Below are 57,671 nucleotides of genomic sequence, written 5' to 3' on the forward strand. Positions count from 1 at the left end.
CGTCAGCAATGGCGGGGTTTTTTTTCGTCTGGCGCTTCCTTACTGTTCCCCCTCCCGCTTTCGTTCATTCACCACGGGTGCATAAAATACAACATCCTTCGATATTTGCATAAGTGCTTATATAAATGCTGCTACTATCGCTGCATGAAACAAGAAAGCAGCAGCCACTCCCTGACAACCCACGAGGAAAGCGATGATGGACAGCACCCTGAGCATGGCAACGAAGAAATCCCCCCTGGCGCGCCTGATGGCCTATCCCCTGGTGCAGATCGTGCTGGGGATGGTTCTCACCTTTGCCGCTGTACCGCTGGTGATGGGTCTCGCTTCCCAGCTGCTGGACAAGCCTTACCGCATCCTGTGGCCGCAGTTGCTGGCGGCGGTACTGGTGTGGTTTGGCTACCGCTTCTATGTGAGGCGCATCGAAAAGCGCCAGCCGGCAGAACTGGCGATACCGGGCATGGCGGGGGAACTGGGACGCGGATTGCTGCTCGGCGCCGGGCTGGTCGCCCTGACCTTCGGTGTGCTGGCTGCGCTGGGCGTGTATCAGTTTAGCGGCGTCAACGCCCTGAGCATCTTGTTGCTGTTCCCTCTGGCCGAACTGGTGCTGGTTGGCATGGCCGAGGAGATGATGTTTCGCGGCATCCTGTTCGGCGTGACGGCGCGTGCGCTGGGCAACAAGGCTGCCATCGTGATCTCATCCCTGGTATTTGCCCTGGCCCATTTGCCCAATGCCGGCTTTTCGCTGCTGGCGATCATCGCACTTGTCGCGTATGGCGTGCTGCAGGCGGCGCTGTATATGCAGACGCGCCGGCTGTGGGTGTGTATCGGCACGCATATCGGCTGGAATTATTGTGTCGGCCAGGTATTTTCTTCGACCGTATCGGGCCATGCGGCCACGGATGGTCTGCTGCGCGGCGAACTGGCTGGCAATACCGTGTTGACCGGCGGCGCCTTCGGCGTGGAAGGTTCGCTGGTGACCGTCTTGCTGATCGGCGCCGTCGCCGCGTACGTGCTGCGCCTGGCTTTTGCCAGCGAAGCACGCACGTCGCGCAACTAGCCCGCTACTCCGGCCTGGAACCTTATTGTCCGGCGACTGCCGGCGTGGCGCCGCTCCTGGCGACCCACTCGATCAGCGCATCGACGGCCGCGCGGCCATTGCCGTTACCCACCAGGTCGCTATTGATCATGGCGACCACCACGCATTGCTGGTTGTTGGCGTCGGGCACATAGCCGGCGATGGCCACGACATTTTTCAAGGTTCCCGTCTTGATGCGGGCCCGCGCGGCGGCCGGGCTGTTCAACAGGCGCTTGCGCATGGTGCCGTCCAGCGCCACGATGGGCAGGCTGGACTGGAACTCGGGCGCCCACGGGCTTTGCTGCATGGCCTGCAAGACGCCGGCCATTTGCGCAGGCGCAATGCGTCCCGTGCGGGACAAGCCGGAACCGTTGTCGACCAGCATGCCCTGGGTATCGATATGGTGCCGCTGGAACCATTCCTGGATGACTTGCCGCGCCCGGCTGGCCGTATCTTCCGGCGCCGCCATGGCGATGGGGCGGCTGCCCAGCCAGCCATCGCTCTGCAAACTGCCCAGGCTCAGGAACAGGGTGCGGGCCAGGGTGTTATCGGAGGTCTTGTTGATATCGCGCAAGACTTCCGGCAAGGCGCGCGCCACGTGGTCGGCCAGCATGCGCGTGCCGACCGGTTCGGCCGTCGGCGGCAAGCCCGTGCCTGGTGCTTCGCGCACCGTACCCGTAATCGTGCCGCCGAGGCGTTTCCAGGTGGCGCGGAACAAGCGGTCCGCATAATCGTTGCGATCGAGCACATTGATGCTGGTGGCCTTGTTGCAGTTTTGCGGGAAGGTGCCGTGCAGTATCACCTGCAGCTTGCCGCTCGCATCGCGCCGGTATTCGGGCGGGCGCCAGCCATCTTCCCATTTGGCGCAACTGCCCTTGACCAGTTTCATGTCGCTCGTGATGCTGACATTCTCGAGCGGCGGCTGCATCTGGAAGCTCAATTGCCGCTCCGTCGCACTGATGTTGATATCGATCAGATTGGTGTTCAGAAGCAAGGCGTCGGGGATGACGTTGTAGCGGAACTCGGCCGACTCGTCGAAGGGCGCGGCGCCGATGTCGGGCCGGGCCGGCTGGAACAGTTGGCGGTCGAGAATCAGATCGCCCTTGATTTTGACGATGCCCTGGTTGCGCAGGTTTTGCAGCATGTGCGCGAGCACGTCCGCATTGAAATCCGTATCGGCGCCGCCGCGCAGGATCAAGTCGCCCTTCAGCACGCCATTGATGACGTCGGCACTGGTGCGCAATTCCGTGCGGCCGCGGAAGATGGGACCGAGCTGCTCCAGGCCCACGGCCGTCGTCACCAGCTTCATGGTGGAAGCGGGCTGCATGCTACGCTCGGCCCCATGCGACAGCACGGTGGTGTTGCCGCGCAAGACGATGGCGCCCATGGCGTCTTCCGGGATATTCGCGCTGCGCAGCAGCAGGCTGACGGATTCGGGCAATTGCGCGTGGGCGGTCGACAGGCCCAGACCCGCCAACAGCGCAGCCATCAGAACAGGACGTAACATGGTGCTCCTTAGTGGAAAAAGACGTAGGCAACGAAGACGGCCGTGATCACGCCGGCCAGATCGGCGATCAGGCCGGCCGTGATCGCATAGCGCGTCTTGCGGATGCCGACGGAACCGAAATACAGGGCCACGATATAGAAGGTGGTGTCGGCCGAGCCCTGGAAGACGCAGGCCAGGCGGCCGACGAAGGAGTCGACGCCGTAGGTATTCATGGCGTCGATCATCATGGCTTTCGAGCCGGAACCGCTGAGTGGCTTCATCATGGCCGTCGGCAAGGCGGGCACGAAGTCCGTATTGATGCCCAGGTTGGCGAAGAACCAGTTCATGCCGCTCATCAGGAAATTGAACACGCCCGCGTTGCGGATCACGCTGATGGCCACCAGCATGCCGACCAGGTAGGGAATCACGGTGATCGAGGTCTGGATGCCGCCTTTCGCCCCTTCGATAAACGCGTCATACACGTTCACCTTCTTGCGCAGGGCGCCGATGATGAAGATGGCGATGACGCTGATCAATACCAGGTTGCTGACCACCTTCGAGACCAGCTCGATTTCCTGTTTCGTCAGGTATTGCGTGAAATACCAGATCATGGCGACGATGGCGCTCGTCATGCCGCCCATCCAGCCCAGCACGACCCTGTTGAGCAGGTTGATGCGTTGCTTGATGGACACCGTGATGATGCCGACCATGGTGGCCACATAGGTGGCGATCATGCAGGGGATAAAGATGTCGGACGGGTCGGCCGCGCCGAGGATGGAGCGCTGCGCCATGATGGCCAGCGGAATCAGGGTCAGCCCCGAGGTGTGCAGCACCAAAAACATGATTTGCGCATTCGTCGCCTCTTCCTTGTTCGGGTTCAAGGTTTGCAGGCTTTCCATGGCTTTTAAACCGAACGGCGTGGCCGCGTTGTCCAGGCCCAGCAGGTTGGCCGAGAAATTCATCACCATGTGGCCCGTGGCCGGATGGTCTTTCGGAATTTCCGGGAAGATGCGCGAAAAGAAGGGGGCGATCACTTTCGCCAGCCAGCCGACGATGCCGGCTTTTTCGCCGATGTTCATGATGCCGAGCCACAAGGTCATCACGCCGGCCAGCGGCAGGGCGATATCCATCACACCCATGCGCGCCGTCTCGAAGGTGCCGTCGATGATGCGCTTGAAGATATCGGTATCTCCGAGAAACAGCCACTGCAGCACTGCGGCCAGGAAGCCAACGAGGAAAAAGCCGGACCAGATGTAATTAAGTGCCATATGCGATCAGTTCTGTGTGTCGGGAGTAAAAAATGTCTGCAAACAAAGTATAGGGGCAGCCCGATACGAGTTGATGAAAGAATGCAGCAATCGCATGCCAAAAAGTTATAAGCTGGCAGCCTGTTTTCATTGGCGCCCCGTAGCTTGCCCGCGTAGTGTGGGGGATGCCTGTCGCTAATCGCTGTTCGTTACCTTGTCTGCACTGGATCACTGATGATGTTTTTACGCAAAACCGCCTGCGCCGCCGGCCTGGCCCTGTTGACGCTGTTGAATGTACCGGCCCACGCCGCCGATGCTGCGTCCGCCAGCACTGCCCGCGCGAACAAGACCCTGCACTTGTTTTTGAGCACCAGCGAGACGGGCCTGGACCCGGCCGTGGCCTCGGACCTGGCCAGCCTGAACTTGATGGAAAACATCTTCGATCCGCTGCTGCGCTATGACTACCTGGCGCGCCCCGTGCAACTGCAGGGCAATACGGCGCGCGCCATGCCGACGGTGGAAGATGGCGGGCGCACGTACACCTTTCACTTGCAGCCCGGCATCTTCTTTACACAAGATCCCGCTTTCAAGGGCCAGCCGCGCGAAGTGACGGCGCAGGATTATGTCTACAGCCTGACGCGCCTGTATGACCCCAGCCTGAAGTCGCCGTGGCTATTCTTGCTGGAAGACAAGCTGGTGGGCGATGCCGCCCTGAAAACCAAGTTCAGCTACGACACGCCGATCGCCGGCTTGCAGGCGCTGGACAAATACACCTTGCGCATCCGCCTGAACGGCGTCGACCCGAACTTCCTGTTTTACCTGGCCATGCCAGCGACAGCCGTGGTGGCGCGCGAAGTGGCCGAAGCGTACCCGGCGGCAGGGCAGATCGGCAACCACCCCGTGGGCACGGGGCCGTTCCTCGTGAAGGAGTGGAAGCGCAGCGACAAGATCGTGCTGCAGGCCAACCCGACTTTCCGTGCCACCGTGTTCCATACGGAGGCCAGGGCGCTGGCCGCCTTGCCGCTGGACGCGCGCGCCATCGCCACCGGGCTGGAGGGCAAGCGCTTGCCGCTGGTCGAGCGCATCGAGGTGCGCATCGTTGAGGAATATCAATCGCGCATGCTGGGTTTTTTGAAGGGCGAATTCGATTACCTGGAGCAAGTGCCGGAATCGATGACGGACATGGTGCTGGAAAACGGCGCGCTGAAACCGGCATTGGCCGCCAAGGGCTTGCAGCTGACGCGCTTTCCCGTGCTGCAAACGTATTACATGTGGATGAACATGGACGACCCCGTGCTGGGCGGCATGAGCAAGGACAAGCTGGCCCTGCGGCGCGCCATCGCCCTCAGCTACAACGGCCGCGAAGACATCGCGCTGCTGAAAAAAGGACTGGCCTTGCCGGCGCAGTCGCCGCTGCCGCCGAATGTCCTCGGCTACGACAAGCAGTACCGCAGCCCCGTCGGCTACGATCCCGCGCTGGCGCGCGCCTTGCTGGACCGCTTCGGCTACAAGGCGGGCGCCGACGGTTTCCGCACGCAGCCGGATGGCACGCCCCTGATCCTGACCATGCATACGGAACCGAGCACGGTGGGACGCTTGCGCGATGAATTGTGGCGCCGCAACCTGAACGCCATCGGCGTGCGCGTGGAGTTTAAAAGCGACAAGAAGACGGAAATCATCAAGGCCTCGCGCCTGGGCAAGGTGCAGATGTTCGAGACCAACTGGATCGCCGACTTCCCCGATGGCGATAACTTTATGCAATTGTTGTATGGCGGCAACGTTGGCCGCGCCAACTATGCCCGCTTCAACTTGCCCGATTACAATAAACGCTATGAGGAGGCGCGCCTGCTATCCGATACGCCGCGCCGACGCAGTCTGTACTTCGACCTGTTTCAGCTGATCCACGCTTACACGCCGTGGGTGTTGCTGACGCATCCCATCTCTGCCGACCTGCAACAACCGTGGCTAAAAAACTACAGGCGCCACCCCGTGGAATTCACGTCCTGGCGCTATCTGGACGTGGATAAAACCAGGGCTAGCCCCGCAGGCAAGTGACCATGTCGCTGAAAAGGGCATTCATTCCAAAAAGTTATGGTTAGGAAAGCATTTTTCATTGGCTGGGCCCGGATGCATCGCGCTACTCTGAAAATGAAAACAAATAAAGTCATGCGCAAATGTCATAAAAAAATGTACTGCGAGACAGACAGTTGCGACGTGAAAAAAACAGCCTGACTTGAGAACTCAAGTTTCGATTGCCCAAATAAAGGAGAGACCCGTGAGATTGAAGAAGCTAGCGCAATTGGTGGCATTGATGGGGGTGGTGGGGCCAGTGATGGCACAGGAAGCGGCGGCGCCAGCAATGCAACGGGTCGAAGTCACGGGCAGCAGCATCAAGCGCGTCGCCAAGGAAGGCGCGCTGCCGGTGCAAGTCATCTCGTTTGACCAGATCGAAAAGCAGGGCATCACGACGACCGAGCAACTGGTGCGCACCCTGTCGGCGAATGGCACGGGCGCCGATAACATGACTTCGGGCAATAACGTGTTTGGCGCCGATGCCGACCGTGTCAGCGGCGGCGCTTCGTTCGCCTCGCTGCGCGGCCTGGGACCGTCGAGCACCCTGGTGCTGTTGAACGGCCGCCGCATCGCCACGCACGGCGCCAGCGGCAAGTCGGTCGACCTGAACTCCATTCCGCTGGGCGCGATTTCGCGCGTGGAAATTCTCAAGGATGGCGCCTCGGCCATCTACGGCACGGACGCCATCGGCGGCGTGATCAATTTCATTCTGAAAACCAATTACAGCGGCGTGGAAGCGTCCGTTTCCACCAACGACACGCAGGCAGGCGGCGGCGCCACGCGCCGCGCCTCGCTGCTGGCCGGCACGGGCTCGCTGGAAAGCGATCGCTATAACATCATGGCCAGCCTGACCGTCGACAAGGCGCAGCGCCTGAACGGCAGCGACCGCTCCTTCGTCAACGGCTTCCAGCCGGGGCGTGGCCTGTCGCCCGATACCACGGGCACGCCATTCGCCAACCAGATGTCGGGGCCGGGCACGGCACTGCAAATCCCCAATCCTGATCCGAAAAAACCAGGGACGTTTATTGGCGGTTACACCTTGCCTGGCGACCCGACGGTGTATCTGCAAGCCAATCCGCTGAGCTTCCAGGGCAAGTGCGACAGCATCGCCGGCATGTCGCAGTACCAGACGCAACTGTGGAAAGACGTGACCTCACCGCGCAGCACCACGCATTCGTGTGCGTATGACTACGGCGCCGACTATGTGCTGCAATTCCCTGTCGAACGGGCCAATCTGTTGTCGCGCGGCACCTTCCAACTGGCGCCCGACCACCGCATGTTTGTAGAAGTGCTCGGTTCGCGCACCAAGGCCACGGCCATTTTGACGCCGATGCAGGTGCAGGCGACCGTTGCCAATAAGAATTTGTACCCGGTCGGCGGCGCGTATTACCAGGACCTGTCGGCCTACATCCCCACGTTTGACAATACCAAGCCGATTGCCTACAAATGGCGCGCGAATGACGTGGGCAACCGCACGCAGGAAAACACGACCGACAATGCCCGCGTGCTGGTGGGCTTCGAGGGCAACTTCGGCAAGTGGGATTACAAGGCGGGCATTTCGCGCGCCGAAAGCAGCACCAAGACCAAGCTGACGGATGGCTATTCCTATACGGACAAGCTGTACGCGGCGCTGGCCAGCGGCATCATCAATCCGTGGGTGGGCGCCGGCCAGAGCCAGACGGACGCGGCCAAGCAATTGATCGAATCGACCAAGTTCCGTGGCGACTTCCAACACGGCAAGACAACCCTGACGCAGATCGACGGTTCCGTTTCGGGCGAACTGTTCCAGCTGCCGGCCGGGGCGCTGGCGATGGCGGCCGGTTTTGACTTGCGCCGCGAAGGCTACAGCTTTGGACAGGACGTCGACGCCATGCAGATCCTGCTGGCGCCGGGTAATGCCGCATTAAAAGATGCCAGCCGTACCGTCAAGGCCGTGTATGCGGAATTGCTGGTGCCGGTCACGAAGGACCTGGAAATGCAGCTGGCCATCCGCCGCGACGATTACAGCCTGGTGGGCGCGACGACGAATCCGAAAGTGGCCTTCCGCTACCAGCCGACCGACTTCCTGCTGTTCCGCGGTTCGGCCAGCAAGGGTTTCCTCGCGCCAAGCTTCCAGCAACTGTATTCCGGTTCGCTGAGCCAGGAATTGCCGAACGGCGTGATCGACCAGGAAGGCTGCGCTAAGCATCCGGGCGTGCCCGAGTACTGCGCCATCGACCGCCTCGACTACAAGACGGGCGGCAACACGAACCTGAAGCCGGAAACGTCGAAGCAGGGCAGCGTCGGTTTTGTCATCGAGCCATTCAAGGGATATTCGGCCTCGTTCGACTACTGGGCCATCAATACCAAGGACCGCATCCTGAACCGCACGCCGCAAATCGTGCTGACCAATTACCAGGCGCTGAACCAGTACATCCACCGCAATCCGGACGGCACCATCGAGTACGTGCAGGCGGGCTGGATCAATGCGGCAGGCAGCCGCGTGCGCGGCCTCGACGTGGGCTTGCGCGGCGAAGGCAAGATCCGGGACGCGAAATGGACGGCGACCCTGGACGGCACGTATATGGACAGCTTCAAGTTTGCGGAATATCAAGGCCAGGAATACCAGGAACTGGTCGGCAAGTTTTATACGCGCGATCTGTACCTGCGCTGGAAACACAATGCCAGCTTCGGCGTGTCGCGCGGCGACTGGAGCGGCTTGCTGATCCAGAGTTTTGCTTCCGGCTACAAGGACCAGGTGCCGAATAATGGCAAAGGGGCGCCGCCGCCGGGCTTCAAGTCCGACGTGTCCAGCTACACGACGTATAACTTGTCGGGCACGTACACGGGCTTCAAGAATACCACCATCACCGTGGGCATCCAGAACCTGTTCGACCGCGATCCGCCTTTCACCGCGCACAACGTGGATGAAGTGGTGGGCGCCGGCTGGGATCCGCGCGTGGCCGACCCGCGCGGCCGTTCGCTGTCGTTCCAGCTGAAGTACAAGTTCATGTAAGGCAGCCATGCCGGCGGCGATCCCGCCGACATGCTAACCTCGTGCGGCGGCGCCTGGCGTCGCCGTTTTTTTTTCCAGGAAAGGGCCGCATGTCCAGTCAGACCAATCTCAGCCGGCGCCGCTTCGGCGGCTTGCTGGCCGTCACCCTCGGGGCGGCAGGCACACCGGCATGGGCGGCGGCCGCGCAAGGGAAGGGAAAACGCATGCAACAGCAACACGCATTGATCAAACCGGCGCGCCTGCGCGACGGCGACCTGGTGGCCATCATCGCACCGGGCGGCTTTACGGATGAGGAGTCCATCGCCAAGGCCCAGCGCAATATCGAATCGCTGGGACTGCGCGCCAGTTTGGGCAGCAACATCCGCGCCGTGCACGGCAACTATGCGGGCACGGTGCAGCAGCGCCTGGACGACTTGCACGCCGCGTTCGCCGATCCCGAGGTCAAGGCGATCTGGGCCATCCGCGGCGGCTCCGGCTGCATTTCGCTGCTGGCGCTGCTCGACTACGCCTTGATCCAGCGCAACCCGAAAGTGCTGATCGGCTATTCCGACATCACGGCCCTGCACCTGGCCATCGCCAGCCAGACGGGCCTGGTGACGTTCCACGGCCCCGTGGCGTCATCGACGTTTTCCGACTACACGGTGACGCAGCTGCGCAATGTGCTGATGACGCCGCAAGACAGTTACACGATCCCGATGGCATTGGATAACCACCGCCGCGCGCAGACGCAGCCGAACTTCGCCATCCGCACCGTGCACGGCGGCCAGGCGACGGGACGCTTAACGGGCGGCAACTTGTGCCTGGTCAGCGCGCTGGCCGGCACGCCGTATGCGGCCGATTTCCGCGAGCACATCCTTTTCCTCGAAGAAATCAATGAAGTGCCCTACCGCATCGACCGCATGCTGTGCCAGCTCGACCTGTCCATCGGTTTCAAGCACGCGGCGGCCTTGATGCTGGGCATCTTCGAGCATTGCGAGGCGGCCGAGGGCGACACGGCGCTGACCCTCGATGCCACCCTGGACCAGCATTTGCAGCCCTTGCGCGTGCCGGCCGTCAGCGGCTATTCGTTTGGCCACATCCGCCACCAGTTCACGATACCGATGGGCATCCTCGCCACCCTGGATGCGGACCGGCAAACCTTGACCTTGCTGGAAGCCGCCGTGAGCTAGTCTGTTCGTTCGCGCACGGCACAGTACGGGGATAGTCAGTATGCTAGGGGGGTGTGCGGCAAGGCATTGGGCCATGCCGACATCCTTGAACGGTTTGCTCATGATCAACCGCCGCGCCAGCGCCTACATTTTGAGCCACCCGCTGGCCTTCGTGCTGCAGGTGCTGAAGGGCTTTCGCGCCAACCAGGGCTTGCTGCTGGCGGGCGCCGTCGCGTATTACTCGCTGCTGTCCATCGTGCCCCTGCTGATGCTGGTGGTGGTGGCCCTGTCGCACGTGATCGCGCAGGACGAATTGCTGCAGACAATCGGCCATTACCTGGAATGGCTGGTGCCGGGGCAATCGAAGGCCATCGTGGGCGAGATCGCGCATTTCCTCAATAACCGTGGCGTGATCGGCTGGCTCTTGCTGCTGACCATGCTGTTTTTCAGTTCGCTGGCGTTTACCGTGCTGGAAAACGCCATGAGCGTGATTTTCATTCACCGCGTGGCCATCCGCCGCCGCCATTTCCTCATTTCCGCCGTGCTGCCGTACTGCTACATCCTGTGCCTGGGCGTGGGCATCTTGCTGATCACCCTGGTGGCGGGCGGCTTGCAGGTGATGAGCGAGGAAAGCGTGCGCTTTTTGCGCCACGACTGGGGCCTGGAAGGCGTGTCCGGCGTACTGCTGTATCTGCTGGGGCTGGCGGGCGAAATCCTCGTACTGAGTTCGATCTACCTGGTCATGCCCGTGGGGCGCTTGTCGATCACGCATGCGCTGATCGGCGGCGTGACGGCGGCCCTGCTGTGGGAAATCGCGCGCCACGTGCTGGTCTGGTATTTTTCCACCTTGTCGCAGGTGAATATCGTGTATGGCTCGATGACGACGGCCATCGTCGTCATGTTCAGCCTGGAAATCGGCGCCACCTTGCTGCTGCTGGGCGCGCAAGTGATTTCCGAGTACGAAAGGGTGGCCCGCGGCGGCGAAGAAGACAAGCCGCTGGCGCTAAGGACTTGATTTAAAAAGATTATTGCACTGCACAAAAAGCTGTGCTATACTCCGTTCAGTGATTGAGATTTGCTTGCAAATAGTCTCACTATCCAGGCTCAGCGCGGCGACCGACAGGTGTAATGTCGATGGCGTGACAGTGCGAAAGAGTGGATTTTTGTAATTCCGGATACGTTGGTCGATTTACACTTGGAGTCACCATGCAGATAGCATGGGAGTCCGAAAATCAGGAGGCACTTTGCAGATAGCACTGGCGTCCATGACACGATTAAAGCATTGGTAATACATTGGAACAAAGCCTGCATATGTGCAGGCTTTTTTTTCGTCCATTGTTGGCAGTCGCTCGGGGTCAGACCCGGCGGGTCTGACCCCAGCATTTGCCGTGGGGTTTACAACGCCCGCGCAATCAAAATCTTCTGGATATCGCTGGTCCCCTCATAAATCTGGCACACGCGCACGTCGCGGTAGATGCGCTCGACGGGGAAGTCGGATACATAACCGTAGCCGCCGTGCACCTGGATGGCGTCCGAGCAGACTTTTTCCGCCATTTCCGACGCGAACAGCTTGGCCATGGCCGCTTCCTTCAGGCAGGGCAGGCCCGCATCCTTCATGGCCGCCGCGTGACGGATCAGCTGGCGTGCCGCTTCGATCTGCGTGGCCATGTCGGCCAGGCGGAATTGCACGGCCTGGTGTTCATAGATGGGCTTGCCGAAACTCTCGCGCTCGCGCGCATAACTTAACGCCGCTTCGTACGCGGCGCGCGCCATGCCCACGGCTTGCGAGGCGATGCCGATGCGGCCGCCTTCCAGGCCGGACAGGGCGATCTTGTAGCCTTGTCCTTCTTCGCCGATCAGATTTTCCGCCGGGATGCGGCAATTCTCGAACAGGATTTGCGCCGTGTCCGACGAATGCTGGCCCATCTTCTGTTCCAGTCCCGCCACGATGTAGCCGGGCGTGTTCGTCGGTACCCAGAAGGCGCTGATGCCGCGCTTGCCCGCCGCCTTGTCGGTCACGGCCATGACGATGGCCACGTCTGCATACTTGCCGCTGGTAATGAACTGCTTGGTGCCGTTGATCACGTAGTCATTGCCATCGCGCGTGGCCGTCGTGCGCAGGGCGGACGCGTCGCTGCCCGTGTGTGGTTCCGTCAGGCAAAATGCACCCAGCATGGTGCCTTGCGCCAGCGGGCGCAGCCATTGTTCCTTTTGCGCATCGTTGGCGTACATCATGGCGATGCTGCACACGGGGCAATTGTTGACGGAAATGATGGTCGAGGTGCCGCCATCGCCGGCGGCGATTTCTTCCAGCACCAGGGCCAAGGACACGTAGTCGAGGCCGGCGCCACCCAGCGCTTCCGGCACGGCTACGCCAAAGGCGCCCAGCGCGGCCAGTTCCTGCAATTCTTCTTTCGGGAAATGATGTTCCTTGTCCCAGCGGGCCGCGTTGGGCGCCAGGCGCTCGCGCGAAAAACTGCGCAGCGCTTCCTGGATCATGGTCTGTTCTTCATTGAGTATCATGGGACGTCGTCTCGCTTGTTTTTATCGTGAATTCAGGGAGTTACCAGGCTATGGGCTTGCCATCGTAGTTGCGGAACACGGCCTTGTCCGTGGCCGGCAGGCTGGCCAGGGTGGCGCGGATGCCGGCAGCGCTTTCCTCGGGGGAAATATCGGCGCCGGCGCCGCCCATGTCCGTGCGCACCCAGCCCGGGTGGAAAGCCACGCAGCTGACGCCTTGCGGGCCATGCACGAGGGCCGTGTCGATCAGCACGGAATTCAGGGCCGCCTTGCTGGCGCGGTACAGCGAACCGGTGGCGTTGCCCCGCTCGCTCAGGGAACCCATGTGCGAGGACAGCACGGCCAGCTTGCCTTTCGCGTTGGCCACCAGCGGCGCCAGGATGGGCAGCAGCCGCATGGCCGCCAGCACGTTCGTGTGCATGACGAGGTCGAAATCGGCTTGCGCGGGGAAACCGTCGTGGCGGGGGCCGTACACGCCCGCGTTGAGGATGGCCACGTCGAGCTTTTCATCGTCGAGTTTCCAGCCCAGGCCGGCACAGCCTTCCACGTCCGTCACGTCGAGCTGGTGCGCTTCCGCGCCCAGCTGCGCGAGGGCGTCGCAAGCGTCCGGTGTGCGGGCCGTGGCGATGACACGCCAGCCATCGTGGCGGTATTGACGGACGATTTCGTGGCCGATGCCGCGCGAGGCGCCGATGATCAATGCGGTAGGCATATGTTTTCTCCCTGAAAATAAAATGAAAGGGCGCGCACCGTGAACTGCGGTGCGCGCCCGGGCTCAGGAAGAGCTTATACCAGTTCGATCGCCATCGCCGTCGCTTCGCCGCCGCCGATGCACAGGGCTGCCACGCCGCGCTTGCCGCCGGTTTTTTTCAGGGCGCCCAGCAGGGTGACGATGATGCGCGCGCCCGAGGCGCCGATCGGGTGGCCCAGCGCGCACGCGCCGCCGTGGATGTTGATCTTGCTGTGTGGAATGTCGAGGTCGTGCATGGCGGCCATCGGCACGGCCGCGAACGCTTCATTGATCTCGAACAAGTCCACATTGCTGCTGCTCCAGCCCGTTTTCGCGTACAGTTTTTTCACCGCGCCGATGGGGGCCGTGGTGAATTCGTTCGGCGCTTGCGCATGCGTGGCGTGGCCGTGGATTTTCGCGATGACGGTGCAACCGAGCTTTTTCGCCGTCGATTCGCGCATCAGCACGAGGGCTGCCGCGCCATCGTTGATCGACGAAGACGAGGCGGCCGTGATGGTGCCATCCTTCTTGAACGCTGCCTTCAAGGTCGGGATTTTTTCCAGGCGGGCTTTTTGCGGGCCTTCATCGATGCTGACGATGGTGTCGCCGCCGCGGCCGGAGACGGTCACGGGCACGATTTCCCATTCGAAACTACCATCCTTGGTGGCCGCTTGCGCGCGTTTCACGGATTCGATGGCGAAGGCATCCTGCGCTTCGCGCGTGAAGTGATATTGGCTGGCGCACTCTTCGGCAAACGTGCCCATCGAGCGGGCGTTGCCCTTTTCATCGCGGCTGTAGGCGTCTTCCAGGCCATCCATCATCATGTGGTCATAGATCATGCCGTGGCCGATGCGGTAGCCGCCGCGCGCCTTCGGCACCAGGTAAGGGGCGTTGGTCATCGATTCCATGCCGCCCGCCGCCACCACGTCGGCGCTGCCGGCGAGCAAGGTGTCATGCGCGAACATGGTCGTCTGCATGGCCGAGCCGCACATTTTCGACAGGGTCACGGCGCCTGTGGAATCGGGCAAGCCAGCCTTGCGCAAGGCTTGGCGCGCGGGCGCCTGGCCCTGGCCAGCCATCAGGCAATTGCCGAAAAACACGTGTTCCACGGCATCCGGCGCCACGCCGGCCCGTTCCACGGCGGCGCGGATGGCCACGGCGCCCAGGTCGCTGGCGGTGACGTTGGCAAAGTCGCCCTGGAAGGCGCCCATGGGGGTGCGCGCGGCACCGACGATTACGACTGGATCATTCATGTTGGATCTCCGGTTAGGGGTGGGGATGATGACTGCATACAAAAACGCAGGTGCTGCGGATAAGGGAAGACGTCCTCGATATGGCCGTCTTCGATGCGCTGTTTGCGCGCCTGCCAATATTGCGCCGTCAGCAGGTCGGCATGGTGCTGCATGAAATAGGTGCGGATACGGGGATTGCCCAGCAGGAAGGTGCCGAATTGTTCGGGAAACACATCGTGCTTGCCGATGGGATACCAAGGTTCGGCCGACATTTCTTCTTCCTCCGTGCGCGCCTGGGGAATGACGCGGAACTGGCAATCGGTGATGTACTCGATTTCATCGTAATCGTAAAAAACGACACGTTGATGACGCGTGACGCCAAAATTTTTATACAGCATGTCGCCCGGAAAGATATTCGCCGCCACCAATTCCTTGATGGCGTTGCCGTACTCGACGATGGCGTGTTCGACCAGGTCGTCGCGGCCTTCCTTCTCGGCATTGCTCAGCCACATGTTCAGCGGCACCATGCGCCGCTCGATGTACAGGTGGCGGATGATGATCTGTTCGCGGTCTTCTTCGATCAGCGAGGGGGCGAACTGTTTCAGCTCGGCCAGCAATTCCTCGGCAAAACGGGCGCGGGGAAAGGCCACGTTGGAATACTCGAGCGTGTCGGCCATGCGGCCCACCCGGTCGTGGTGTTTCACCAGCAAATATTTTTGCTGGACTTGCGCGCGCGTGGTTTCCTTGGGCGGCGGGAAAAAATCCTTGATCACCTTGAAGACATACGGAAACGACGGCAGGGCAAACACGAGCATCACCAGGCCGCGGATGCCGGGCGCGCTTTCGAAGTGGTCCGACGAGTGTTTCAAGTGCTGCAGGTAGTCGCGGTAAAACAGCGTCTTGCCCTGTTTTTGCAAGCCCAGTATCGTATAAATCTCACTGCGCGGCTTGCGCGGGAGCAAACTTCGGAGAAATTGCACGTAGGCCGACGGCACTTCCATATCGACCAGGAAATACGCGCGCGTAAACGAAAACAGCACGGCGATCTGCTGCTGCTCGAACAGCACCGTGTCGAGCACCAGCTTGCCGTGACGGTTGTGCAGGATGGGCACGACAAACGGGTATTCGCGGTTGCCGTTGATGCCCTTGCCGACCAGATAAGCGCCCTTGTTGCGGTAGAACAAACTGGTCAAGACCTGGATCTGGTGGTTCGGTTCGATCCTGTCGCCGCCGAACAGCTGCTGCAGCCGCGCTTCCACCTGGGCCACGTCACGCTCGAGGTTGGCAAATGCGCAGTCCAGCTGGAAGTGCGTCAGCATGCGCGTCAGGGTGTGGCGCAAGCCATCCTTACCCGGGTAATACACGCGGTAGGTGGGGACCGGGTCTTGCGTTTCGATGTATTCCGTGGACACGACGGGACGCACGAAAATATAGTCGTTATTGAAATACGTGCGGTGCAGGATGTTGCAGCAGACGGAATTGAAGAAGGTTTCCGCCAGTTCCGGCTGCTTGTGTTCCGTCAGCATGCCGATGTAGTGCAGCTTGAGTTCGCGCCACACTTCATCGCTCAACTCCGACTCTTCGTACTCATCTTCGAGCATCTGCACGCATTCCTGCACGCGCTTGTCATAAAAGTCGATGCGTTCGCGGGCCGCCGTCTGTGCCGCGGCCCAGGCGCCTTGCTCGAAATACTGCTTGGCTTGCTGGCTGGTTTCGCGGAACAGGCGGTAATGCTTGTCGAAGCCGTCGCGGATGGTGCGCGCGATATCGAATGCAATCTGGGAAGAGAGCAATTTGGGGAAGACAATGTGCGTCATAGCTGTGCTCGCATAAATAGCTCTTCACCCAGTCGATCGCCGCGCGCCCGTGCTTACTTGGTTTCCGCAAACAGTTCGCGGCCTATCAGCATGCGGCGGATTTCGCTGGTCCCGGCGCCGATTTCGTACAGCTTGGCGTCGCGCCACAGGCGGCCGGCCGGGAATTCGTTGATGTAGCCGTTGCCGCCCAGGGCCTGGATCGCTTCGCCCGCCATCCACGTCGCCTTCTCTGCACTATACAGAATGGCGCCGGCCGCATCCTTGCGCAACTGGCGCACGGCTTCCGGCGTGGTGGCGCGGTCGCACGCCTGGCCGACGGCATACACGTAGGCCTTGCACGCCATCATGGTCGAATACATATCGGCCAGTTTGCCCTGCATCAATTGGAATTCGCCGATGGGCTGGCCGAATTGCTTGCGGTCATGCACGTAAGGCACGACCAGGTCCATGCAGGCCTGCATGATGCCCAGCGGGCCGCCGGACAGCACGGTGCGCTCGAAGTCGAGGCCCGACATCAGCACGTTGACGCCCTTGCCCAGGCCGCCCAGCACGTTTTCGGCCGGCACTTCGCAATCCTGGAACACCAGTTCGCCCGTGTGCGAGCCGCGCATGCCCAGCTTGTCGAGCTTTTGCGCGATGGAAAAGCCCTTGAAATTCTTTTCGATCAGGAACGCCGTCATGCCGCGCGGACCCGCTTCCAGGTCGTTTTTCGCGTACACCACCAGCACGTCCGCGTCGGGGCCGTTGGTGATCCACATCTTGGTGCCGTTCAAGACCCAGCGGTCGCCCTTGAAGTCGGCGCGCAGCTTCATGCTGACGACGTCCGAGCCCGCGTTCGGTTCCGACATGGCCAGCGCGCCGATGTGCTCGCCCGTAATCAGCTTCGGCAGGTACTTGGCCTTTTGTTCAGCCGTGCCGTTGCGCTTGATCTGGTTCACGCACAGGTTCGAGTGGGCGCCGTAGGACAGGCCGACGGAAGCCGAGGCGCGCGAAATCTCTTCCATGGCGATGATGTGCGCCAGGTAACCCATACCGGCGCCGCCGTATTCTTCGCTGACGGTGATGCCGAGCAGGCCCATGTCGCCCATCTTGCGCCACAGGTCCATGGGGAACTGGTCGGTGCGGTCGATCTCGGCCGCGCGCGGCGCGATTTCGGCGGCGGCAAATTGTTGGATCGCTTCGCGCAGGGAGGCGATGTCTTCGCCGTGGTCAAAGGTCAAGCCTGGGAGATGGAGCATGTCGTCCTCGTCGTTATAAGTGTGGCGGTCATGGATGCCGGGTCAGTGAAGCTATGATACTCAGTTGTGACGTTTACGTAAACGTAAAGCGATGCGCGCGCGGCCTGCGCCGCCGCATCGCTGCCTAGCTGGTTTGCGCCTGATCCAGGTTCAAGTCCGCCAGCATGTGCGCGCAAGCGTCTTCATGCGCGCTGATTTCCGCCAGTGCCATTTCGATATCGATGCGCTGCTGTTCCAGGGTTTGCCGGTGCTGCGCCAGCACGCCCAGGAAGCGGTCCATCTGCGCGCGCGTGTCCTTCGGCGACTCGTACATGTCGACCAGGCTCTTGATCTCCGACAGCGCCAGGCCCAGGCGCTTGCCGCGCAGGGTCAGTTTCAATCGGGTGCGGTCGCGCGGCGTGTAGACGCGGCTGCGCCCGCCCGCGCCTTCGCGTTTCGGACTGAGCAAGCCCTGGTCTTCATAGAAACGGATGGCGCGCGCCGTGATGTCGAATTCCCGCGCCAGTTCGGTAATGGTATAGGTCGTCATTGCTGCGGGCGGTGTCGGTTGCATGGGTGGTCGGTCGCTGGATGGGTGCTGCAGGGTAATGGGGGGCAAAGTGCCGTTTACGTCAACGTCAATACTATTGTAGCGTGCCCTGCCCGTGCTGCAACAAAGAAAAAAGAGGACCTGGACAGGGGAATTTGGCGAATAAGGCAACAGTTACTGAAAATAAATTGATTCTTCTGGCGCAAACGCGCTTAAGATCGAGAGTTGGTGGCCAAGATGACACCAAAAAGAGCTTTCCTGGCATAACAGCGACATTCTTTTCGCTGCGATGGCAGTAAAATTTTTCGGGCGCAGATTCTTTCCAGCCGGCACGATCAAAAAACAACGTTTCGCTCTGAGCACGTTGTTCGAATCGTTTCCATGTTGGAAACAAAATGGCCCTTCTGAAAACTTTGTCTACAAGAAATTGTATGACATGGGCATTGCGTACATCGGTAGAGGAGGGCATTATCCGATACCGTACGTTGTAATGCCAAACCGAGGCTTTGAATCGTGCTGCAGTGCGAAAATCAAGGCCAGCCGCGAATTTGACCCGAAGCCACGCAGAATCACAAGAGAAAATTCGGCCCACTTTTCTACCCGGAAAGCCCGGCCGGAGTGTTAATTGTTAATTGATACTCTTTTCAAATGTAACATTCTGTATGGTCATTCAAGAAACTGACTTTCATGTTACAACATGAAATAGTACACCTATGAATTCTTCTAACGAACGCGAAAGCTTCAGCCAGCGACTTCAGTTGGCTCTCAAAAACGCCCATTATTCTCCAGACAGCCCGACCAGACTGGCCCGGGAATTCAATATCCGTTTCGACGGGCGCCCGATTACCGTGCATGCAGCTAGGAAATGGTTAGTAGGTGAAGCAATTCCGACGCAAGAGAAATTGCGCATGATTGCCCAATGGTTGGGCGTTCCGGCGGAATGGTTGCGTTTTGGCGGCCCGGAAAGCGCCACGCCGAATGGCGAAGCGGGCAGCGCTTTGTCGCGGTTTGAGTCCGCCGATGTGAAATTAATTGCCGATTTGCAAAGATTAGATGAACATCATCGTCAAATCGCGCGAGAATTTATTCGCATGCTGGTCAGAGTCAACTACCAAAAGTAAGCATTCAGGCCATCCCCGGCCGGCGCCGTCCGCCTTTCGCTGGCGGCGCTCTTCCTGTCCTTTTATTTGCGCAACGTCATACTGGAGACATGATTTTGTCGCACAATAAGACCTCGCATGTTGCGCTGCAGCGGAATTATTTGACAATAATCCCGCACGCAGCGGCGCAGCGGCCAATACCAGCGCATAATCACATCAGAAGCAGCCAGTTCATCCACTACGGAGCCGAGCATTTGAGCCGTCTTATGAAAAGTAACTACAGCAATACCGCGCAGCTGAAGGACTTGATGACCGTGCCCCCCATGACTGCCGCGCAACATGCGGAAGTGATGCGCAAACGGATCGCCCACCGCAGGATGGTTGAAGAAGCCAGGGATTTGAAGCAGGCCAGTGCTCACCAGTTCGACAAGCGGTGAGTGAGGATGCCTGACCAAAGCTACTGCGCGTCGCGCTTTGCGGCCGGCGATGCTCACCGTGCTTCAGCACGGTTGCGCTTCTCGGCCGCAAATCACTGCCGCTCGCTACGCTTTTGTCAGGCATCGTGACGTGCGTAGTTGGTGATGTAGTTTGTTAGTCGTTTGTTGCTGACTGGTCCGGGTTTTTCAAGCCATTCCAGCGCGGTGCCAGGCCGTGCTCGATGCCCAGCAGGTCGATGACGCGCGCGACCGTATGGTCGACCATTTCCGCAATGCTGTGCGGGTGGTGATAAAAGCTGGGTAGTGGGGGGAAGATGATGCCGCCCATTTCCGTCACGGCCGTCATATTGCGCAGGTGCGCCAGGTTGAACGGCGTTTCGCGCACCATCAGGATCAGGCGGCGGCGCTCCTTGAGCACCACATCGGCTGCCCGCGTGATCAAATTATCCGACAGGCCATGGGCCACGGCCGCCAGAGTCTTCATCGAGCACGGCGCGACGACCATGCCATCCGATTGAAACGAGCCGCTGGCGATGCTTGCGCCGATGTCGCGCAGCTTGTGCACCACGTGCGCCTGCGCTTCGATGTCCTTGCGCCCCACGCCCGTTTCCTGGTGCAGGGTCAATACGGCTGCATCCGACAAGACCAGATGCGTCTCGACGCCGGGGATGGCGCCGAGCAATTGCAGCAGCCGCAAGCCGTACACGGCGCCCGTGGCGCCCGTGATGGCCACGACGATACGGCGCGGCCGCTGCTGTTGACTATCAGGCATCGAGCAGGGACTTCAGTTCGCCCGATTCAAACATTTCATTCATGATATCGGAACCACCGATGAACTCGCCTTTGACATACAGTTGCGGAATGGTTGGCCAGTTCGAGTAATCCTTGATGCCTTGGCGCACTTCCGGGTCATCCAGCACGTTGACGGTAGCGATGTTTTCCACGCCGCATGCTTTCAGGATCTGGATGGCGCGGCCGGAAAAGCCGCACTGCGGGAACTGGGCCGTGCCCTTCATGAACAGCACGACTGGCGTGTTCGTCACGGTTTCTTTGATCCAGGTTTGTACGTCGCTCATAGCTGCCTCTGATGGGTAAATAAATAGATGCCGTCATTTTATAAGAAAACGCCGGCACGGGTATGCGCTCAAGTCATAAATCGGGCAAGTCAGCCACGTTGACGCTTATAACTGTTTGCCCAAGCACACCGATTGTGCCGCGCCCACGTATTTGCCCCAGGCAACGACGGGTGCATAGCCGTGTTTGGCATAAAACGCCACCGCGCGGGTATTCGCCACGCGCGTGGACAGGTGCAGCCGCGCATAGCCGAAGCAGCGCGCCTGCGCTTCCACATGGGCCAGCAGGGCCGCGCCCACGCCACTTTGGCCGTGGCGCGCATACATGCGCTTGAGTTCTGCCGTGGCGCTGTCCGGCCCGCCCAGCGGGCGCAGGGCCGCGCAGCCCAGCAGTTGGCCGGCGCCGTCGCGGGCCACGTAAAAGCCGCCGCGCGGTGTGGCCGCCTCGGCATCGAAGGAAGAACGGCCGCTGTCGCCATTGATGCGCAGCAATGCGTCCGACAATTCGTCGAGCAGCCGCTGCGCATCCGGGCCGGCCGCGTCCGCCGCCAGGATGGTGATGCCCTGCCTGGCGGCCACGAACTTAACCGCGCAGCTTGGCGAACGCGGCGGCCATGCTGCCGGCCGGTTCCGGCGCGTTGCGCGACTGCGACTGGTGCTGCGCCATGCTGCGGCGGTCGTTGCGGTCGCCACGCTGTTCCGGCTTGCTGCCCGCCTGCGGCGCGCTATCCGTCAAACGCATGGTCAGCGCGATGCGCTTGCGCTTTTCATCGACTTCCAGCACTTTCACGCGCACGACTTGTCCTGCCTTGACCACCGTGTGCGGGTCCTTGACGAAGGTGTTCGACAGGGCCGAGATGTGCACGAGGCCATCCTGGTGCACGCCGATGTCGACGAAGGCGCCAAAGGCGGCCACGTTGGTGACCACGCCCTCGAGGATCATGTCCGGACGCAAGTCGCGGATTTCTTCCACGCCTTCCTTGAAGGTGGCCGTCGTAAATTCCGGACGCGGGTCGCGGCCCGGCTTTTCCAGTTCCTTCAAGATGTCGGAAATGGTCGGCACGCCGAAGGTGTCATCCGCATACTTGGCGGGGCTGAGGGTTTTCAGCAGCGCCGTTTCGCCGATGACGGCCTTGATATCCTTCTTGATATCGGCCAGGATTTTTTCCACCAGCGGGTACGATTCCGGGTGGACGGCGGACGCGTCCAGCGGATTTTCTCCGCCCATCACGCGCAAAAAGCCCGCTGCCTGTTCGTACGTCTTGTCGCCCAGGCGCGGCACGGCTTTCAGCGCCGCGCGCGAGGTGAACGCGCCCTTCATGTCGCGGTAGGTGACGATGCTTTGCGCCACGCTGGCCGACAGGCCGGAGACGCGCGCCAGCAGCGGCGCCGACGCCGTGTTCACGTCCACGCCGACGGCGTTCACGCAATCTTCCACCACGGCATCGAGCGAGCGGGCCAGCTGGCTTTGACTCACGTCATGCTGGTACTGGCCCACGCCGATCGATTTCGGGTCGATTTTCACCAGTTCGGCCAGCGGGTCTTGCAGGCGGCGCGCGATCGACACGGCGCCGCGCAGGGACACATCCATGTCCGGCAACTCTTTCGAAGCGAACTCGGACGCCGAATACACCGACGCGCCCGCTTCCGAGACGACGATCTTCGTCATCTTCGCTTCCGGATGCTGCTTGATCAAATCCTGCGCCAGCTTGTCCGTTTCGCGCGAGGCGGTGCCGTTGCCGATGGAAATCAGGGACACATTGTGCTTGGCGGCAAGACGGCCCAGCGTATGCAGCGAACCATCCCAGTCGTTCTTCGGCTGGTGCGGGTAGATCACGGCCGTGTCGACCACTTTACCGGTGGCATCGACCACGGCGACCTTGACGCCCGTGCGCAAGCCAGGATCCAAGCCCATGGTGGCGCGCTGACCGGCAGGCGCGGCCAGCAGCAGCGCTTTCAGGTTGGTGGCGAAGACGTTGATGGCGTCGAGTTCCGAGCGTTCGCGCAGCGCGCCCATCAGTTCCGTTTCCAGGTGCATGAAGCTTTTCACGCGCCAGGTCCAGCGCGCCGTATCGGCCAGCCATTTGTCGGCCGGACGGCCCTGTTGCTTGATGCCGAAGCGGGCGGCGATGCGGCCTTCGCACGGGTTGTGCGGCGCATCCCATTTCGGTTTTTCCGCCTCCGTATCCAGGCGCAGGGTGACGTCGAGGATACCTTCACGGCGGCCGCGCAGCAGCGCCAGCGCGCGGTGAGATGGCACTGTGGAAATGGTTTCCGAGTAATCGAAATAATCGGCGAATTTTTCGCCTTCGTCCTGCTTGCCTTCCACCACTTTCGATTCGACGATGCCGTGTTCCTGCACGTATTCGCGCAAGGTTTGCAGCAAGGTCGCGTCTTCGGCGAAACGCTCCATCAGGATCTGGCGCGCGCCGTCGAGGGCTGCCTTGGTGTCCGCCACGCCCGGGTTGTTGCCGTCGGCACTCGTGAACGCTTCGCGCAGGAACTTGCCCGCTTCCATTTCCGGCGTCAGTTCGGGATTGTCCAGCAAGCCGTCGGCCAGCGGCATCAGGCCCGCTTCGATGGCGATCTGCGCCTTCGTGCGGCGCTTTTGCTTGTATGGCAGATACAAGTCTTCCAGGCGTGTCTTGTCTTCCGCGTGCATGACGGCGTCCAGCAGCTCGGGCGTCATCTTGTTCTGTTCCGTGATCGAGGCCACGATGGCGGCGCGTCGCTCTTCCAGCTCGCGCAGGTAGCGCAAGCGCTCTTCGAGCAGGCGCAGCTGGATATCGTCGAGGCCGCCGGTCGCTTCCTTGCGGTAACGGGCGATGAAGGGCACGGTGGCGCCTTCGTCGAGCAGTTCGATGGCGGCGGCAACCTGCACCGGTTTGGCGGCAAGTTCAAGGGCAAGACGTTGTTCGATAGTGGGCAGCATGGTTGTTTCCAGAGCGATCAAGCCTGGAATGATACGCAATCGGTGCGATTGCGCAATCTTGACAGCGCAAATGGACTGTGCGTTGACAACAGCTAACGGGGTGGCAGCAGCGGGGCCGGCAGCAGCGGGCTGGCGGGCGTCGGCGGCGGCGGGCGCTGCGGCGTGACGGATTTGCCAAAGGCATTGCCCATACGGTGTTCGAGGGCGGCGCGGTTGTACAGACCCAGCTGGTTCGACGGGCGCTGCATGATCGCTTCCGCACCGGACAGGGCGGGCGGCTGCCGGTTCACGGTGTTGCTATCTGGCAATAATTTTTCATTCAAGCAAGACATCGATTGCGCGCGCTTGCCATTGACTTCCACTTCCACGCAACCCTTCTCCGGCGCGGCCGCCTTCACGACGACGGTGTGCTCGTCCGCCTGTGCGGACAGGGCGGCGCAGGCCAGCAGCAATAGTGATAACAGGCGTGCCATGGCGGCTCCCGCAGTGGTGGATCAGGCGTTCAGCATAGCAAGATCATATGTCGCGGCGATGACACAGGCCGGCATGCGGGCCGACGCCATGTCATGCAGTTGTCATTTTATGAAGCTACCATCTTGCCATTCTGCAGACAACATTGCAGTCAAGACACTTCATGAGCAGGATTTTTCGTTGATTCCCCTGGAAAATGACACTAAGCCACCGCCGCGCCGCAACGGGCAATGCCCTGTCCGCCTGCTTGCTGATGACATTCATGACATTGATGACATTCGTGCGGCCGGCTGCGGGTGCGGACGGTGCTGACGCCAGCGCGCACGCGACCCTGCGCTTCGACTTGCCTGCCCAGCCGCTCGATGCGGCCCTGGTGGCGTTTGGCGAAGTGACCGGGTATTCCGTGCTCGTCAGCAGCCAGCTGGCGGCCGGTCGCGTGGCAGCGCCCGTGCGCGGCGACTACACGCCGGCCGAAGCGCTGCAGCGCTTGCTGGCAGGCACGCAGCTGGGCGCGCGCTTCAGCGGCAGCAACGCGTTTACCTTGCTGGCGCTGGCCGACGCCCCCGTGGCGCCGGCGCCCGTGCCGGCCGAGGCCGCTCCTGCCGCACTACCGTTGCAAGGCTATGCGGCCATCCTGCAGCGCTCGCTCACGCGCGCCCTGTGCCGCTTGCATCCGGACGCCTTCGGCCGCTACCGCCTGGCTTTCCAGCTGTGGCTTGACGAGCGGGGCAAGGTGCGCGCCGTACACGTGCTGGAACCGAGCGGCGTGGAACAGCGCGACCGCGCCGTGCTGCAGCGTTTGCGCAGCCTGCAGATGGATGGCGCGCCACCGGCGGGCTTGCCGCAGCCGCTGACGATTTTATTGACGCCGCGGCCCGATCCGGATGCCGATTGCGCGCCCTACCTGCTGGCCGGGGCGCCCTGACCATGCCGGAATTGCTCAAAACCACCTTGCGCAAGCTGTTCCTGGAACGCTACGGACAGTTTCGCCGCCACTTGCAGCGCCGCCTGGGCTCGGAAGACCTGGCCAACGACGCGCTGCATGAAACGTATTTGCGGGTCGAACGGATGAATGCGCCCGAGGCCATCAGCTACCCGTCCGCGTATTTGATGCGCATCGCCATCAACATTGCGGAAGATCAACGCCGCGACAATGCGCGCCTGCTCAGCTTGCCGGATATCGACGACCTGTACGAGATGGCCGACGAGCTGGCCGACCCGGCCCGCACCTTCAGCGCGCGCGCCGAGCTGGAAGAACTGGAACGGGCCTTGCAGGAGTTGCCGAAACGCCGGCGCGCCATCGTCATCGCCGCCCGCGTCGACCAGTTGCCGCACCGCGATATCGCCGAGCGCTTCGGCATTTCCGCCCGCACGGTAGAGAAGGAATTGCGCGCCGGCCTGGAACATTGCTGCGAGCGGATGGGACGCGATTTCATTCAGCGCTTCGGTCCCGGCGCGGGAAAAACGTCTAAACATCATGACTGAACAAGCGGAAGACGACATGAGTGTCATCCAGAAGGAAGCGCAGGCGTGGGTCGTGCGCCTGGCCTCGGGCCAGGTCAGCGAGCGCGATGCGCAAGTGTTTCGCCATTGGTGTGCGCGCAGCCGCAAGCATGCCAACGCGTTTGCCGAGGCGCGCGCCGTGTGGGGCGCCATGGCGCCGGCCGCGTGCGCCGTCAAGCGGGCGCAGGCGCCTGTCAACACGGCGCGGCGCGCCTGGCTCGGCGGCGCCGTGGCCGCCTCGCTGGGCTTGCTGGTGCTGCGCCCGCCCATGGACCTGTGGCCGGCCGTCGCGGGTCTTGCCGCCGACTACGCCACGGGCACGGGCGAACAGCGCGAAGTGGCGCTCGACGGCGGCGTGCTGGTGCAGATGAATACGCAGACGCGCCTCGACGCGGCGCCCGTGCAGGACGGCGCCGCGGCGCTGGTGCTGCTGGCGGGCGAGGCGGAATTCCAGGCTGGCTTGCGCGGCGCGGCGCGCGTGCGCGTGCAGGCGGGCGACGGCACCGTGTCGGCCGGCAGCGCCCGTTTCAATATCCGCCTGTTCGGCCAGGAAGTGTGCGTGACGTGCCTGGCGGGCCGCCTGCGCGTGGCGCAGGCGGGCAACGATGCGGAACTGGCGGCCGGCCAGCAGCTGCGCTACCGGCCCGAGCATTTCGGCATCGCCCGCGCGGTGGCCAGGGGCGACGTCAGCGCGTGGCGCCAGCGCTTGCTGGTGTTCAAGCAAAGCACCCTGGCCGAGGTGGTGGACGAGGTGAACCGCTACCGTCCCGGCAAGCTGATCCTCAATGGCGACGCCTTGAAACTCACGCGCGTGCAAGCGAGCTTTTCGCTCGACCGTCTCGACGACGTGATCGCCCTGATCCAGGACGCGTATGGCGCGCGCGTGACGCGACTGCCGGGCGGCATCGTGCTGTTTGGCTAGCGATGCATGCCGATGGCATGCCGCCAATTATGACATTTTCATGACCTTTTGCAGTCCCGGACCTTGTTCCCTGTCAATGCTGCTGGAAGCCGCGAATCAGTGCCTGCCGCCCGCCCCCGTGCGTGCCGCGCGCCGCCTCGCGATATCGGTCAGCAACGGAACATGAAAAGGGAATGTCGCCATGCAGCGAAGCAAGTCGGTCACGAAACACGCATCCTCCTCCGCCATGGCGGGCAACCGGACCGGGCGCCCGGTACGCCTGAAACCGCTGGCGCTGGCCATCGCCGTGCTGCTGCAGGCGGGCGGCGCGCAGGCGCAGCAGCCGTTCAGCGGCGCCTGGTTTGCCGGCAAGGGCGCGCAGCAGGGCACGGCGGCCAGCACGGGACGCTTGCCGAATGGCCAGGCCATCCTCGGGACGGACAATAAGCAGGCGCAGCAGCAAAAAGCCAATGCCCAGCTGCAAAGTTCGCTGAACAATCTGCAACTGGCGGCGCGCGCCATCGCCGTGCAGCAGGCGGCCCAGCAGGCGGCGCGCCAGGCGGCCATCGCCGCCGGCTCGAAGGTGCCGGAAGGCCTGGCCGAAGGCGGCTTGAAAGTCGACAGCAACAGCCTGACGGCGGGCTGGTTCAATGCGAATGGCCCCACGCAGGCGCAGGCCGACGGCAAGACCGTCGTGACCGTCAAGCAGACGGCCGACAAGGCGATCCTGAACTGGGAAACGTTTAATATCGGCCAGAATACCACCCTGCAATTTGACCAGTTGGCGAACTGGTCCGTACTCAACCGCGTCAACGATCCGCTGGCCCGTCCCAGCCAGGTCCGCGGCCAGATCAAGGCCGACGGCACGGTCATGCTGGTCAACCGCAACGGCATCGTGTTTACGGGCAGCAGCCAGGTCGACACGCGCAGCCTGGTGGCCGCCGCCGTGGGCATGAGCGACAGTCAATTCAAGAAGGGCATCTACAGCGAAACGCAGGGTGCGGGCTTCAAGCCCACGCTGGCCAATGACCTGGTGCTCAACGGCAGCGCGGTCACGCACGCGAACGCCACGGCCGACGTGGTGGTGCAGGCCGGCGCGCAGATCAGCACGCGCAAGCCGCAGACGGTGACGGAAGGCGGCGGCTACGTGCTGCTGGCCGGGCGCGAAGTGCATAACGGCGGCAGCCTGTCGGCGCCGAACGGGCAAGTCACGCTGGCCGCCGGCGACAGTTTCGTCATCCGCAAGGGGCTGGGGACGGACGCCAACCAGACTTCGAGCACCCGTGGCAACGAGGTCGACGTCAAGTTCAACGCGCAAAGCGGCGCCGGCAAGGTGACGAATGCGGGTCTGGTGCAGGCGCTGACCGGCGACGTCACCCTGACGGGCCGCGACGTGAAGCAGGCCGGCGTGTTGCTCAGCAGCACCAGCGTGACGACGCGCGGCACCGTGCACCTGAAGGCCGACGGCAGCGCAGGCCTGGTCACGCTGGCCCCTGACAGCCTCACCACGGTGCTGCTCGATGACAGCGGCGCCACCGCGCTGGACGTGCAGCGCGACGCGCTCATCAAGGATTCGGCGCTGCTCAGCGACGGCGCCTACAACCGCCGCGACCTGTCGCTGATCCAGATTGCCTCCGGCGGCGATATCGCCTTCGACAGCGGTTCGCTGACCCTGGCCACCGGCGGCCAGGTCAATGCGCTGGCCACGCGCCGCACGCAAGTGGCGCGCGGCGCCGCCATCGACGTTTCCGGCGCCGTCGGCGTGAACGTGGCGATGGCTTCGAACAATGTGCTGATCAATGCGCAGGGCAATGAGCAGCGCGACGCGCCGGGCAACCGCGACAGCAAGGCCCTCAACAGCACCGACCTGTGGGTCGACCGGCGCGACCTGGTGCGGGTCGCGGCCGGCACCAACGGCTATCCGACCGACCGCTGGTACACGGGCGGCGGCTTGCTCGAAGTGAGCGGTTACCTGAATACCAGCGGCCACGGCATCGGCGAATGGGCGGCGCAGGGCGGCACGGTGGCCTTCCAGGGCGGCGAACTGGTGACCCAGGCCGGCTCGAAGCTCAACGTGTCCGGCGGCACTTTCGACGTCCAGACGGGCATGATCCGCCAGAGCTGGCTCAGCGGCAAGGATGGCCAGCTGTACCGGCTGTCGACGGCGCCCGGCGACGTGCTGTATACGGGCGTCTACCAAGGCTACGCCGCGCACCACCAGCGCTGGGGCGCGGAAACGACGGAAAATTTCGCCAATCCCCTGATCGGCGCCCAGCAACGGCTGGAAAACGGCTATACCGTGGGCCGCGATGCGGGCCGCGTGGTGGTGGGAACCACCTCGGCCGTGCTCGAAGGCGCGATCGAATCGAGCGTATTCCAGGGCGAGCGCCAGCAGGATGCGCGCGACGCCACCCTCGACGGCTACCGCCAGTCGCAGCTGGCCGCCGCCCGCAGCGGGCAGCTGGTGCTGGGCCAGCTGGCGCCCGTGTACGACGCCGCCAGCGCGCAGCTGCGCGACAATCCCGCAGCGTTGCTGCAGGCCATCCATATCGGCGCCGGCGGCGCCAGCGCCGGCAATCTCCTGCGCGAAGATGCGCTGCCCGAGAATCTGGTCGGCAAGACCTACCTGGACGCCGGCTGGCTCAACGCACAACACCTGGGCGGCATCAAGGCCTATGCCGGCAGCGCCATCGAGGTCGACGCGGCGGTGCAGGTCACGCCGGGCGGCGAAATCGCGCTGCATGCGCCCCAGGTCAAGGTCAATGCCGGGCTGACGGCGCGCGGCGGCAGCATTGCGCTGGGCGACATCGTCAGCAAGCCGACCACCGGCACCACCGCCTGGCTCGATACGCCGGTCGCCACGCCGGCGGCCGGAGCGAAGGCGGGCATCGAGGTGACGGCCGGCGTGACGCTCGACACGCGCGGCCTGTGGAGCCAGCTCAAGCTGGATCCGGCCAACACGTCCGGCTTGCCCTATGTCAACGGCGGCGCGGTGGCGCTGGTCAGCAGCGGCACCGTCAACCTGGCGGCTGGCAGCGTGATCGACACGTCCTCGGGCGCGGCCGTGCTGGCCGACGGCAAACTGAAGGGCGGACGCGGCGGCGACATCAGCTTGCGCTCGAATCAGAACGATCCCAACGGCGTCAAGTCGGAGACGCTGGTGCTCGATGGCGAACTGCGTGGCTACGGCGTCAACGGCGGCGGCACGCTGACCATCGACAGCGGTACCGGCGTGGCGCTGGGCGGCGGCGTGCTGGCCGGCAATGGTGTGTTGCTTGCAGGCCAGTCCGTCCCCGTGCACCTGACCTTGGCGGAAGCCTTCACCATCAAGGCCGGCACCGTGCTCGATGCCGACTTCAGCTATGTGAGTACGCTGGTTCCTGCCGGCCAGCCCTTGCTGGACTTGCCAGATTTCAGCGCGGCGCGTCCCTACACCCTGCCGGTCGCCTGGGTGGTGCCGCCCGCCTCGATCAGCTATGAATTCATCTTCATCACCGACAGCAAAGGCATCGTCTACACCAGCGGCATGACCGTGCCGGCCGGCGTCACGCTCACGGGCGTGCGCGGCAAGCTCGGTTCCGGCTACCTGGTGCCGGCCAACGCCTTCCCGAACGGCATGCCGGTGCCCGCTTTCAACGCCAGGGTGGCCGCCGGTACCGCGTTCGTGGCTGACGTGACCTTGCAGGCGGGCGAGCGCTTGCTGGCCGGCAACCGTGCGCCGAAGGACCTGGTGGTCAAGCCGCTGCTGGTGCTGGACAATGAGCTGTTCCAGCGCGGCTTCGCGCACTACAACATCAACGGTCAGCAGGGCGTGCAGGTGGCGCAGGGCGCCACCATCGACGTCACCATGCCCTTGCTGCGCGCCGACCTGGCGCTGGCGGCGCAATTGCCGACCGGCACCGATTCGGCCGCCGTCCTGCAACCGTGGCTGGCCCCGCTATGGCAGGAAAATGCCGTGAAAGGCGTGCTCAAGCAACGCGCCGGCGCCGATATCGCGCTGTCGGGCGGCACCCGCAACGCCAAGGCGCCGGTGGTGGTGGGCCAGGGCGCCACGCTGCGCGTGGATGACGGCAAGAGCATCAGCCTGACCGGTAATGGCCAGATCACCGTCGACGGCACATTGAGCGCGTCCGGCGGCCGCATTTCCGTGTTGCCGGGCATGCTGGTCACCGGTGGCGAGATCAACCGTCCAGACGGCAGCGCGAATGCCCAGTCGATCTGGATCGGCGAGCGCGCGGTACTCGACGTGGCCGGACGCGCGGCCACCGCCACCGACGCCCAGGGCGGCGTGTATGGCCATGTGGGCGCCGGCGGCACCATCGAGATCGGCGCCAGGCATAACCTCGACGCCACCCAGGTCGAGGCGGCCGACGCCTTTGTCATCGTGCGCCCCGGCGCACGGCTGGAAGCATCCGGCGCCGCCGCCTTGCTCGACCTGCCCGGCCAGGGCAGCGTGCAGGTGGCCAGCGACGGCGGCAGCATCGCGCTGAGCTCCTTCCGCGGCTTGTTGCTCGACGGCACCATGCATGCGGCAGCGGGCGGGACAGGCGCGGCCGGCGGCACCTTGGCGCTCAACCTCGAAGCGCCGAACTACGGCATCGTCGGCAAGCTCGACTTGAAGGGCCTGGGCGTGGAAGACGCGGTGCGCGTGCCGCGCGAGCTGGTGCTGTCGCGCCTGCAGGGCGAAAGCAGCCTGGCCGCCGACTTGCAGGTGGGCGACAGCGATCCGGCGCTGCGCTACGGCGTGGCCCGCCTGGGCGCGGACCGCGTGGCCGCCGGCGGCTTCGATCACCTGGCCTTGCTGTCGAACGGCTTGATCAGCTTTGATGGCAACCTCGACCTGTCGATGGGGCAGAGCCTGCGCCTGACGTCCAGCGCACTGGCCCTGGCCGGGGATGCCGGCGGCGCCAGCGCGCAAGTCAAGCTGGCGGCGCCCTACATCCGCCTGGCCGGCACCAGCCGCACCCAGAGCGACGACCACCTGATGCCCAATCCGGTGCGCGGCTCCGGCAACGGCGGCGTCGGCAGCGGCAAACTGGGCGTGCCCAACGTGGACGACCACGCCAGTCTGACGCTGAATGCCGCGATGATCGACCTCGCCAATGCCGTCAATGTCGGCAGCAACGGCGTGATCGGGCAAAACGCCGCCGCCGACCTGGAAGTCAAGCGCGATGCCTTTGGCGAGCTGGCGCTGCGTTCGAGCGGCGACATCCGCATGCGCACGGCGGCCGCGCTGTACACGCCCGGCAATCTGACCCTGGCGGGCGCGCAAATCTATCCGGTGAGCGGCGCCACCGGCAAGGTGGAGGTGGGCAAACGCAACGTGATCAATGAATTCGGGCAATTGGCGACCGAGTTCGATCCGGCCCGCAGACTGACCATCGAGCGCAGCGGCGACCCTGCCGCGCCGTTGCCGGCCCTGCCCTACTCGGTGTTCGGCTCGCTTGAACTGAGTGCCGGCACGGTGAACCAGGGTGGCGTGCTGCGCGCGCCGCTGGGCAAAATCACGCTGGGCCAGAATACGAATGGCGCAGTGACCGGCTACACCAATCTGCTGCCTGGCAGCGTGACGTCGGTCAGCGCCAACGGCCTGGTGATGCCGTACGGCGGCTCGCTCGATGGCCTGAGCTACATGATGGACGGCGTCGACGTCGCGTACAAGGGCGTGGGCAATGACCCGGCCGTCGTGCTCACCGGCAAACACGTCGATGTGCGCGCCGGCGCCGTGCTCGACCTGTCAGGCGGCGGCACCCTGACCGGCGCGGCCTTCCTGGCCGGCCGCGGCGGCTCGACGGACGCCCGCCTCAACCCGCTGGTGCAGACGTCGGGCAAAGGCAGTTTCGTGCTGCCGGGCCTGGCCACCAATCCCGTCTACGCCATCGTTCCGGGCGCGCAGCCGGGCTATGCGCCCATCGTGGCCGAGAATGGCGCCGGCGATCCGGCGCTGGGCCGCCAGATCACCATCGGCGCCGGCGTGCCCGGCCTGGCCGCCGGCACCTATACCTTGCTGCCGTCGAGCTTTGCGCTGCTGCCCGGCGCGTTCCGGGTGGAATTGAACGGCCTGGCCGCCGGCGGCTTGCCCGTCGGGTCGGCCACGGCCATGCGCAACGGCTCCTTTGCCACCGCCGTGCAGCTGGGCACCAGCAATACCGACTGGCGCGCGGCGCTGCCATCGCAGGCGGTATTGACGCCGGCCGACGTGCTGCGCAGCTATTCGCAATACAATGAAACGAGCTACGGCGCATTCGCGCTGGCGCAGGCGGTGCGCGACGGCGTGCCGCGGCCGCTGCTCGAACGCGACGCCAAGGCGCTGCACATCGAACTGGTGCAGTCCAATGCGGGTGCTGGCGGCACGGGCGTGATGCAAGACGCGCTGCGCTTTGCCGGCACGACCAACTACACGCCAGGCAAGGACGGTTTCGGCGGCAGCGCGCTGCTGCTGGGTGGCTCCGGCAAGAACTACGAAATCATCGGCGGCGCCAGCGCGCCCACCGTCGACTTCAAGGGCATGGCGGTGCGGGTCGACGCCCTGAACGCCATCGGCGCCCCGCGCCTGGGCATCGGCGCTTTGCCTACCGTCAACTACAGCAGCACCAGCGGCAACCAGCAAGCCAATATCGCCCAGTTCCAGGGCGGCGTCGATAACATCGTGGTGCGCGACGGCGCCGTGCTCAAGGCTGGCGAAGTATTCCTGGTGACCAATAGCAAGGCTGGCGGCATCGTCATCGAGCAGGGTGGCGGCATCAATACCCTGGGCCGTGGCGCCGCCGCCTGGGATTCGAGCAACGGCTACGTGTATGCGCCGGGCAAGTCCAGCGTGCTGGCCGTGTCGAATGGCCGGCTGGACATGCTGGCGCCCGGCGTGAGTACCGATCCGCGATCCGGACCGGGCCGCATCGACATCGGCGCCTGCGCGGCGGGCGCCGTGTGCAGCGGCAGCACGCCGCTGTATTCGGAAGGCAGCATCGTCGCCGCCACCGACCAGAGCTTCAACCTGCGCGACGCCACCACCTACGGCACGCGCAACCTGGTGCTGGCCGTGGGCGGCATCAATGTGGGCAGCGCAGCGTCGCTGGCCGCCATGGCCGCGCGCGACGCGTTGCCGGCCGGACTGACCCTGAACCAGGGCATCCTCGACCGCCTGCTGCGCGGCGACGCCAGCGCGGGCGCGCCGGCGCTGGAAAGCCTGGCGCTGACGGCGCGCGACGCCATCAATTTCTATGACAGCGTCGAATTGTCGACCATCAATGCGAGTACGGGAAAATCGTCGCTGGAGCGGCTGGTGATCGGCACTCCCGCGATCTACGGCGCAGGCGGCAGCGACGCCGTGGCGCGCATCAAGACCGATGTGCTGGTATGGAACGGCGCCACGACGGCGCCGGGCCTGGTCGCCAGCGGCGGCGCCGGCGGCGGCAGCGGACGCCTGCAGGTCGACGCCCGCCAGGTCGAGTTCGGCTATGGCCCGAACAGCCGGCCCGACACCATCCACGGCATGGACCGCCTGATCCTCGGCTTTGCCGATGTCGCCATCAATGCCAGCGAGCGCATCACCGCTAACCACACGGGCTCGCTGTCGGTGTACCAGTCGCAAAGCGGCTGGGATGCGGACAGCAAGGGCTATCTGCGCAGCGGCGGCAACCTGGCGCTGAACACGGCGCTGCTCACGGGCGCCGCCGGTTCCGTCAACAAGATCAAGGCGGGCGGCGACATTCACGTCGCCAGGCCGTCCGGAACGGCCGCCACCGTCCCGGGCGCGGCCGCGCTGGCCGGCGCACTGGGCGCCGAAGTGGCGCTGGACGGGCGCAGCGTGACGCTCGACACGGCCGTGCTGTTGCCAAGCGGAAAGCTCAGTGTGTCCGCTGAGCAAGATGTGGTGCTGGGCGACGGTGCCCGGCTCGACCTGGCCGGCCGCAAGATCGATTTCAACGGCGTGCCCAAGTACAGCTGGGGCGGCGACGTGGTGCTCGACAGCCGCCACGGCGACGTGCGCCAGGCGGCCGCTTCCACCATCGATTTCTCGGCCGTCTCCAACCGCGCCGGCAAGCTCACCGCCACCGCGCTGGACGCGCAGGCGGGCAGCGTGGCGTTGCTGGGCAGCATCACCGGCGGCAGCAGCGGCCACTACGACGCGGGCGGCACCGACGTGCCGTTCGCAGCGGGCGGCCTGGACGTGCGCGGCCAGCATATCGAGGATTTCAAGGGCTTGAACCAGCGTCTGAGCAAGGGCGGCGTGTTCGGCAGCCGCAGCTTCCAGCTCAAGCAGGGCGACCTGGTGCTGGAGAATGAATTGAAGGCGCGCGAAATCACGGTGTCGGTGGATGGCGGCCGTCTGGCCGTCAACGGCACCGTCGACGCCAGCGGCGAGCAGGTGGGCAGCATCCGCCTGGCCGCGCGCGACGGCGTCAGCGTGGCAGGCAGCGCGCTGCTCGACGCCCACGGCAGCGTGCTGCGCGTCGACAGCTACGGTCAGGTGATCGAGGCGCCCAACCGCGCCGTGATCGACATCGATGCCGGCAGCGGCCGCCTGGTGCTCGATACCGGCGCGCGCATGGACTTGCGCGCCGGCACGGCCGGCAAGGCTGAGCGCATCGCCTCGCTGGGCACGCTGGAACTGAGCGCCCGGCGCCTCGGCGGCGCCACCGGCAACGACGTCGCCATCGATGCGGCCGGTCCGCTGGCCATCGACGGCGCCCGCGCCATCACGGTCAACGGTTTCTGGTCGTACACGGACGCCCGCCCGGGCACGGAAACGACGGCCGACGGCCGCCCTTACCAGATCATTGACCAGGCTTACCTGGACCGCAAGCACGACGATAGCGTCGATTTCATGAAGGGCGCCCTGGCCAACGACGGGCTGATGAACGGCCGCCTGTCCGGCCTGCGCAACTACAAGGACGCGTTCCACCTGCGTCCGGGCGTGGCCATCCTCAGCGCCACGCCGGACGGCGACCTGCATGTCGATGGCGACATCAACCTGTCGGGCCACCGCTACGCCAGCGTCAATCCGCACACGCAGAAGACCGGCGTGGCCGGCTCCGGCGAAGCGGGTGCGCTGGTGCTGCGCGCCGGCGGCAACCTGAACGTCTTCGGCAGCATCAATGACGGCTTCGATGGCAAGGCCTTGCCGGTCACGCCGGACGACAAGGGCTGGATGCTGGCCAAGGGCCGGGTGCCGTTCGGCGCCGACGTCATCGTGCCGCATGGCGAGCTGGTCACGCTGGCCGACGACACCTTCTTCCAGTCCGGCCGCACCCTGAACTACGACTTGCCGATGAAACCGATGAGTTTGCGTGCAGGCACGGCGCTGCCGTCGCAAGCCACCCTGACGGCCGACGTGGAATTGCCGGCCGGCACGGTGCTGGGCGGCGCCGTGCGCAATGCCGCCGGCGCCGTCGTGTATGCGGCCGGCACCGTGCTGGCGAAGGCGGTCACGCTGGGCAGCGGCACGCGGCTCGACGCCGGCACCCGCTTGCCTGTGGGAATGTCCGTGGCGGCCATGACCTGGCCCGGCGGCGTGCCGTTGCCGTACCCGGTGGGCGCCGTCAGGGACACGCCGAGCCCCGACTACGACGGTGATGGCTTCCCCGATACGCCCGCCAATGGCGTGGCGCTGGCCGGCGAACTGAAGCTGCGCAAGGGCGCGCTGGTACCGAGCGAAACCTGGGTGCGGCTGCCTGGCGGCGCCGATTCGGTGGCTTTGCGTCCGGCCGACGCCGACGGCAACCAGGGCCGCAACTGGGCGCTGGCGCCGATGCTGGCCAGCGGTTCGCAGTCGTGGTCGATGCGCCTGGTGGCTGGTGCCGATTTGCAGGCGGCCGATAGCCGCGCGCTGCGCCCCATGGGCGACAACCGCAGTCTGCTGCTGGCCGACCACCACTACGGCGCGGTCCTGGGACTCAGCTTGCCGAAGGTGGCGGCGCCGCCGATCGACGGCGTGGCGGGCAATTTCTACTGGATAGGCGACTCGGAACTGTATGCCGGCTATCCCGCCGGCACGCAGGTCAATCTCGCCGAATTTGAGAGCGTGGAAGCTCTGCTGGCGTACAACCAGTGGAACGTGGGCGACCTGGTGACGTGGCTGCCCGAAGGCGCCAGCTTCCCCGTGGTAGCGCTGCCTGCGCGGCAACAGCTGTTCAGCGTGCTGCGTACCGGCACGGGCGACCTCGACCTGCTGGCCGGCGGCAACTTCAGCCAGAATTCGCCGTACGGCGTGTACACGGCCGGTACCCAGGCGGCCAACGTGGCGGCGGCTTACCGGCTGCCGCGCGCGGCGGATCGCAAGGGTTCCATCCTCGGCCCCGATGGCGACGCCTTCAAGCCCTACGTCGACGGTGGCGCGCAAAGCCTGTACCAGGCCTGGTATCCCGAGCATGGCGGCAACGTGCTGGTGCGCGCCCAGGGCGACGTCACCGGCGACCTGGTGGGTGGCGGCTACAGCACGGAGCGTCGCCCCGACGACGTGGGCTATTTGCGTCCGCAGCAGGACAGCAGCGCCGTCGGCACCTGGCTGTGGCGCCAGGGCACCGGCAGCGCGGTTGCCCAGGGCGAGGGCGTGCCCACCGCCTGGTGGATCAACTTTGGCAGTTATGTCGCTGGCGGTCTTGGCACGAACTTCCTGTACGAGACCCAGCCCGTGATGACCGGCTTTACCGGCATCGGCACCCTGGGCGGCGGCAACCTCGTATTCGAGGCAGGCAAGGCCGCCGGCATGCTGTCGCCGCGTACCGACCAAGGCGGTAAATTCGTCATGCGCAGCCAGGGCTTGAACCTGGCGGTGGCCAGCACCGGCCGGGTATCGGCCGACGGTTCCGCGCTCACGCTCACCGGTGGTGGCGATCTCGACGTGCGCATTGGCGGCGGCCTCAATCCGGTGGCCGAAGTGCGCTCGTTTGCCGACACGATAGGCGAGATCACGCCGGATATCCGTTTTTCCGGCACGCGTGGCGACCTCAATAGCACCTTCGTCAACCTGCGCGGCGCCTTGCGCATGGAGGCGGGATCGGTGGGCGGCATCGAGCTGCGCTTCGACATGGGCGACAGCCAGGAGTCGCGCGCCCATCAGGTCTACACGGCCACCTCGTCAATCGCGGGCGGCGGGCCGGTGGTGGTGCCGGGCGACTCCGGCGTGCGCATCGATGCGCGCGGCGACCTGGTGCTGGGCGGCGTGGGCGACGCCGGCCGCGTCACCCAGATCAACAACGGCACGCCGTTCACCGCGAAGGGCGTGGCGCAGGACGGCGAGGGCTACAGCTGGTTCTCGCTGTGGACGCCGTCGACCGCCATCGACCTGTTCAGCGCGGGCGGCAACCTGACGCCATCCACGGCCTGGAGCGACGACCGCGCCAGCGGCAATCAGGCTTCCAGCGGCGGGCGTTTCGTGATGCCGTCGCAATTGCGCGCGGTGGCCGCCAGCGGCAGCCTGTATGTCGGCAACTCCGCCCAAGGGGCGAGGGATATGGACACCAGCACCAATGCGCCGGCGCGGCCGGCCACCGGCCTGCTGCTGGCGCCGTCGCCGGTCGATGCGCATTTCACCCGCCGCACGCCGGGGCAGCTGGAATTGCTGGCCGCCGATTCGATCTACGCCGGCGCCTATACGGTGACGGCGTCGGGCGCCGATCCGACCGCGCTGCCGAGCCCGTTCAATCCCGGTTTCGCGGGAGTGAGTGGCCTGACCGCGTATGGCGACATGTACACGCATAACGTCAATCAGGAGGCACAGGCGCCCAGCGTGCTGTTCGCGTCGCGCGAAGCGGGTGCTTCACCGCAGCGTTATCCGCTGTTCACGCTGACGCCGCCCACCGCCTCGGGCTACGCGGTGCAAGACCAGCTGCCGGCGCGCTACTACGCGCTGGCGGGCGACATCGTCGGCTTGCGCACCGGTTCCATCATCACGCGCGGCGGCGGCAAGTCGGCCAGCCACAGCACTTGGTACGAGGGCGCCGGTCCCGTCGATATCCGGGCCGGACGCGATATCGTCAACTCCGGCACGGCGCTGGGGCTGGTCGAAGCGACGCCACAGGGATTGCTGGGCTGGACTTCGGAGATCGCGTACGCCAACCCGTCGCTGCCGCTGCGGCCGACGGAAAACTTTGTCGGTTCGGCGCGCGGCAATTTGATACTGCACAACAATCCAGACGAGGTGTCGGTCGTGCGTGCCGGCCGCGACATTCGCTATGGCACGTTCTACGTGGGCGGTCCGGGCACGCTGGAAGTGACGGCCGGGCGCGATATCGACATGGCCGACAAGGCCGAGCTGAAGAGTATCGGCGCGGTGACGCATATCACGCCTGGCGACCGCAGCAGCGGCGCCAGCATCGCGGTGGCGGCCGGGGTCGGGGCGTACGGCCCCAACTATGACGCCTTTGCCGCGCGCTATCTCGACGCTGCCAACCTGATCGACCCAGGCAAGCCGCTGGCCGACCAGCCCGGCAAGGCGGTAGCCGTGTATGGCGGCCGCCTGGGCCTGGCCGACTGGTTGCGCGCGGAATTCGGCTACAGCGGCGACGCGGCGGGCGCGCCCGCCTTCCTGGCGGCGCGCCAAGGCGAGCTCGACAAGTCTCTCCAGGCCGGCAGCGGCGGCGCCAGGCGCGACCTGCAGCGCGAATACGGCCTGTCGAGCCAGCTGCATCTGGTCAACTGGCTGGAAACCCGCTACGGCGCCGGCCAGCGCAACAGCGCCGGGCTGACCTTCGATGCCGGCAGCATGGATGCGCGCAAGTTTTTCGCGGCCTTGCCGGCCGAGCAGCAGCGCGTCTTCCTGCGCAACGTCTATTTCGCCGAACTCAAGGCTGGCGGGCGCGAGTACACGGCTGCCGGCGGCGTGCGCGAAGGCAGCTACCTGCGCGGCCGCGAAGCCATCGCCACGCTGTTCCCGAGCAAGGATGCGCAGGGCAAGCCCGTGACCTATGCGGGTGACCTGACCATGTTCAGCGGCGCCACCTACTATCTGGACGGCACCTCAGGCGGCAGCACCAAGCGGCCGCGCAAGGGCGTCAATTACCTGACGCGCCAGCAATATGTGCTGGGGGGCGACATCCACGCCCCCGTGTTCGACCTGGCCGATGCCGGCATCCACACCGATTTCGGCGGCAACATCGACATCCTGACCCCGGGCGGGCGCACCCTGGTGGGCGTCGATGGCGGCTTCGTGCCGGGCGAAGGCTCGGGCGTGCTGACGCAGGGCGCCGGTGAAATCCAGATCTACGCCCGCGACAGCATCCTGCTGGGCCAGAGCCGTATCTTCACCACCTTCGGCGGCAACATCCTGGCCTGGTCGGCGCAGGGTGACATCAATGCGGGCCGCGGCTCCAAGTCCACCGTGGTGTTTGCGCCGCAGCGCCGGGTCTACGACGACATCGGCATGGTGACCTTGTCGCCGACCACGCCGAACACGGGCGCCGGCATCGCCACCTTGAACCCGATCCCGGAGGTGCCGTCCGGCGACATCGACCTGATCGCCCCGCTGGGCAGCATCGACGCGGGCGAGGCGGGCATCCGCGTCTCGGGCAACGTCAACCTGGCGGCCTTGCAGGTGGTCAACGCGGAAAACATCCAGGTGCAGGGCAAGGCCACGGGCATGCCCGTGATCGCCTCGGTGAACGTGGGGGCGCTCAGCAATGCCAGCGCGGCCGCCACGCAAGCCGTCACCGCGGCGCAGGACGTGCTGCAGCGCGAACGGGCTGCCACGCGCCAGGCGCAGCCGTCGCTGTTCACGGTGAAGGTGCTGGGCTTTGGCAACGAGCAGGCGGACGAAGCCGGTGTCGGCAAGCACACGGGCGGCGAACCGCAGGCGTCCAGCTACCAGCCGGCCGGCGTGGTGCAGGTGCTGGGGGCGGGGCCGTTGACGGCGCCGCAGCTGCAGGCGCTCACGCCGAACGAGCGGCGCGGTTTGCAGCCTTGAGCGGAGTTTTATGAACATTTGATGACATTCGGCAGTCGCCGCGCGCGGCGGCTGTCTAGGCATCAGTAGATCAGCATTAGCAACAAAAATACGCCGGCCCAGCGCCGCAACACAGGGCAACCGTTTGATTTTAAGGTGAATGGAAGATGCGTGAAATGACAACCAAGGGCAGGGGCGTGCCGCCAGCGGCGCCTGCAACCGCCTTGACGATGCTGTGCCTGGCCATGCTGGCGCTGCCCGGCATGGCGCGCGCGCAGGACGCGGTCCCGGCGGCCGCTCCCGTGGCCGCGCCGGAACGGCAGGTGACGATCGAGGAATACCTGGTGCGCGGCAATACCGTGCTCGATGCGCGTGCCATCGAAGAGGCGGTGACGCCCTTTCTGGGGCCGGGCCGCACCCTGAAGGATGTGGAAGGGGCGCGCGACGCCCTCGTTGCGGCATATCAAGCCCGCGGCTACCAGTCCGTCTACGTGGACTTGCCGGAGCAGCAGGTGGAGCAGGGCGTGGTGGTGCTGCAGGTGAGCGAAACGAAGGTGGGACGCTTGCGCGTCGTCGGCGCGCAATACAACTCGCCGCTCGACGTGCGCCAGCAAGTGCCGGCCTTGACGGAAGGCAAGGTGCCCGACTTTACGCAGGCGCAAGTGGAGCTGACGGCCCTGAACCGCGGTCCCAAGCGCCAGGTGATGCCGCTGGTCAAGCAGGGCAGCCTGCCCGGCACCATGGACGTGGACTTGAAAGTCGAGGACAGCAGCCCGTGGCGCGCCAGCATCGGCTTGAACAACGATTACAGCGCCGATACCAAGAAGCTGCGCAGCAGCATGTCGGTCGGTCACGACAATCTGTGGCAGATGGGGCATAGCGCCACCATCAGCTTTTTCGGCACGCCGGGCGACCTGAACCAGACCAAGGTGTGGTCCGCCTCGTACGTGGCGCCGATCGGCACGCAGGGCTGGAGCGTGGAAGCGACCGGCTACCAGTCGAACAGCAACGTGGCCAGCACGGGCGGCACCAGCGTGCTGGGCAAGGGCCACGCGCTGGGCATGAAAGTCAACTACACGGTGCCCAACAGCGGCATCTGGTGGCACAGCTTTTCTGCCGGCATCGATTTCAAGGATAACCAGGAAGCCTTGAAACTCAATGGCACGGGCAGCAATATTCCGCTCAAGTACGTGCCCCTGAGCGTATCGTATAACGGCTTTGCGCAGACGGATGCGGCGACCTACGGCCTGGGCCTGTCGCTGGTGGCCGGCACGCGCGCCGCGTTCGGCTATGGCAGCAACAGCGCCGCCTACGACAACAAGCGCTACAAGGCTTCGCCCAGCTTCCTCGTGCTGAAGGGCGACGCCAACGCCACTTACACCCTGGGCAGCGGTGCGCAGCTGCACGGGCGCATGTCGGGACAGCTGGCCGACGCGGCGCTGGTGTCGGGCGAGCAGATGGCCGCCGGCGGCGCCAATTCCGTGCGCGGCTACCTGTCGGCGGAAGCGACGGGCGACTACGGCGTGTCCGGCACCGTCGAATGGCGCACGCCCCAGCTGACGTATTTCAGCCGTCTGGAAAACTGGCGTTTATTCGCCTTTGCCGATGGCGCGCGCCTGCGCCTGCGCGATCCGATGATCGAGCAGAAAGACCTGTTCGGCCTGGCGTCCGTGGGCGTGGGCAGCAGCTTCCAGTTCCTGCGCTACCTGAATGGCCGCATCGATTTCGCTTATCCGCTGCGCGATGGCCCGCGCACGCGCAAACACGTGCGCCGCATCAATTTCAACCTGTCGGCCAGCTACTGACGGGCCAGCTCAACAGCACTGCACTTTTTTAGACTTTTCTTCGGAGAATCACTGTCATGCAACGTTTTCGACGTCTGTTATTCCTGCTCACGATCCTGGGCACGCTCGTTCCCGGCCTGGCGCATGCCTGGTGGCAGCCCGACTGGGCTTACCGCAAACCCGTCACCGTCGACGCCGGCCCGAAGGCGGGCGCCGTGGGCGGCGATCCCGGCCGCATTCCCGTGCTGCTGCGCTTGCATTCTGGCAATTTCAACTTCGAAGGCGTCAGCGACAACGGCGCCGACCTGCGCTTCGTGGCGGGCGACGACAAGACGGTGCTGAACCACCAGATCGAACAGTTCAATCCGCTGCTGGGCATCGCCCTGATCTGGGTCGACGTGCCGGCCCTGACGGCCGGTACGCCGCAGCAGCTGTGGATGTACTACGGCAATCCGAAGGCGCCCGCTTCCGGCAACGGCCAGCGCACTTTCGACCCCGACTACAGCCTGGTGTACCACTTCAGCGAGCCTGGCGTGCCCTCGCGCGACAGCACCGCCTACGGCAATCATGCCCAGACGGCCGTGCCGGCGCTGGACGGTTCCGTCATCGGCGCCGGTGCCCGCCTGGGCACGGCGCCCCTGATGCTGCCCGCCTCGCCTTCGCTGGCGCTGGCCGCCGGTGCGCCGTTTACCTTCTCGGCCTGGGTGCGTCCCGACAACCTGGGCCCGCAGCAAGTACTGTATGCGCGCCGCGACGGCGCCAGTGAATTGCTGATCGGCGTAGACCAGGGCGTGCCTTTCGTGCAGGTGAATGGCCAGCGCAGCAAGCCGGGCCAGCCGATCCAGGCCGCGCAATGGTCGCACCTGGCCGTCAAGGCCGACAAGAACAACGTGGCCCTGTACGTGGGCGGCCGTCCGGCCGTGTCGCTGGCCACCGCGCTGCCGGCGTTCAGCACGGCGGCCTCGGTGGGCGCCGATGCAGCGCCGGCCGCTTCCGGTACTTCCACCCTGAACAACTTCACGGGCGCCATCGACGAGCTGCGCCTGTCGCGCACGGCCCGTCCTGACGCCCTGCTGCTGGCCGACGCCGTCTCGCAAGGTTCCGAATCGCGCCTGGCCGTGTTTGGCGCCGATGAACAGCAGGCCGGCAAGAGCCATTTCGGCTTCATCATCGCCGCCATGCCGCTCGACGCGTGGATCGTCGTCGGCGTGCTGGGCCTGATGATGGTCTTGTCGTGGATCATCATGATCGGCAAGGGCCGCAGCTATGGCGCCATCTCGCGCGCCAATGCGCAATTCATGCAATCGTTCCACGAAGCGGCCGGCGCGCCGCTCGATCACCTGGCGCGCAACGGCAAGCTGAGCGCTTCCGTGAAGACGGATTCCTCGCTGTGGCGCCTGTATGACGTGGCCATCGACGAGATGCGCCGCCGCCACGACCGCGGCTACGACCTGAACGCCGTTTCGAACGCCACCATCGGCGCCATCCGCGCCGCCATGGATGGCGTGATGGTGCGCGAAAGCGAGCGCATGTCGAAACGCATGATCTGGCTCTCGACTACCATCGAAGGCGCGCCGTATGTCGGCCTGTTCGGCACCGTGATCGGCATCATGCTGGTGTTCGTCGTGGCGGCCATGGCCGGCGCCGTGGACATCAACTCGGTGGCGCCGGGCATGGCGGCAGCGCTGCTGTGTACGGCTGCGGGCCTGGGCGTGGCAATTCCCGCCCTGTTCGGCTACAACTGGCTGTCGTCGCGTTCTGACGCCATCGTCGCCGATATGGCTGTCTTCGTCGACGAATTCGCCACGCGCCTGGCTGAAGAGCAGGGCGACGGACGCCAGATGCGTCCCGTGCTGCAACAGGCGTGAGGGGCGCATAACCATGGCCACCTCCGCCAAGTTTACCCCCCGCAAGCGTAGCGGCGGCATCAACATCACGCCCTTCGTCGACGTGCTGCTGGTGGTGCTGGTGATCTTCATCCTGACCAGCAATGCCAGCATTCCCGGCATCAAGGTCGACCTGCCCAAGGCCAGTTCGGCCATGGCGCTGGAAAAACCGAAGACCAAGGCCATCACCATCGACAACGCGGGCCAGGTCTTCCTCGACGCCTATCCCGTCACCTTGCCCGAGCTGGAAGAGCGCTTGCGCACGGAAAAGGCCCTGACGCCCGACTTCCCCGTGATCGTGCGCGGTGATGCCGCCGTGCAATACGCGAAAGTGGTCGAAGTGCTGGACTTGCTGCGCCGCATAGACCTGAACCAGGTGGGCCTGGTGACCGGCAAGCAGGCATGAGGAGCGCAAGGTGAAGCGTGACGACATGATGAAGATGGCTGCCTCGGAACCGTCGGGCGCGGCGCAGTGGTGGCGCCGCTGGGGCGGCGTGGCCGGCGGCGCGCTGCTGGCCGGTGCGCTGGCCGCGCTGGTCTGGTATTTGCTGTCGGACACGGCCGCGACCAAGCGCGAAGTGGCGGCCCCGCCGATGCTGATGCTGCCCCCTCCGCCGCCACCGCCGCCGGAACCGGAAAAACTGCCGGAACCGACGCCCGACAAGGTGGTGCCGGAAGTGTCGGAGCCGGAACCGACGCCGGCCGACAAGCCCATGGATGACGCGCCGGAAAGTCCGTCGCCGGACAAGGGCGACCCCGTCACCATCGATGGCGCGGCGCAGGCCGGCAGCGACGCCTTCGGCATTCAGGCCGGGCGCGGCGGCGGCATGACGGGCGGCGGCGGTGGCGGCGGACTCGGCGCGGGATCGTATGGCCGCTATGTCGCCAACGCGCTGCAGCTGGCCTTTGCCCGCGACCCGCGCACGCGTCAGCTGGCGTTTGCCGACATCCGCGTCGACCTGTGGCTCGATGCGGAAGGCCGGACGTCGAAGGTCCACCTTGTGCAAGGCACGGGCAATGCGCAGACGGACGAGCAGGTGCTGGCCATGGTGCGCGACTTCCGCGCCGACGAGCGGCCGCCCGCGTCCCTGCGTTTCCCGGCCCGCGTATCCATCAAAGGCCGCCGGCCATAGCGTCCTTAATTCATATTAATTTTTACCGAAAGAAACAATGAATTCCATATTTTCTTCCCCACAGCGCATGCGCCGCCTTCCGCTGGCGCTCGCTGCCCTGGCCCTGAGCGTGGCGGCGGGCGCCGTGCAAGCGCAGGCACCGGCCGACAGCACCATGGTCAAGCTGATTCGCGGCCTGATCCAGAGCGGCGCCCTCAACAAGGATGCCGGCGAAGCCTTGCTGGCGCAGGCGCAGAGCGAAGCGCTGGCCGCGGCGCAAGCCCGCCCGGCCGCCGCGCCGGCCGCCCTGGCGCAGGTACAGCCGGGCGACGTGCGCGTGCCCTACATTTCGCAAACCGTGCGCGAGCAGATCCGCGACGAAATCAAGGGACAAGTGCTGGCCGAGGCGAAGGCGGGCGGCTGGGCGGCGCCGAACGAAACGCCGGCCTGGACCAAGCGCATCCGCGTGGAAGGCGACGTGCGCGCGCGCTACGAATCGCGCTATTACGACATGGCCAACAGCAATATCGAGATCGACTGGCGCTCGCTCAACAGCGGCAGCGGTTACGACGTCAATTCCAACACCAACCTGGCCCTGCCGGCGCTGCTGAACACGCGCGAAGACCGCAAGCACTTGCTGCGCGCGCGCGCCCGCCTGGGCATCCTGGCCGACATTTCCGACAGCACGCAGGCCGGCATCCGCCTGGCCAGCGGCAATGACGACAGCCCCGTGTCCACCACGCAAACCCTGGGTGGCGGCCTGGGCAAGAAAAACATCTGGCTGGACCAGGCCTGGCTGTCCTACCAGCCCGCTTCCTGGCTGAAACTGACGGCGGGCCGCTTCGACAATCCGTTTGTTTCCAGCGATGAATTGTTTTCCAGCGAACTCAATTTCGACGGCATCGCCGCCAAGGTGCAGCAACCGGTGGGCGACAGCAAGGACGTCACCGTGTTCGGTACCCTGGGCCTGATTCCGCTCGAGTATTCGTCCGACAATGCGCCTAGCCGCAGCCAGGCAAAAATGTCCAGCGAAAACAAATGGCTGCTCGGTGCGCAAGTGGGCGCGTCGTGGAAGATCAATAGCGACCACCAATTGCGCGGCGCGCTGGCCTACTACAACTTCCGCAACATCAGCGGCGAGTATTCGCAGCCGTGCGCGCTGTACGCAGGCGCCGATGGCTGCAACACGGACTGGTCGCGTCCATCGAGCATGCAAAAGGGCAACAGTTTGATGCTGCTGCGCAATATCGCCCTGAATCCGCTGGACCCGGCGAACACGCCGCAGCCGCAATTCGTGGGCCTGGCGTCGAAATTCCGCCTGGCCAACCTGAATGCGCGCTGGGATAGCAAGGTGGCCGGCGGCACGGACTTGCGCATCGAAGGCGATTATGTGCGCAACATGGCTTACGACAAGAACGCCATGTGGGCGCGCGCCAAGGGCGGCATCATGAATAACTTCGGGGGTACGGGCGGCGTCTCGCAAGCCGATTTCCGGAGCGGCGGCAATGCCTACATGCTGCAGGCGACGCTGGGCAAGGCCAGCCCGGCCGCGCGCGGCGATTGGAACGTGTTGCTCGGCTACAAGCGCATCGAACCGGATGCCTTGCCTGACGCCTACAACGATTCCACCTTCCACCTGGGCGGCACGAATGCGCGCGGCTACTACCTGGGCGGCGCGTACGCGCTCGACAAGAATACCTGGCTGAATGGTCGCTGGACGTCGAGCCGCGAAGTGTTCGGTTCGGCACTGTCGATCGACACCCTGCAAATCGAATTGAACGCGCGTTTTTAAGGAGCCACGATGTTGATATCCAACAAAATGCGCTTGCCTTTGCTGCTGCTGAGCTTGCTGGCCGCCGGCACGGCCCAGGCGCAGGGACAGAAGGGGCAAAGCATGGAAGAGCGCCTGCGGGCCGAGTTGCGCAATGTCACGGCGCAACTGCAGCAGACGCGCGGCGAGCTGGAATTGCTGAAAGCCAAGGGCGTGCCTGCCGCCAAGGCGGCGCCCGCTGCTGCTACTGCGCCTGCCAGCGATGGCTTGAAAAAGGAACTGGCGCGCAGCCAGTCGCAGCTGGCGCAGGAACGCGCGCAACGGGAAAAACTGGGCGAGCAGCACCAGCGCAGCGCCGCCGCCGCGCAAGAGGCAAGCGCCAGCCTGGCGCAGTACCGCCAGGCCAGCGAACAGCTGGCCGCCACGGGCAAGCAGATCGAAGCGGAGCGTGCGCGCCTCGACGGCGAAGTGGCGTCGCAGCGGGGCGCCCTGGCGCGCTGCGAAAGCAAGAATGCCCAGCTGTATGCGGCCGGGCAGGAAATCCTGCAAGCGTATGAAGGACTCGATGTGCTGGACGTCATGAAGGCGCGCCAGCCGTTCGCCGCGCAAAGCCGGGTGAAACTCGAGCAAATCGCCCAGCAGTACGGCGACCAGCTGTACCAGGGGCGCTTTGATGCGCGTCAAACCGAAGCGGCAGCAACGCCGGCCGCCCCCGCGCCGGCCCCCCAATAATTTTACTTTTTGAAATGAATGGAATGACGATGGAAAACACGAATAGCTTGCTGACCACCCTGAATGCGGAACAAACGGCCGAGGCCATCAAGGCGGCCGGCTGCGCCGTGACCAGCATCGAGCACGACGGTGTCGTGCGCCTGCACAGCGCCAGCCATGGCATCGGCTTTCAGGTGCTGTGGGGCAATGAAGCATCGCCTGGCCAGTACGCGGACCTGACCCTGAGCTGCCCGCTGCGCGTGCAGGGCGGCGACTTGCCGGCCGGCTTGCTGGCCGAATGGCACCGCAGCAAGCGTTTTGCCCGCGTGGCCCAGCATGGCGATTTCGTCGTGCTGGAAATGGATGTGCTGGTCGCCGGCGGCGTCAGCCGCGAGTACCTGAATATCAATCTGCAACTGTGGACGCAGATGATGGGTCAGTTCTTCTTGTTTTTGCGCAACTTTACGCCGGCCGATACGAGCACCGCTCCGCTCGTCGAAGCCGTCAACGTGGCAGAAGAAGAAACTGTGTCGGCCTGATAATCGGGTCAACGGCGGCAAAAAAGGCCCATGACGGGCCTTTTTTGCCATCTGCGGGTCCCAAGTGTCGTATTAAATACTTATTTTTTAGGCATCGCGCATTAAAACTGCTCAAAGAGCGTGTGTGAATCAAGCCAGCAACGGCTGTATGGCGGATAATATTGCCTGTTGCCGATTTGGATACGACCTTTACACAAAAATGCGCCCCATGGATTTTACCCGCGACGAAACCAGTGAAACCCCAGTTGCCCCGGCCAGCGCGCCGGGAGCGCCTTTGCCGTATGCCGTCGCCACCTGGCTGCAGCGGGTGGAGGCAGCCGCCCATCCGAAAGCCGTGCTGAGCATTGCCGAACCGGACCCCAAACTCAACCAGCATCGATTGATCTACGTGCTGGCGCCCACCAGCGGTGGCCGCCACGTGGCCCTGTGCCTGTACAAGGCGCGGCTGCGGCCGAATGGCGACGTGGCGGCGGCGTCCCCCATCAGCGAAATCTTTTCCCTGCTGTCGGCGCCCCCCACGTTTTTGACGCCAGCCGACGAAGACCTCGTGCGTTTCTTCGTGGCCATGCGCAGCGGGCAGAATTCGCAGACGGGCAGCGCCACGGAGCCGAAGGGCAAGGTGGGTGCGGCCCTGCTGAAAATGCTGGCCGAGCAGGATAAATTGTTGTGGGCCAATTCCTGGGCCGACGTCGGCAATGGCCTCGTGTACCCGTTGAAGGAAGGTCCCGTGCGTCCCGCGCGCCTGTTCTGGCGCGACGAAGGCAAGACCATGCGCCTGGGCTGGCAAGTGGACCCGCCGGAAGGCGCGAAGCACCATGGCGCCGACCAGATCGACTACATGCTGCCCACCGATCCGCCGTGGTACATCGATAACCTGTCGTGCGGCGTGCTGGAACTGAACCAGGGCGGCTCCGACATTTCCCTGGCCGACTTGCAGGCGCTGGTGGCGCAGGCGCCGCCCCTGAACGCGAACGACAAGGTGCGCGTGTCGCAACTGCTGCTGGCGCAGGGCTTGCAGCATTTGATGCCGCTGCCGCAACCGTTGCCGCAGCGCTTGCGCAAGGATGTGCCGGCGCAACCGGTCTTGCTGCTCGATAGCGCCATGCTGGCCGATGGCGGCGCGCAGCGCTGGAGCGACTTCGCCGTGCTGTCCTACGACTACGATGGCGAAAGAGTCTCGTTCGACCCGTCGCAGCGCGTGGTGCGGCAAGTGGGCGATGTGACGGAAATTATCCAGAGAAACACGGTCGATGAAGCGCGCGCGCTGGCGACGTTGGCCGAGCTGCAATTCAAGAAGCCGGGCTCGGCCCCCTTGAGCGGCTTGAAGGGCGCCTTGCAGCTGCCTTCCCAGGCGGAATGGCTGCGTTTTGCCGAGTCCGGCATCGACGCCTTGCTGGCGCAGGGCTGGATCGTGGAAAAGACGGCCAAGTACCGCTACGATGTGAGCGACGTGGGCGACTGGTACGCGGAAATCGACGACCAGGATCCGGACAGCGGCAACGCCTGGTTCGAGCTGGAACTGGGCATCGTCGTCAACCACGAGCGCGTGCCGCTGCTGCCCGTGCTGGTGCAGCTGATCCGCAATGCGCCCAACGATTTCAACCCGAAAGTCATCGAGGCGCATGCCGACGATGACCAGATGCTGGCGACCTTGTCGGACGGCACGCGCGTGGCCCTGCCGTGGGGCAGGGTGCGTCCCATCCTGAACACGCTGGGGGAACTGTATTTCAGCGACAAGATCAAACATGCGGTGCGCATGTCGACCCTGGACGCGGCGCGCCTGGAAGAGCTGGCGCGCGGCCTGGACATGCAGTGGACGGGCGGCGAGCAGCTGCGCGCCATGGGCCGCAAGCTGAGCCAGTTCGGCGCCGTGCAAAAAGTGGCGGCACCAGCCGGCCTGCAGGCGACCCTGCGCGACTACCAGGCCGATGGCCTGGCGTGGATGCAATTCCTGCGCGACCACGACCTGGCGGGCATCCTGGCCGATGACATGGGCCTCGGCAAGACCGTGCAAACCCTGGCGCATATCCTGGTGGAAAAGGAGGCGGGCCGTTTGACGCATCCGGCGCTGGTGATTGCACCGACGAGTTTGATGGGCAACTGGCAGGACGAGGCGGCAAAATTTGCGCCCGGCCTGAAGGTATTGCTGCTGCAAGGCAAGGACCGCGCCCAGCAATTCGACCAGATCGACCAATGCGATCTGGTGCTGACCACCTACGCCCTGTTGCCGCGCGATGAGGAAACCTTGCGCGAGCACGATTTCCACCTCGTCATCCTCGACGAATCGCACTACATCAAGAATACGCGCAGCAAGGCGGCGCAAAGCGCGGGCCTGCTGCGCGCGCGCCACCGCCTGTGCCTGTCCGGCACGCCGCTGGAAAATCACCTGGGCGAGCTGTGGTCGCAATTCCACTTCCTGCTGCCGGGCTTGCTTGGCGACGAAAAGACGTTCAACACCCAGTTCCGCCATCCGATCGAGCGCCAGGATGATCCGTTGCGCCGCATGCTCTTGAATCGCCGCATCAAGCCTTTCTTGCTGCGCCGCACGAAGGACAATGTGGCCAAGGAATTGCCGCCGAAAACGGAAATGGTGCGCAAGGTGGAATTGACGGGGCCGCAGCGGGACCTGTATGAAACCGTGCGTCTTGCGATGGATCAAAAAGTACGCGAAGAAATCGACAAGAAGGGCGTGGCGCGCAGCCAGATCGTCATCCTCGAAGCGCTGCTGAAACTGCGGCAAGTGTGCTGCGACCCGCGCCTCGTGAAATCCTTGCCGGCGAAGAAGCAGTCGGCCGGTTCTGCCAAGCTGCTCGACTTGATGCAGATGGTGGAAGACTTGCTCGACGAAGGGCGTAAGATTCTCGTCTTCTCGCAATTTACCAGCATGCTGGAATTGATCGAGGAAGAACTGGAATCGCGCGACATCCCCTACGCCTTGCTGACGGGCGAAACGAAGGACCGGGGCGCGCAAGTGGCGGCCTTCCAGCAGGGCGCCGTGCCGATCTTCCTGATCAGCTTGAAAGCGGGCGGCGTGGGCCTGAACCTGACGGCGGCCGACACGGTCATCCACTACGATCCGTGGTGGAATCCGGCGGCGGAAAACCAGGCCACGGACCGCGCCTGGCGCATCGGCCAGGACAAGCCCGTGTTCGTCTACAAGCTGATCGCCAAGGGCACGCTGGAAGAAAAAATCCAGCTGCTGCAGCAAAAGAAATCGGAGCTGGCGCAATCGATCCTGGCCGAAGGCGAATCGCAAAAGATGGCCCTCACGCAGGAAGACTTGCAGCAGATTTTCGCCCCGCTGGAAGATTAACGTTGCCGCACGCTTATACTTGGCGATTCTTTCTTGCCAGGTATAACGCATGCTGCCCTTCCTGCCCTTTCTTGTATTGCTGCTGGCCGGCGCCATCCTCATGGCGCTGCGCTTCGTCCAGCTACGCCGCGCCCTGCTGCGCGCGCGGGCGGGCGAAGCGCAGTTCCGCCTGCTGGCCGAACACGGCCGCGACGCGGCCTTCCTGCTCGACGCCGCTACCCTCGAATTGATCTATATCAGCCCCGCCGCGCAGCGCCTGACGGGCCACGACTTGCCGGCCTTGCGCGCGCACGCGGCGCAGCTGGCGGCGGACGTGCCGGCCCGGCTGCAGCGCTGGCGCGACGGTGACGCCAGCCGTTTGACCCTGTTGCGCGAAGTGGAATTGCCGCACGCCGACGGCCACCTGCTGGCCCTGGAAATCCATTCCACCATCGTGCCCGCGGCGGCAGGGCGGGGCGTGACCCTGGCGGGTACCTTGCGCGACGTCAGCGCTGCGCAGGCGCAGGAAGCCGAGCGGGAAAAGGAGCAGAAGCGCTTCGCCTCGATGCTGTCGCACGAATTTCGCACCCCGCTGGCCACCATCGACGGCGCCATCCAGCGCCTTGTCTCGACATCCACCGAGGCGGACGAGCCCACGCGCAAGCGCTACGTGAAAATCCAGACGGCTGTCGACCGTTTGTTAGGCATGATCGACGACTATTTGTCGCCCGAACGCATGGCGGCCATCGGCCGCGAGCGGGCCGCCGACGGCATCGCGCCGCTGGCCTTGCTGCAGCAGGCGGCCGCCACCGTGCCTGTCAGCCACCGCGTGCAGCTGGAACTCGACGAAGACTTGCCGGCCAGGCTGCGCTGCGACGTGCCCGGCATGGCCCTGTGCCTGAAAATCCTGCTGGACAACGCCGTCAAGTTCAGCCCGCCGGGCAGCGCCATCACCTTGTCGGCCAGGCTGGTGCCCGAGGGCGGCGTGGCGCTGTGCGTGCGCGATGCGGGGCCCGGCTTGCGGGAAGAAGAATTGGCGCAGCTGTTCGAAAAAGGTTTCCGTGGAACTAATGCCACGCATCCGGGCGCGGGCCTGGGCCTGTACATGGCGCGCGCCGTGGTGGACGTGCATGGCGGGAGTTTGCAGGGGCATAATCTGCCCGAAGGCGGGGCACTTTTCCGCATTTGGCTGCCGCTTCCTGTCTAGACAAGGAAAAGCCTTGCTTCCGCTGAAGGCAACCGTGATAATTCCTTGACGTAAACCTATTGTGCCGTCCATCATGGTGTAGAAGTGCATGGCATGGTTTGCCCTCGGTGTGCTCACTAACGGAAGAATGGCGTAGCAATGACGAAAATACTGATCGTCGAAGACAATCTCGACTACGCCGAAGACATGGCGGAGTTCCTCGTTGAGCTCGAACACGAAGTCCATATCACCAGCTCCGCTGGCGGTATGTGGACGGCGTTGAGCCATGGCAATGTCGGCGTGGTCGTACTGGACCTGGGTTTGCCCGATGAAGACGGCTTCAATGTCATCCCCCGCATGCGCCAGCTATATCCGCAAATCGGCGTGCTGGTGCTGACGGGGCGTGTCGCCTTCGACAGCCGCATCCTGGGCTTGCGCCTGGGTGCCGACCACTATCTGACCAAGCCGATCAAATTCCCCGAACTGGCGGCGCACATCGAAGCGCTCGACCGCCGCGTGGGGCCGCAAGATCCCGTACCCGAGCCGGGCAAGTGGACGTTGAAAGTAAGCGCTCGCCAACTTGAGTTGATGGGCGCCGTCATCGCCTTGACGGAAAAGGAATTCAACTTCCTGCACTTGCTCACCATTAATACCCGTCCCGTGCCGCGCGACGTCATCGTGGCCGGCATGGGCGGCGAAGATCCCGATGCGGGCCGCCGGGTCGACATGCTCGTGTATCGTTTGCGCAAGAAAGCCAAGACGGGCCTGGGCCAGGACTTGCCGCTGCGCAGCGCGTATGGCGAAGGCTACAGCCTGTCGGCCAGTTTCAACCTGTCCTGATGACCTTGTTGCTCCGCCCGCAAGTGGCCGGCGCAATAAAAGGGACAGAGTCAGCCGCTTTTTTCCGCATTCCAAATAAAACAGGGTCAGAGTCGCTCCTTGCGCGCGCAAGTGTGTAAAATCAAGGCCTTAGCCTTCTTTTTACCGATTCTGCCATGGCCCGTTTGCCCCGCCTCATCATTCCAGCACTGCCCCATTACGTGATTCAGCGCGGCAGCAACCGCCAGCCCGTGTTCCAGGACGCGGCGGACTACGCGCAATTCCTGTCCTGGCTGAAAACGGGGGCGAAAATGTTCAGGGTGGCCATCCACGCCTATGTTTTATTGCCTGATCAGCTACATTTGCTGGCCACGCCGGCCGATGCGACGGGCCTGGGACAGCTGATGCAATGGCTGGGGCGCTATTACGTGCCGTATTTCAACCAGAAATACGGCCGCGAAGGCGCCTTGTGGCAGGGACGCTACAAAACTTCCGTCATCGATCCCGACAATTTCTTCCTCACGTGCTGCCGCTACCTGGAATGCGTGCCCGTGCAGACGGGCCTGGCGGGCCAGGCGCTCGATTACAGCTGGTCCAGCTATGCGCACCATGCGGGCGTGCGGCCCGATCCCGTCATCACCGACCATGCGCTGTACTGGGCGCTGGGCAACACGCCGTTCGACCGCGAGGCGGCGTATCTGCGCCTGTTCGAGCAAGGCCTGGGCAGCAGCCAGGTCAAGGTGGTGGAACAGGCTGTATTGAAGGGCTGGCCGCTGGGTTCCGACGCTTTCAAGCAGGCGCTGGAGCAGAAAATGCAGCGGCAAGTGCTGCCTGCCAAGCGGGGCCGTCCCCGCAAAATCGTCGCCGAGACCACCTCCAATTGAAAAGCATTCGCATTTAAAACAAAAAATGGTTCCTTTCTGACGTTTTATTGAAATGGCTTCGACTATGTCCCTATTAAATTTTTAGAGCGACGGAATCTAATTTAATTCGACTCCGACCCTAATTTTTCTAGTTGAGTTTTTTGTTGCGTTGCACTACTCTAGTTTTTCGATAGTCATATGCAGCGGAGAAGCCCATGAAAGCGCAAGGCCTGTACGACCCAGCCAATGAACACGATGCCTGCGGCGTCGGTTTCGTCGCCCATATCAAGGGCAACAAGACCCATTCGATCGTCGAACAGGGTTTGCTGATTCTGAAAAACCTCGATCACCGGGGCGCCGTGGGCGCCGATGCGCTGATGGGCGATGGCGCCGGCATCCTGATCCAGATTCCCGACCAGTACTACCGCGAAGAAATGGCCAAGCAGGGCGTGGAATTGCCGCCGCCTGGCGAATACGGCGTGGGCATGGTCTTCCTGCCGAAGGAACACGCATCGCGCATCGCGTGCGAACAGGAAATCGAACGCGCCGTGCGCATCGAGGGCCAGGTCGTGCTGGGCTGGCGCAACGTGCCCATCGATACGGACATGCCGATGTCGCCCACCGTGCGCGCGAAGGAACCGGTGATTCGCCAGATCTTCATCGGCCGCGGCCCGGACATCATGGTCACCGACGCGCTGGAACGCAAACTGTATGTGATCCGCAAATCGTCGGGCCACGCCATCCAGGCCTTGAAACTGCTGCACGGCAAGGAATTCTTCGTGCCCTCGATGTCGGCCCGTACCATCGTCTATAAGGGCTTGCTGCTGGCCGACCAGGTGGGCGTGTACTACAAGGACTTGCAGGATGCGCGCTGCATCTCGGCCCTGGCCCTGGTGCACCAGCGTTTCTCGACGAATACCTTCCCCGAATGGCCGCTGGCCCACCCGTACCGCCTGATTGCCCATAACGGCGAGATCAACACGGTGAAAGGCAATTTCAACTGGATGCGCGCGCGCGAAGGCGTGATGAAGTCGGCCGTGCTGGGCGACGACCTGCAGAAACTGTTCCCGCTGATCTATGAAGGCCAGTCCGACACGGCGTGCTTCGACAATGCGCTGGAATTGCTGCTGATGGCCGGCTACCCGATCGCCCAGGCGATGATGATGATGATTCCGGAAGCGTGGGAAAACCACACGACGATGGACGACAACCGCCGCGCCTTCTATGAATACCACGCGGCCATGATGGAACCGTGGGACGGCCCCGCCGCCATGGCATTCACGGACGGCCGCCACATCGGCGGCACGCTGGACCGCAATGGCTTGCGTCCGGCCCGCTACATCGTCACGGACGACGACCTGGTGGTGATGGCGTCGGAATCGGGCGTGCTGCCGATCCCGGAATCGAAAATCATCCAGAAATGGCGCTTGCAGCCCGGTAAAATGTTCCTGATCGACCTGGAAGCGGGCCGCATCATCGACGACCAGGAATTGAAAAACACTTACGCCAACGCCAAGCCATATAAAGCGTGGATCAACTCGGTGCGCATCAAGCTCGACGAGATCAAGCTGGCCGAAGGACAGGCGAAACAGGACCGCGCCCAGGGCGAAAAAGCCCAGCCGTCGCTGCTGAACCGCCAGCAGGCGTTCGGCTACACCCAGGAAGACTTGAAATTCCTCATGGCGCCGATGGCCGTGGCCGGCGAAGAGGCGACGGGCTCGATGGGCAATGACTCGCCGCTGGCCGTCATGTCGAACAAGCTCAAACCGCTGTATAACTACTTCAAGCAACTGTTCGCGCAAGTGACGAATCCGCCGATCGACCCGATCCGCGAAGCGATGGTGATGTCGCTGGTGTCCTTCATCGGCCCGAAACCGAACTTGCTCGATACGAACAATGTCAACCCGCCGATGCGCCTGGAAGTGGCGCAGCCCGTGCTGGGCTTTGACGACATGGCCCGCTTGCGCAACATCAGCGCCCACACGGGCGGCAAGTTCAAGTCGTACGAACTGGACATCTGCTACCCGCTGGCCTGGGGCAAGGAAGGCGTGGAAGCGTGCCTGGCCTCGCTGTGCGCGGAAGCCGTCGACGCCGTGAAATCCGGCCACAATATCCTCATCGTCTCGGACCGCGCCATTTGCGCCGACCAGGTGGCGATCCCCGCGCTGCTGGCCACCTCCACCGTGCATCAGCACCTGGTGAGCAAGGGTTTGCGCGCCTCCACCGGTCTCGTCGTGGAAACGGGCTCGGCCCGCGAAACGCACCACTTCGCTTTGCTCGCCGGCTACGGCGCGGAAGCCGTCCACCCGTATCTGGCCATGGAAACCCTGGTCGAGATGGCGCACGGCTTGCCCGGTGACTTGTCGGGCGACAAGGCCATCTACAACTACACCAAGGCAGTGGGTAAAGGCTTGATGAAAGTCATGTCGAAGATGGGCATTTCCACGTATATGTCGTACTGCGGCGCGCAAATCTTCGAAGCCATCGGCTTGAACAAGTCGCTGGTGGACAAATACTTCAAGGGCACGGCCTCGAACGTGGAAGGCATCGGCGTGTTTGAAGTGGCGGAAGAGGCGCTGCGCCTGCACGCGCTGGCCTTCGGCAACGATCCCGTGCTGGCTGACAAGCTCGATGCGGGCGGCGAATACGCGTTCCGCGTGCGCGGTGAAGACCACATGTGGACACCGGATGCGATTGCGAAATTGCAGCATTCCACGCGCAGCAACAATTTCTCCAGCTATAAGGAATATGCGCAAATCATCAACGACCAGAGCCGTCGCCACCTGACCCTGCGCGGCTTGTTCGAGTTCAAGCTCGACCCGACCAAGGCGATCCCGCTCGACGAAGTGGAGCCGGCCAAGGAAATCGTCAAGCGCTTCGCCACGGGCGCCATGTCGCTGGGCTCCATCAGCACGGAAGCGCACGCGACCCTGGCCGTGGCCATGAACCGCATCGGCGGCAAGTCGAACACGGGCGAGGGCGGCGAAGATCCGAACCGCTACACGCAGGAATTGAAGGGCATCCCGATCCGCCAGGGCGACACCATGGCGTCGGTGGTGGGCGCCGAGCAGATCGTCGTCGATATTCCGCTGCAGGAAGGCGATTCCATGCGCTCGCGCATCAAGCAGGTGGCGTCGGGACGTTTCGGCGTCACGGCGGCCTACCTGAACTCGGCCGACCAGATCCAGATCAAGATGGCGCAGGGCGCGAAACCGGGCGAAGGCGGCCAGTTGCCAGGCCATAAGGTGTCGGAATACATCGCCAGCCTGCGCTTTTCCGTGCCGGGCGTGGGCTTGATTTCGCCGCCGCCGCACCACGA

General features: G+C 64.1%; 37 protein-coding genes (1 of these 37 running past the window's edge). 22 read left to right on the plus strand and 15 right to left on the minus strand.

Translation table 11 applies throughout. The annotated features are described in order from the left end of the window. Positions 1-196: 196 nt before the first annotated feature. Complete coding sequence (locus NCG91_RS23870) at positions 197-1,057, plus strand: CPBP family intramembrane glutamic endopeptidase (protein WP_251351481.1); 861 nt, start codon at positions 197-199, stop codon at positions 1,055-1,057. A gap of 22 nt (positions 1,058-1,079) precedes the next feature. Here NCG91_RS23870 and dacB read toward each other — a convergent pair whose 3' ends face one another. Both dacB and NCG91_RS23880 read right to left on the minus strand, forming a co-directional pair. After that, a complete protein-coding gene (dacB, locus tag NCG91_RS23875; RefSeq protein ID WP_251351482.1) occupies positions 1,080-2,582 on the minus strand; it encodes a D-alanyl-D-alanine carboxypeptidase/D-alanyl-D-alanine endopeptidase in 1,503 nt (500 codons plus the stop codon). An 8-nt stretch (positions 2,583-2,590) separates the two neighbouring features. Further along, positions 2,591-3,829 (minus strand): nucleoside recognition domain-containing protein, encoded by a 1,239-nt coding sequence (locus NCG91_RS23880; protein ID WP_034753725.1) that lies wholly within the window; start codon positions 3,827-3,829, stop codon positions 2,591-2,593. 216 nt (positions 3,830-4,045) lie between these two features. Between NCG91_RS23880 and NCG91_RS23885 the strand changes: the two genes are divergently transcribed. The 4 genes from NCG91_RS23885 (at position 4,046) to NCG91_RS23900 (ending at position 11,039) form a co-directional block, all read left to right on the plus strand. Beyond that, positions 4,046-5,863, plus strand: coding sequence for an ABC transporter substrate-binding protein (locus NCG91_RS23885; RefSeq protein ID WP_251351569.1), 1,818 nt, complete (start codon positions 4,046-4,048; stop codon positions 5,861-5,863). Positions 5,864-6,083: 220 nt separating this feature from the next. Further along, complete coding sequence (locus NCG91_RS23890) at positions 6,084-8,876, plus strand: TonB-dependent receptor (protein WP_251351483.1); 2,793 nt, start codon at positions 6,084-6,086, stop codon at positions 8,874-8,876. A gap of 89 nt (positions 8,877-8,965) precedes the next feature. Beyond that, positions 8,966-10,045 (plus strand): S66 peptidase family protein, encoded by a 1,080-nt coding sequence (locus NCG91_RS23895; RefSeq protein ID WP_251351485.1) that lies wholly within the window; start codon positions 8,966-8,968, stop codon positions 10,043-10,045. A 73-nt stretch (positions 10,046-10,118) separates the two neighbouring features. Beyond that, on the plus strand, positions 10,119-11,039 hold the full coding sequence (locus NCG91_RS23900) for a YihY/virulence factor BrkB family protein (protein ID WP_251351506.1): 921 nt from the start codon (positions 10,119-10,121) through the stop codon (positions 11,037-11,039). A gap of 380 nt (positions 11,040-11,419) precedes the next feature. On the opposite strand, the gene NCG91_RS23905 is transcribed toward NCG91_RS23900, so the two are convergent. From NCG91_RS23905 to NCG91_RS23935, 7 genes are all read right to left on the minus strand, one after another. Further along, complete coding sequence (locus NCG91_RS23905) at positions 11,420-12,547, minus strand: acyl-CoA dehydrogenase family protein (protein WP_152252770.1); 1,128 nt, start codon at positions 12,545-12,547, stop codon at positions 11,420-11,422. A 40-nt stretch (positions 12,548-12,587) separates the two neighbouring features. Continuing rightward, positions 12,588-13,256: an SDR family oxidoreductase gene (locus NCG91_RS23910; RefSeq protein ID WP_251351508.1), complete on the minus strand. Its 669-nt coding sequence runs from the start codon at positions 13,254-13,256 to the stop codon at positions 12,588-12,590. Positions 13,257-13,330: 74 nt separating this feature from the next. Continuing rightward, a complete protein-coding gene (locus NCG91_RS23915; protein WP_251351510.1) occupies positions 13,331-14,527 on the minus strand; it encodes an acetyl-CoA C-acyltransferase in 1,197 nt (398 codons plus the stop codon). Next, positions 14,524-16,323, minus strand: coding sequence for a bifunctional isocitrate dehydrogenase kinase/phosphatase (gene aceK / locus NCG91_RS23920; protein WP_251351512.1), 1,800 nt, complete (start codon positions 16,321-16,323; stop codon positions 14,524-14,526). The genes NCG91_RS23915 and aceK overlap by 4 nt, the downstream gene beginning before the upstream one ends. Before the next feature lie 53 nt (positions 16,324-16,376). Next, a complete protein-coding gene (locus NCG91_RS23925) occupies positions 16,377-17,561 on the minus strand; it encodes an isovaleryl-CoA dehydrogenase (protein WP_077398251.1) in 1,185 nt (394 codons plus the stop codon). A 124-nt stretch (positions 17,562-17,685) separates the two neighbouring features. Beyond that, a complete protein-coding gene (locus NCG91_RS23930) occupies positions 17,686-18,090 on the minus strand; it encodes a MerR family transcriptional regulator (protein ID WP_251351570.1) in 405 nt (134 codons plus the stop codon). A gap of 94 nt (positions 18,091-18,184) precedes the next feature. Then, positions 18,185-18,559 carry a hypothetical protein gene (locus NCG91_RS23935; protein ID WP_251351519.1) on the minus strand — a complete coding sequence of 125 codons (375 nt, stop codon included), beginning with the start codon at positions 18,557-18,559 and terminating at the stop codon, positions 18,185-18,187. 244 nt (positions 18,560-18,803) lie between these two features. On the opposite strand from NCG91_RS23935, the gene NCG91_RS23940 reads away from it, so the two are divergent. Further along, the gene (locus tag NCG91_RS23940; RefSeq protein WP_034753756.1) at positions 18,804-19,211 is read left to right on the plus strand and encodes a hypothetical protein; all 408 of its coding nucleotides are present in this window, start codon (positions 18,804-18,806) and stop codon (positions 19,209-19,211) included. Positions 19,212-19,273: 62 nt separating this feature from the next. Here NCG91_RS23940 and NCG91_RS23945 read toward each other — a convergent pair whose 3' ends face one another. The 6 genes from NCG91_RS23945 to NCG91_RS23970 form a co-directional block, all read right to left on the minus strand. Then, on the minus strand, positions 19,274-19,684 hold the full coding sequence (locus NCG91_RS23945; RefSeq protein WP_251351574.1) for a hypothetical protein: 411 nt from the start codon (positions 19,682-19,684) through the stop codon (positions 19,274-19,276). A gap of 97 nt (positions 19,685-19,781) precedes the next feature. Further along, positions 19,782-20,399: a UbiX family flavin prenyltransferase gene (locus NCG91_RS23950; RefSeq protein ID WP_251351520.1), complete on the minus strand. Its 618-nt coding sequence runs from the start codon at positions 20,397-20,399 to the stop codon at positions 19,782-19,784. Further along, entirely contained in the window at positions 20,392-20,703 is a 312-nt protein-coding gene (grxD, locus tag NCG91_RS23955) for a Grx4 family monothiol glutaredoxin (protein ID WP_034753766.1), read from the minus strand. Before grxD ends, NCG91_RS23950 begins: the two co-directional genes overlap by 8 nt. Before the next feature lie 105 nt (positions 20,704-20,808). Continuing rightward, a complete protein-coding gene (locus NCG91_RS23960) occupies positions 20,809-21,279 on the minus strand; it encodes a GNAT family N-acetyltransferase (protein ID WP_251351521.1) in 471 nt (156 codons plus the stop codon). A gap of 4 nt (positions 21,280-21,283) precedes the next feature. Then, positions 21,284-23,632 (minus strand): Tex family protein, encoded by a 2,349-nt coding sequence (locus NCG91_RS23965; RefSeq protein WP_251351522.1) that lies wholly within the window; start codon positions 23,630-23,632, stop codon positions 21,284-21,286. Between the two features lie 92 nt (positions 23,633-23,724). Further along, positions 23,725-24,105, minus strand: coding sequence for a hypothetical protein (locus NCG91_RS23970; RefSeq protein ID WP_251351523.1), 381 nt, complete (start codon positions 24,103-24,105; stop codon positions 23,725-23,727). 260 nt (positions 24,106-24,365) lie between these two features. On the opposite strand from NCG91_RS23970, the gene NCG91_RS23975 reads away from it, so the two are divergent. From NCG91_RS23975 to NCG91_RS24050, 16 genes are all read left to right on the plus strand, one after another. Next, positions 24,366-25,028, plus strand: coding sequence for a TonB family protein (locus NCG91_RS23975; protein ID WP_251351524.1), 663 nt, complete (start codon positions 24,366-24,368; stop codon positions 25,026-25,028). A gap of 2 nt (positions 25,029-25,030) precedes the next feature. Continuing rightward, positions 25,031-25,588 (plus strand): RNA polymerase sigma factor, encoded by a 558-nt coding sequence (locus tag NCG91_RS23980; protein WP_035823145.1) that lies wholly within the window; start codon positions 25,031-25,033, stop codon positions 25,586-25,588. Beyond that, a complete protein-coding gene (locus NCG91_RS23985) occupies positions 25,581-26,528 on the plus strand; it encodes a FecR family protein (RefSeq protein ID WP_251351525.1) in 948 nt (315 codons plus the stop codon). The genes NCG91_RS23980 and NCG91_RS23985 overlap by 8 nt, the downstream gene beginning before the upstream one ends. 181 nt (positions 26,529-26,709) lie before the next feature. Next, positions 26,710-40,410: a filamentous hemagglutinin family protein gene (locus NCG91_RS23990; protein ID WP_251351526.1), complete on the plus strand. Its 13,701-nt coding sequence runs from the start codon at positions 26,710-26,712 to the stop codon at positions 40,408-40,410. A gap of 146 nt (positions 40,411-40,556) precedes the next feature. Beyond that, positions 40,557-42,194, plus strand: coding sequence for a ShlB/FhaC/HecB family hemolysin secretion/activation protein (locus tag NCG91_RS23995; protein ID WP_251351527.1), 1,638 nt, complete (start codon positions 40,557-40,559; stop codon positions 42,192-42,194). Between the two features lie 56 nt (positions 42,195-42,250). Continuing rightward, positions 42,251-44,041: a DUF2341 domain-containing protein gene (locus tag NCG91_RS24000; protein ID WP_251351528.1), complete on the plus strand. Its 1,791-nt coding sequence runs from the start codon at positions 42,251-42,253 to the stop codon at positions 44,039-44,041. Between the two features lie 13 nt (positions 44,042-44,054). Further along, positions 44,055-44,465, plus strand: coding sequence for an ExbD/TolR family protein (locus NCG91_RS24005; protein WP_251351529.1), 411 nt, complete (start codon positions 44,055-44,057; stop codon positions 44,463-44,465). 10 nt (positions 44,466-44,475) lie between these two features. Beyond that, positions 44,476-45,192: an energy transducer TonB gene (locus tag NCG91_RS24010; protein ID WP_251351530.1), complete on the plus strand. Its 717-nt coding sequence runs from the start codon at positions 44,476-44,478 to the stop codon at positions 45,190-45,192. 67 nt (positions 45,193-45,259) lie between these two features. Further along, entirely contained in the window at positions 45,260-46,963 is a 1,704-nt protein-coding gene (locus NCG91_RS24015; RefSeq protein ID WP_251351531.1) for a putative porin, read from the plus strand. Between the two features lie 9 nt (positions 46,964-46,972). Beyond that, positions 46,973-47,674, plus strand: a complete 702-nt coding sequence (locus NCG91_RS24020; RefSeq protein ID WP_251351532.1) for a hypothetical protein — start codon at positions 46,973-46,975, stop codon at positions 47,672-47,674. A 29-nt stretch (positions 47,675-47,703) separates the two neighbouring features. Beyond that, positions 47,704-48,192, plus strand: a complete 489-nt coding sequence (locus NCG91_RS24025; protein WP_251351533.1) for a YbjN domain-containing protein — start codon at positions 47,704-47,706, stop codon at positions 48,190-48,192. Positions 48,193-48,400: 208 nt separating this feature from the next. Next, positions 48,401-51,505 carry a DEAD/DEAH box helicase gene (locus NCG91_RS24030; RefSeq protein WP_251351534.1) on the plus strand — a complete coding sequence of 1,035 codons (3,105 nt, stop codon included), beginning with the start codon at positions 48,401-48,403 and terminating at the stop codon, positions 51,503-51,505. 49 nt (positions 51,506-51,554) lie between these two features. Further along, entirely contained in the window at positions 51,555-52,691 is a 1,137-nt protein-coding gene (locus tag NCG91_RS24035) for a PAS domain-containing sensor histidine kinase (RefSeq protein ID WP_251351535.1), read from the plus strand. A gap of 138 nt (positions 52,692-52,829) precedes the next feature. After that, the gene (locus NCG91_RS24040; protein WP_034753797.1) at positions 52,830-53,510 is read left to right on the plus strand and encodes a response regulator transcription factor; all 681 of its coding nucleotides are present in this window, start codon (positions 52,830-52,832) and stop codon (positions 53,508-53,510) included. Positions 53,511-53,665: 155 nt separating this feature from the next. Next, positions 53,666-54,373, plus strand: coding sequence for a transposase (locus NCG91_RS24045; protein WP_251351536.1), 708 nt, complete (start codon positions 53,666-53,668; stop codon positions 54,371-54,373). Positions 54,374-54,567: 194 nt separating this feature from the next. Beyond that, positions 54,568-57,671: the 5' portion of a glutamate synthase-related protein gene (locus tag NCG91_RS24050; RefSeq protein WP_251351537.1), read on the plus strand. It continues 1,597 nt past the right edge of the window; 3,104 of the gene's 4,701 nt are visible here — the first part of the coding sequence; its start codon is at positions 54,568-54,570; its stop codon lies off the right edge, out of view.

It is taken from the genome of Janthinobacterium kumbetense, assembly GCF_023703445.1.
GTDB classification, from domain to species: domain Bacteria; phylum Pseudomonadota; class Gammaproteobacteria; order Burkholderiales; family Burkholderiaceae_D; genus Janthinobacterium; species Janthinobacterium kumbetense.

Coding starts and splice junctions, on each gene's coding strand:
- NCG91_RS23895 (WP_251351485.1), top strand. CDS start 8,966: ATGTCCAGTCAGACCAATCTCAGCCGGCGCCGCTTCGGCGGCTTGCTG.
- dacB (WP_251351482.1), bottom strand. CDS start 2,582: ATGTTACGTCCTGTTCTGATGGCTGCGCTGTTGGCGGGTCTGGGCCTG.
- NCG91_RS24025 (WP_251351533.1), top strand. CDS start 47,704: ATGGAAAACACGAATAGCTTGCTGACCACCCTGAATGCGGAACAAACG.
- NCG91_RS23910 (WP_251351508.1), bottom strand. CDS start 13,256: ATGCCTACCGCATTGATCATCGGCGCCTCGCGCGGCATCGGCCACGAA.
- NCG91_RS24045 (WP_251351536.1), top strand. CDS start 53,666: ATGGCCCGTTTGCCCCGCCTCATCATTCCAGCACTGCCCCATTACGTG.
- grxD (WP_034753766.1), bottom strand. CDS start 20,703: ATGAGCGACGTACAAACCTGGATCAAAGAAACCGTGACGAACACGCCA.
- NCG91_RS23975 (WP_251351524.1), top strand. CDS start 24,366: ATGACATTGATGACATTCGTGCGGCCGGCTGCGGGTGCGGACGGTGCT.
- NCG91_RS23990 (WP_251351526.1), top strand. CDS start 26,710: ATGCAGCGAAGCAAGTCGGTCACGAAACACGCATCCTCCTCCGCCATG.
- NCG91_RS23940 (WP_034753756.1), top strand. CDS start 18,804: ATGAATTCTTCTAACGAACGCGAAAGCTTCAGCCAGCGACTTCAGTTG.
- NCG91_RS23980 (WP_035823145.1), top strand. CDS start 25,031: ATGCCGGAATTGCTCAAAACCACCTTGCGCAAGCTGTTCCTGGAACGC.
- NCG91_RS24035 (WP_251351535.1), top strand. CDS start 51,555: ATGCTGCCCTTCCTGCCCTTTCTTGTATTGCTGCTGGCCGGCGCCATC.
- NCG91_RS23905 (WP_152252770.1), bottom strand. CDS start 12,547: ATGATACTCAATGAAGAACAGACCATGATCCAGGAAGCGCTGCGCAGT.
- NCG91_RS23935 (WP_251351519.1), bottom strand. CDS start 18,559: ATGCCCTCCTCTACCGATGTACGCAATGCCCATGTCATACAATTTCTT.
- NCG91_RS23985 (WP_251351525.1), top strand. CDS start 25,581: ATGACTGAACAAGCGGAAGACGACATGAGTGTCATCCAGAAGGAAGCG.
- NCG91_RS24040 (WP_034753797.1), top strand. CDS start 52,830: ATGACGAAAATACTGATCGTCGAAGACAATCTCGACTACGCCGAAGAC.
- NCG91_RS23965 (WP_251351522.1), bottom strand. CDS start 23,632: ATGCTGCCCACTATCGAACAACGTCTTGCCCTTGAACTTGCCGCCAAA.
- aceK (WP_251351512.1), bottom strand. CDS start 16,323: ATGACGCACATTGTCTTCCCCAAATTGCTCTCTTCCCAGATTGCATTC.
- NCG91_RS23930 (WP_251351570.1), bottom strand. CDS start 18,090: ATGACGACCTATACCATTACCGAACTGGCGCGGGAATTCGACATCACG.
- NCG91_RS23950 (WP_251351520.1), bottom strand. CDS start 20,399: ATGCCTGATAGTCAACAGCAGCGGCCGCGCCGTATCGTCGTGGCCATC.
- NCG91_RS24000 (WP_251351528.1), top strand. CDS start 42,251: ATGCAACGTTTTCGACGTCTGTTATTCCTGCTCACGATCCTGGGCACG.
- NCG91_RS23880 (WP_034753725.1), bottom strand. CDS start 3,829: ATGGCACTTAATTACATCTGGTCCGGCTTTTTCCTCGTTGGCTTCCTG.
- NCG91_RS23885 (WP_251351569.1), top strand. CDS start 4,046: ATGTTTTTACGCAAAACCGCCTGCGCCGCCGGCCTGGCCCTGTTGACG.
- NCG91_RS23925 (WP_077398251.1), bottom strand. CDS start 17,561: ATGCTCCATCTCCCAGGCTTGACCTTTGACCACGGCGAAGACATCGCC.
- NCG91_RS24030 (WP_251351534.1), top strand. CDS start 48,401: ATGGATTTTACCCGCGACGAAACCAGTGAAACCCCAGTTGCCCCGGCC.
- NCG91_RS23995 (WP_251351527.1), top strand. CDS start 40,557: ATGCGTGAAATGACAACCAAGGGCAGGGGCGTGCCGCCAGCGGCGCCT.
- NCG91_RS24015 (WP_251351531.1), top strand. CDS start 45,260: ATGCGCCGCCTTCCGCTGGCGCTCGCTGCCCTGGCCCTGAGCGTGGCG.
- NCG91_RS24005 (WP_251351529.1), top strand. CDS start 44,055: ATGGCCACCTCCGCCAAGTTTACCCCCCGCAAGCGTAGCGGCGGCATC.
- NCG91_RS23915 (WP_251351510.1), bottom strand. CDS start 14,527: ATGAATGATCCAGTCGTAATCGTCGGTGCCGCGCGCACCCCCATGGGC.
- NCG91_RS23900 (WP_251351506.1), top strand. CDS start 10,119: ATGCCGACATCCTTGAACGGTTTGCTCATGATCAACCGCCGCGCCAGC.
- NCG91_RS23970 (WP_251351523.1), bottom strand. CDS start 24,105: ATGGCACGCCTGTTATCACTATTGCTGCTGGCCTGCGCCGCCCTGTCC.
- NCG91_RS24020 (WP_251351532.1), top strand. CDS start 46,973: ATGTTGATATCCAACAAAATGCGCTTGCCTTTGCTGCTGCTGAGCTTG.
- NCG91_RS23870 (WP_251351481.1), top strand. CDS start 197: ATGGACAGCACCCTGAGCATGGCAACGAAGAAATCCCCCCTGGCGCGC.